This window comes from Bradyrhizobium cajani (genome assembly GCF_009759665.1).
Lineage (GTDB): Bacteria > Pseudomonadota > Alphaproteobacteria > Rhizobiales > Xanthobacteraceae > Bradyrhizobium > Bradyrhizobium cajani.
In genome coordinates, this window is sequence record NZ_WQNE01000020.1 from 54402 (window position 1) to 108681 (window position 54280).

Sequence of the window (54280 nt, forward strand, 5' to 3'; positions counted from 1 at the left end):
CGCGGCGATGATCATCGCGATGGAGAAGGCCGGCATCATCAAGCCGGACACGGTGCTGATCGAGCCGACCTCCGGCAACACCGGCATCGCTCTCGCCTTTGTGGCGGCCTCGCGCGGCTACCGGCTCAAGCTGGTGATGCCGGAATCCATGTCGATCGAGCGGCGCAAGATGCTGGCCTTTCTCGGCGCCGAGCTGGTGCTGACGCCGGCTGCGCAAGGCATGAAGGGCGCGATTGCCGCCGCCGAGGAGCTTCTGAAGACGACGCCGAACTCGGTCATGCCGCAGCAGTTCAAGAACCTCGCCAATCCCGAGGTGCACCGTCGCACCACTGCGGAGGAGATCTGGAACGACACCGCCGGCAACATGGATTTCTTCGTCGCCGGCGTCGGCACCGGCGGCACGATCACTGGCGTCGGCCAGGTGCTCAAGCCGCGCAAGCCGTCGCTGCGCGTGGTCGCCGTTGAGCCCGAGGAGAGCCCGGTGCTCTCGGGCGGCCAGCACACGCCGCACAAGATCCAGGGCATTGGTGCGGGCTTCGTTCCTGATATCCTCGATCGCTCCGTGATCGACGAGATCGTGAAGATCAACTCGACGACGGCGATCGAGACCTCGCGGGCGCTGGCGCGACATGAGGGCATCCCGGGCGGCATCTCGTCGGGCGCCGCGATCGCAGCGGCGCTCCAGATCGGCAAGCGGCCGGAAGCTGCAGGAAAGACCATCCTGGCGGTGGTGCCGTCATTCTCCGAGCGGTATCTTTCCACGGCTCTGTTTGAAGGAATCTAGGACATGGCGGATCAACCGAGGCGGCCGCGCACTCTGGGTGACGCGCGGACCGAAGCCGAGGCGGCGTTCAAGAAGGTGACGGCCAAGGTCGCCCCGGCGGTGCCGAAGCAGAACGTGGCGCCGGGCATCAAGGAGCAGGTCACGCTGCGCATCGACCAGGACGTGCTTGAGTTCTTCCAGGAGGGCGGTCCCGGCTGGCAGGATCGCATCAACGAGGCGCTGCGGAAAGCGGCGGGGAAGTAGACGCCAACTTCACTGTGCGGACGGCCAACGAAAAGCCCGGCGTGAGCCGGGCTTTTGTCTTGGGACTGGTTTGGCGTGTTAAAGCGCGATGAGATTAGGATGAATCGTCATCGCGCTTTAAGTTGTTGTTTGAGCATGATCTTTTCGGAAAACCGCTACGCACTTTTCCCGATCGTGCTTTAGCGGCGGAACATGCCGCCCATCATGCCGCCGACAACGCCACCCACGAAGGCCGCGCCGGCAGCATCGCCGGGGCTGCTGCGTTGTTGGGGAGCCGGCGCCGGCGCGCTGCTCGCAGCGGGAGCGCTCGCGGCGCGGCGGGCGGCCTTCTGGCTGCCATCACTTGCTGTCGCCGGGGCAGTCACGACCTCCGAGAGGAGGGCCTTGTGCTGAAGCTTGTTGAGATAGCCTGACGAGGGATAGCCGCGCGCGGCCTGCCAGCGCTTGAGCACCGAACGGGTCTCCTCGCTGAACACGCCAGTCTGCTTGGTGTCGAAGCCGATGCCGGTGAGGCGGCGCTGCACGTCGCGACGCTGGGTCTTGTCCAGCCCGATCTGGTCCTCGGTGAGCTGGGTGGCCTCGTCGGTGAACGTCGCAGGATCAACGCCCGCGTTGAGGGTGCGGGTCGTGGTCGACGGACCGCTCTTGATCGCGGCAAGCCGTGCCAGCGCCAACGCCTTGAACTGGCCGTTCGGATAGGCGGTGAGGTAGGCGTTGAGTTCTTCCGGCTTGTTGGATTCCTTGACCGAGCGCCAGTATTCGAGCTCGACACCGTCCGAGCTGCCGCCGGTCGCCGCCGGCACGATGCCGGCGGCCGTGGGCGCCGCGTTGGCAACCTGCTTGGTCGGTGCCTGATTCAGGTAGACGGCGCCGATCAGATTGGTGTGGCCCCAGGGAAGCTGGCCTTTGTGGGTCTCTTCATTGACCTGGGCGCGCACCGACGTCATCGCCTGCTGGATCTCGACGCCGGGCTTGGTGATGTTGTCGATCAGGGCACGGGTGAACGGGCTGTTGTTGCCTTCCTGGCCGTCGAGCGCAGTCTGGCCAGGGCCGGTTGCGAACGCAATCAGCGTACCTTCACCCGACTTCATCTCGGCAAGACCGCTCTGCACGTTGACGCTGCGGGTCGCCGAGTTCGACTTGATCTTGGCGGCGAAGGGATTGTCGCGACAGGCATCGAGGAAGACCAGCTTGACCTTGGCGTCGCCCATGGTCTGCTCGAGCGTCAGGTCGATGTTGATGGCGGCGCCGAGTTTGACGTCCATCTCCGTCCTGATGTCGGCATCGACCGGCAACAGGTAGTTGGTGCCGCCGACGGCGATGCCGTGACCGGCATAATAGAACAGCGCGATATCGGATCCCTGCGCCTTGCGGCCGAAGTCGAGCAGCTTCTCCGTCATCTGGTCGCGACTGAGGTTGGATCCTTCGATCACCTCGAAGCCGACATTACGCAGCGTCGCCGCCATCGCCTTGGCGTCGATCGGCGGGTTCGGCAATTGCGCGACGTTCTTGTAGCTGCCGTTGCCGACGACGAAGGCGACACGGCGGTCAGCCTTCGCAGCACCGACCGACAGTGCCATGCACATCAGCGAAGCGAGGAGGGTGAGATAGCGCATCTGAAATCCCCAAGAATCGAATTGCAGGCAGCAACAAATTGGCAACGAACCTACACGAAGTGCCCGACTTCGCGCCACCAAAACGGCAGTCCGTCGTCTACAACCCGCTGCTGTGTGGCCGAATGTGCACGATGGAACGCCCCTTCAACGTGATCCAAATCACGCTCGACCACTTTGTTTTGTCGCGCGAGGCGTCGTGCGGTTCACTGCGCGCGTGCAGGAACTGGCGGAGCCGGCTTCAGATTCAGGAGATTGCCGCACAGGATCAGCGCTGCGCCGAGCACGGTCCAGCCATCGAGCCGCTCCGAATAGAGCAGCCAGCCGGCGGTCGCGGTCAGGGGAACCCGGAGGAAGTCCATGGGAACCACGATCGTCGCGTCCGCATAGCGCATCGCGCTGGCGAGGCAGTAATGGGCGAAGGTGCCACAGACCGAGATCACGGCTACCCAGCCCCAGACATAAGTGGGCGGCCAGGCCCAGACATAAAGTGCCGGCAGGAAGCCTGCGACCGACTGCACGACCAGCATCCAGAACAGGATCGCCAGCGCGCTCTCGGTGCGGGTGAGGGATTTGACCAGCGCCATGGACACACCGAAGCCGATCGCGGCGCCGAGCGCGATCAACTGACCCTGATTGATCTCGCCGGTCGCGGGCCGCACGATGACGATCACGCCGACGAGGCCGAGCACGATCGCGGCGATCTTCCACGATGTCATGCGCTCGGACAGGAAGCTGGCGGCGAGGATCGCAGTCCAGATCGGCATCGTGAACTCGATCGCCACCACCTGGCCGATCGGAATCAGCGTCAGCGCAAGGAACCAGCCGAGCTGCGAGATGTAGTGGATCAGGTTACGCGCGATGTGCTGGGGCATGCGCGTGGTCTTGAGCGTTCCGAAGCCGCCCGTGCGCCGGATCATCGGATAGAGCATGCAGAGGCCGAGCAGCGAACGCACCTCCATCACCTGGAAGACGTTCATCTCGCGCACGGCTTCGCGCCCGGCGACCGCCATCACCAGCGTCAGCGACAGCCAGCCGGCCATCCACAGTGCAGCCATGGTTTTGGACGGGGTCGTGCTCATGTCGGCAGGAGCTGGAGGATGGAATGCTGAAAGGGAACGCTGATATCAGCGACATTGCCGCCGTTTGCAACGGCCAAATCTGCGGATGCAGCGATGCTGAGCGGCGTGCTAAGACTTCAGCGAACAACGAGAAAATCGGGAGATCGTCGCTCATGCAAATCCTGCAGCCGGCCGAATGGAAAAAACCGCGCGGATTCTCCCATGGCGTTGTGGTGGAGGGGCCGGGCCGCTGGGTGGTGCTGGCCGGTCAGACCGGCGGTGACGAAACCGGCAACTACGCGCCCGACATGGCGGCCCAGGTTGCGACCGCGTTGAAGCGGATCATCAAGCTCCTGGGCGAGGCTGGCGCAGGCCCCGAGCACATCGTCCGCCTGACCTGGTACCTGACCAGCCGCAGCGAATATGAGGCCGCTGGGGCCGGGATCGGGGCAGCCTGGAAGGAAACGCTGGGACGCAATTTTCCGCCCTCGACGCTGCTCTACATCGGCGGCCTCGTGGACGATCGTGCCAAGGTCGAGATCGAGGTGACGGCGTTCGTTCCGAGCGCATAAAAAAATCGATCCGGCGGGGTGCCGGATCGATGCTTTACGTGCCGGTTATTGGCCTAGCGCGACAGCGAGATGTTGGCGCCGCGGAACTGGCTGTCGGCGCGCAACGTAACGGTCTGCTTGTTGCCGCTCGTCCTGAGCATGAGGTTGGCGTTGAAGCCGGCGGCGGAGACGGCCACCTCGAAATTGCCGCCACCGCCGCGGCCCTGGAGCGAGCCAGAAATGTTGCGGCTGGCCTCGGACCAGCTGCCGGTGATGGCGCTTCCCTCGGCCCTGACATTGGCCCCGAGGATGAACTTGTAGGCATCGCTGGCGCAGGTCAGCGACATCTCCATGGTCGGGCCGATCGGGGCGTATTTGGCCCGGCAGCGAATGCGCTCGGTCGAGCCGTCGTCAAGCGTGACGACGCCGCCGCCGCTCCAGCTGCCCGCCATTGGGGCAAAGGGGCCGGACTGGGCATTGCTTTCGGTGTTGGCGATACCCGCCGCAAACAAAACGGCGGCCGCCATCAGCAGCCGCCGGTTTCGGGCGCGAGCCTCGATTGGTTTATTGGCGCGATGCTTCCCACCGCCCGCTGCACGGTATGCCTGCAGATGCTCCATTCCACTTCCCCGATCCGGCGTTGCCGTTGAGTTGACCGTTGGCATATGCACCATTGATCGAAACTTTCACAAGACCCTCGCGGCCGATGGTGCCGGAAACGTTAGCGCCGGGCGCAGTGATCTTGCCGTCGGCAACCGTCAGCATGGAGCTTGCAGTCGGCTCGCAGGAGCCGGTCTTGGTGACGATGGTGACCTGCCAGTTGCCGTCATAGGGGCTCTGGGCGAAGGCGGGAGCGGCGAGGGTGCCGGCGAAAACCGAAGCGGCACAGAACACCGCAATGCGACCAAAACGCATGAATTCCGTCCTTGAACTTGTCTGATATGCTGACGCTTATTCGGACCAAATGTGACAGAAATTTGTTGCGGCGCCATATCGAAAATTGTTCCTGTGGGAACAATGGTTTATTTGCGCATCCGAGTCCGTTTTTCGAAGCAGAATCAATGCGGCTTCACGTTAAGGGTAAACGTCAGGAGAGCGACTCAGGAAAAGCGCCTCAGGCAAGACACCTCAAGCGAGACACCTCAAGCAAGACTTGGCGCGGAGGTCGCGAACTGCTCGTCCTGAACCTTGGCCGGCAGCGCCTTGTGGACCTTGACATAGTCGATCACGTCCGCCAGCAGCTTGAGCCCGAGCGGGGCGAGCGCGCGCTCCCACAGCTCCCGCGCGGTCTCGCCCTTCTTGACGAAGCACCAGTCCTGGGCGGCGATGGCGCCGGCGTCCATGCGGTCGGCGAGGTGATAGATCGTGCCGCCGGCGATCGGATCGCCTTCCTTGATGGTCCATTCCACGGCAGCCTTGCCGCGGTGGCGCGGCAGCAGCGAGGGGTGATAGCCGATCCCGCCGAACTTCGCCGCGGCCAGCGCGTCCCTGCCGATCCGGGCGTGGCTGTGGGCCGTGATGATCAGATCGGTGTCGGGAGCGATCTCTGAGGCCACCACCAGCTTGGGGTTGGCCTGCACGACTACGTCGATGCCGGCCTCCTTGGCGGTCGCGGCCAGCCGATCGTCGGCATCAGCCACCACGACCCGGGCGACCGAGACGCTGTGCTCCTTGAGCATGTTCAGGGTGGTCACGCCGAAATGGCGGGAGCCGACGAGGGTGATGCGCATGGGGGTCCCGATCTGTCTCGCAACTGCGTTATCCCCCGATAACACGTCCGGACGCCCTGTCACCCCCCGCGCAGCGTTTACGCCGGTTATCAACAATGCGCCGGGCGCGGGGCGGCTGGTGAACTCCATTTCAACCCGTATCCGTTTTCGAAGCTGGGTTTGGCCGCCGGCGTGGTTGCCGGCGGCTTTTTCAGGCCGCGCATCCCGAAATCATCTGGCGGTAATACGTTCTCAACCGGCTTGTCGTATCGACGAATCCGTCGCGGATTTGTATTGCGTACCGCGACACCGAAACTGTCCCGGCGCGGGTGCGCCGCGCGGGCTTTTTCGCCGGGACCGTTTCCATGCCGAGCGCGATTGAGCAGATCGTCGACATCTATGTCCGACTGAAGAACCGGCGCGGCCTCGACCAGCTGATGATGCACAGGCAGCGGCTCGCGGTCGATCTGAAGAGCAGGTCGGGCTATGATTTCAGCCTGCCGATCAGCCAGATCGACGAGGAGATCGCGATCATCGAGGCGGGCCTCAGCCGGCTGAAGGCGGGCTGACGTGCTCAGTCGCGCCGGCCGCCGTCGATGACAGTGAACAGCGGCCGCGCCGGCGTGGGCTCGACCAGCAGTTCCTCCACCAGCGCGGTTGCCGCATCGACATATTTGCGTGTCGGCTTGTCCAGGGGACGCTTGGCCTCATCGTCGAGCGCGACCTTGGCGGCCTCGACCAGCTTACGCATCCGCGCTGCATGGTCGTCGCCGGCCGTCAGCGTCGCGCGCGCCAGCGAGCGCAGCACGAACAGCTCACCCTCGAGGCGGAGCAGACGGTCGTTGAGCCTGGTGAGGACGGCGTTGAGATCGGCCATTGCGGATGTTCGGTGCGGAAGACCCGTTCTGATCTAGCGGCGATCGGTGAACGGACTCCAAACAGCGTCGGCGCAATTCGGCCGATCTTCCGGTCAGCGCCCTGCGCGATGCGACGATGTGACCGAGGGGGCGTTGCGGCCGCCTACCACGCGACTCCGGCCCAGCGCCTGCCGAACACCCTCGGCTTCGTTTTGACCGCCTCCCAGCCGAAGAAATGGTGCTTGCCCGACCATGTATGCACGAGGCTGCTACAGATGCTGCATTTGAAGCTGCCGGAATGGGCTTCGCTGTGCTCCTCGCGGGTCGCGGTGTAGCTCATGCTGCAACCCGTGCAGGTGAATTGTTCGATCGTCCAGATGCTGTTGGCCATTGTGCGTCAGTGTTCTCCGGGCTGGTCGAGAGGGTAGGCGCGGGGATTTGCATCCGCGTAAACCGGCCTGAGGAAATCCAGTTAATCGGTATTAGGCAAACTCCGGGGAGCGGGCGGGGCCGGGTCGTCTTGACGCCGGATGCGCGGCTGGCAATAACGCTAGGCCGCGCAAGTGCGGGAACCCAGCGTCGATGTCGCAAGGAAAGCCCTGCCCGTGAAAAGTCTCCGTCAGCTCCTGACCGGAGAAGACATCATCCAGCTCGTGATCCGGCTCGGCCTGCTCGGCCTGCTGATCGTCTGGACCTTCCTGATCATCCGTCCGTTCGTGCCGATCCTGGCTTGGAGCGGCGTGCTCGCGGTCGCGTTCTACCCGGCCTTCAGCTGGGTCGCCAAGATCCTCGGCGGGCGGCCCAAGACTGCGGCAGCGATCCTGACCCTGATCACGCTCGGCATCGTCATCGGCCCTGCGACCTGGCTCGGCCTCAGCGCGGTCGACGGCGTGCGGGAGCTGGCGCACCAGCTCGGCACCGGCGACCTCGCGCTTCAGTCGGCGCCGGAGCAGCTCAAGTCGTGGCCCATCGTCGGCCCATGGCTCTATGAGCTTTGGGACCAGGCCTACAGCAACATCCGCGCGGTGCTGCGCGAGGTGGCGCCGTATCTCCAACCGCTGGCGGGACCGCTGCTGTCGCTTGCCGGCGATGCCGGTGTCGGCACCCTCCAGTTTCTCCTGTCGGTCTTCGTGGCCGGCTTCCTGTTTCCGCACGGGCCGCGGCTGGTCGCGGCCGGCCGCAGCTTCCTGTTCCGGATCGTGCCCGAGCAGAGCGAGCATTTCCTCGAGCTTGCCGGCGCGACCATCCGCGCGGTGGCCCAAGGGGTGATCGGCGTTGCGGTCGTGCAGGCGCTGCTCGCCGGCTTCGGCTTCAAGCTCGCGGCCGTGCCGAGCGCGGGCCTTCTCGCCTTCATCGTGCTGCTGCTCTCGATCGTGCAGATCGGCGCCTTCCTCGTGCTGCTGCCGGTGATCATCTGGATCTGGACCGCCAAGGACGTCACCACGGCATTGCTGCTCACCATCTATCTCGTCCTCGTCGGCTTCATCGACACGATGCTGAAGCCGCTCGTCATGGGGCGCGGCCTGACCACGCCCACCATCGTGATCTTCGTCGGCGTGATCGGCGGCACGCTCGCCCACGGCATCGTCGGCCTGTTCATCGGACCGATCATCCTGTCGGTGGCGTGGGAGCTGATGATGGCCTGGATCAGGACGGAAGACCGGCCGGAGGCGAGCCAGGGTTGAGCCCGTCGCATCAGCTGTGATCAAAGCCTCGGCCGAACTTGTCTATTGAGTTAGACAAGTTACGATAGGGGCAAGATTCTGTTTCGAAACTTGCAATTGTAATGGCGAAGTCCTCCAAGCTGGTTGCAGCGAAGCGCGGCAAGGTTTTGTTGGTCAGGCGGCGATCGGACGGCCTGTGGATGTTCCCGGGCGGCCGCAAACGCGCGCGCGAGTCCGACAAGGACTGCCTGCGGCGGGAGATCAAGGAGGAACTGCCCAAGCTGAAGCTCGGGCGGGTCAGCCTCTGGAAGGAAGTGAAGGCCAGGAACAAGCGCTCCGGCCGCAAGATGAGCGACGCGATCTTCATCGCCAGGAACGCCAAGGGCCGGCTCGCGATCGGCGACAAGAACGAGATCGACCGCGCCGCCTGGCAGAAGCCGCGCGGCATTCGCCTGACCGCAACCTCGCGCTACATCCGCGATCGCCTGTTTCCGCGGAAGCGGCGCCGCAACTGAGCGGTCGTTGATCGCTGGCGACAAACCGCCTGGCGGTCTCGCAGGACCAATGGTGCCGCGGCGGACCGGCCTCTAATTGAATGTCGGCGCGACCTGATCCGCCGGCGTCCTGCCGCACCAACCCACGGTAGCAGACGCGCGGCCAAGCGCTGCCGGCCCACCGCGACGGGCGGCAGTTCAGATCGCCAGCGTCGATCGAGTTGACCGCTATTGCTTGGCGGCCATCGTTTCCAGGCAATGGTTGAGATAGGCGGTGCGATCCCTGGGCAGTACCTTTTCGAGCTCCGCCTTCTGCGCGCATTCGCGCTGGCGCAATTGCTCGGCCCTGCGTTTCTCGGCGGCCTCGCGATATTCGGGAGCGACCTTGCTGGGATCGACCAGAGCCTGGGAGCGGGCAGGAGCGGTGGCAAGCAGCGCGATGGCCGCAACGAAAATGAATGATTTCAAATGAGCCTCCGTAAAAGGGGGGCATCCTAGCGTGCGACGTCGAAATGCTCAAACCGGCTGTCGCTATCCCCTTCGCTTTTTTGCCGAAGGCATCCTGCGCGTCCATCGGGGCGCTGCGAAAAATCGCGAAAACAACCCCATGCACAGTAGCCAAGTCCTGCCGGCACAATGTCTTCTCACATCCGGCGTAAAAGCCGTTTGACGCGTCGGGCAAAACAGTGGCATTCTGCCAACTTCGGAAAATCCGCCGAACGCTGACGCGTCAGCCGCGGGGTTCGTGACTCCCCGGGACATGCGGGTCATTGCATCGCGCAGACCCCGTACTCGGCCGGGGTGGCGGGGTCTGCCAGCCGGCCAGGCCGCTAACGTGGAATTAATCCAAAAAGCCCACAATTTTAGGCAGTTGGAGATGGGTGCTGCGTACAGGAGGCGTCGCGAGGACGTTCCGGCGACGGCTGCCTTTTGCTCGCTCATTTGGGGTCCATGCACGTGACCACGACTTTCGAAACGCAAGGGCTGGTCGAACAACTCGACCCCACAGCACTTGCCGCGGCTGTCGCCGCCCACGAACCCGCCGCCGCGGAAGCTCCAGCACCGGTCAAGCGGTCCAGCCGGACATCGGTCCTGGCACTGTCGGTGTGTGCCCTGGCCATCAATGGCGCGGCGGCCGTCTACACATGGCCGTCCGATTTTCCGTCGCTGAATGTCAGCCGTCTGGCCGAGCTGCTTCCGCGCCAACAAGCTTCCGCGCCAAAGCCGGATCCGGTCGTCGCCGCCTTGAAGGATATCCAGTCGGCCCAGCAGCAGCACACCGCTTCGCTGCAGGAGAACAACCAGGCATTGCAGCAAAATGCGGCTCTGCTCCAGCAGGATTCCATGGTGCTGCTGTCTCTGCGACAGAGCATCACGGACGAACGGGTCGATGTGAGGAAGATATCCTCGCAGCTGTCGACGCTGATCGCGAAGGTCGATACGCTGCAAAGCGTGATGATGTCGGACATCACCTCCTCCATCCCGAGAGGGTACGCGCGCAAGCGCCTGGCGATGCGCAAACGGATGGCCCCGCAAGTGAAGCCTGTCGGACCTGTTTCGGTTGGTGGGGCTCCGCTGAGTGTGCCGGCGACGGTTTCAGCTCCGGAAAGCTGAGGGCAGGGCAGGCACAGCACTTGGGCTATGTCCGCGCTAAGCAGGCGCGGGCGGGCACCGATTGAGGCTTAGCCGGCCGCCGCCCGTCGCAGGTGCGAGGGAACGGGGATGGGACGATGCTCCTCTTCGGCAGCCTCAATCCAACATGCAATTGCGTCCTGCACGTTCTGCACCGCTTCGAATTCGTTGGCTCCGTCGGACATGCAGCCGGGAAGGTCGGGCACCGTCGCGACAAATCCGCCGCCATCCTCCTCCGAAAGCGGCTCGATGATGATCTTGTAGTGCGGACGCTCGTCCACGTGGTCTCAATCTCGCAGGAAGGCTAGTTGTTGGACCTGGACCTCCAGCCATATTCCGGATGCGGAATCGTGGCGGTGATGTCGGCCTCCTTGTCCGCCGAGAGGCGCCAGGCTGCGACACCGAAGCACAAGGTCAGGATCAGGGCGATCGCAAGCAGAAGCATGGAGACGAAATGGCTCACGTGCGTCACCGGTGGTTTGAAACTAGGAGAGAGCGAACACGAGTTGCCGATTCGGAAAATACAGTCGCGCTGACCTAAGGCCTGCTTTCCACATCCAGTCATATGGGACCGAAGGCGCTCACGATGCCGATCGTGATCGGGACCAGCGCTACGATTGTCCATAAGGCGGGCGAGCTGGAGGAGAGACCAGCGACAAAGATCAACACACCGAAGCCGACGAGGGCCACCGAGATGGCATAGGCGAGTGCTTTTTCCATCGTTCGATCCACGAGGAACACTGCGCCTGTGTAGGACTCACTGTTGGTCCAAACGTTCCTATGTCCGAGAATTCGCCGACCTTCGTTTTTCTCGGATCGCTCTGGAGCTGGAGCAAGGCGCGATTCAACTCGCCCATATCGCCAACGAGCGTGACCTTGAGGCCATCCGTGCTATCGAGCGGGACGACGGACTACTCCATTTTCCCCATCGCAGCGTCCGAAAGCGAACAGAAGGGATCGCCGAATTATCCTAGGCTACGCGTGCTTGGCCTTCCCCAAGGGTCCAAGCAACCTCCAGCGGCCCCGGCCTCCCACACCCCGTAAGCCCCAGGGCCGGGGCCGTCATTCAGTTACGGTGACAGTGCGCTCACTATCGTGCAGTCATGCACTCATCCGAACGGCCGCAGCCGGCAATAGTGCCGCCCGGTCTTATCCGCTGGCTCTAGCGGCAAATCGGGCCCGCCGGTTCATGCTGGCGGGCCTGCGATCTCCTTCAGCGACTACGGTAAGGCCGAGGCTGTTGCACATTTTGCTGCCGGAATAGAAGGCGCGTGTTTTCCGAACATGTCACGTTCGACCGGCCGGACGCGGATGCCAGGCATTGCTCTCTCGTCTCATAAGAGCAGTCGCCGGAAGGGCCGAGCTGCCCACCATAGATGCACCAGGGGTAATCATACGAGACCGGAGTGACGGGAGAAGCGGGGCCGGCGATGGCGGCGGCGGTCCCCGCCGCGAGTAAGGCGGCTATGGCTAGCATCGTGCGCATGATCAAAATCTCCTTCCGTCTTCGGAAAACCGCTAGACGCCTTTCTTGCGTCGCTGTCCGGAATCTGGAGGTAGCTGTCTCCGGTTCAAGGCCAAGTTTGTGGTGATGACCTAAATGTGCGCGGACCGAGGCCCTCATCCGAATGGCGCCGCCACCTCGGCACAGCAATGAGCGCGATAAGGTTAAGTGCTCTGTCACCACTTAGTGGCAAATTGGGCCCGCCGGGTTCATCCTGGCGGGCCTGCGATCTCTTCAACGACTACGGGGTGTCCGAGGCGGTTGCGCATTTTGCTGCTGGAATAGAAGGCGCCGGTTTTCCTTACATATCACATTCGACCGGCCGGACGCGGACGCCAGGCATTGCTCTCTCGTCTGATAAGAGCAGTCGCCGGAAATGCCGAGCTCCCCACCATAGACGCACCAGGGATAGTCATACGAGACGGGAGAAACGGGACCGGCGATAGCCGCGGTCCCCGCTGCGAGCAGGGCGGATAAGACCAGCACTGTGCGCATGATCAAATCTCCTTCGGTCTTCGGAAAACAGCCATACGCCTTTCTTGCGTCGCTATCCGGAATCTGGCGGTAGCTTTCTCCGGTTCAAGGCTGGGTTTGTGCAGGATGGAATATCTGACGGCGCATCCGACGCGCCGCAGGCGGCAGGAACGATCGGCATGAAGCGCCGGCGCCGAACCCACAGGAAGCGCAACCGGCAGCGGCTGGCGACGCATGCTTGCCGACTGAAAGGGTGAACGACTATGGCGCGGGGCTACGGTCCCGCGCTTGCTCAGTCTCGGATTTCGGTGGGGACAATCAGCGTTGGCTCAGATGGCTTGCCGGCTAATCGAGCGCAGCCGTTTTTTGCGTCATAGCTTCGTCAGCCACGTGATGACAGGTCGTTACGAGAAATACCGCTTTGCTGCATTGCCATTCACTACCGAGGGCAGCACTTGAGACCGGGTCGCGAGCGGCCAATCCTAACAGAGCGGCCGCGCCGATCAGCAAATTTGCGATAACGAGCTTACGTGCTTTGCGAGTCCACGTTGGGCTGATCATAGAGGTAGTTCCCCTTGGGACGTGCGCTGGGATATCAGATGCTGGGCCTCATTTGTTTCAGGCGGACTTCGCGGCGCAGTGAAAATGGTTTCACGGCGGATGGTGCCGGAACTATTGCGACGCATGGCGTGGACCGAGACAGTGATCGGAAGGGCCGCCGGTTCACGCAGGCGGGCCGCCCTTGTCACAAAACTTTGACCGACGTGTGCCAGCGTTCAGTAGCTGGGATTTCAGCGCCCAGACTGGAATGCATTTGCGAAAGCCGCCGAGCGAACATACTCCGCTCGCGCCGCATTCATGTTGTCTCTTATTTTGAGGTTGGTGCATGTTCAGTGCGGAAACGACTGCGCTCCTTCGAGCCGTCCTTGAAGAAGTGTGCGAAAACATCCCTGTCAGCGAAGTCGGCGCCAGAACGCATGTTGCGTCGAAGATCCTCGAGGCCGCAGCACAGGGACAACTCTCGACCGACGCATTGAGAATGGCGGGTCGCAAGGCCCTGAACCCACCCACAATGTGGCGTTGATCTCAGGGCCGCCGGCCTGTTCCAGCACGTCGTACTCAAAACCAACGCTTTCAAGGTCGTCTCCTCGAACCACTTCTCCGCGGCCTCGATGCCGACGCCGGTCCTGCTTCCTCGGGGCGAAGGCGAGCCTGATTTAGTCGGCAAGCTTCCTCTTCCGCGCAGGTTTTAACTGGCCAGAAAGCGGCTGGTTCGAAGCCGCCAGAAGGGAGCAGCTTGACCGCCGTTTGACGGCGGGCAGCGTCTCGGGGTTCTTGTCTGGGGATACCGTCAGTTCACTTATGCCAGACACGCGAACGATGGTGCTACGGTTAGACCAAGTTCATCGGCACGACGGAGACCCATTTAATTAGCGCACAGTCATAAACGGGCGCACCGTAGGAAAGACTTCGTCTCGCAGCTTCTGGATTGCCGCGACAGTTCGCTTGACAGGCGGCAAAACAATCGGGGCCGTGTTTTTCTGGAACCGTAGTTGGTAATCGCGCCGACCATCGCAGAGTTCGACAATGATCTCGCGTGTCGGGTCATCCAAGCTCAGTCCTGCTTGGACTGTTGCGTCGAGGAGAGGCGCCAGAATGTGCTTGTTCCAGCCTGCGCATTTTGTGATGCCCTTGGCCCATAGAAAGCTCTTCATGAAAAGCTCCGCAGACTGAGCGAAGCAAAAGAACATTGGCAGCGGCGCGCGGGTGCCTTTGGTGGGCTGCGCAGGGGGAAGCCCGGTCCAAACTTTCATGACAAGGCCAGTTGGAGCGGAAGGCGGGGCTTCATACAGGGCGAGCGCAGCGTCGAAGTATTCCTCCGCCAGCTCGTAGAAGTTGGCCGGGATTTCCATCGCGCGCGCTGTTGCGGAGTATCCGGGTTTTAGATCGATAGCGCGCGGCATCCTGCGATCTCCTCGATAACTCGGGCCACAGCGAAAATCAGAGCATGGGCATGCCAGCAACGAGCTCGCCGTACCTAGCGGTGCCAACCCCCATCACGTCGATGTCGCTATGGGCCGTGGATTTGGAAAGAAACGGACCCGTCTTGTGTCGAAAAGAGCGTGCCGCTCAACGTGCGCGCAATCTCTTCGTCTGCCGAGACCGTCAGTTTTAGGTCGGCTGGCACGAAGCCAATCCCGTAGGCGAACCGTCCTGCTGCATCCTTTATTTCGAATCTTGGAGTTCCGGAAGCTATCCGCGAGCGATAGAACGCAATCTGATCGTCCGTATAAGCGACACTTCCGGTGAGCAGCGCGTGGGCATTTGTCTTCCGGATGGTGGTGAAAACCTCGAAATAGACCCTCTGACCGTTCCGGATATCTGCTGTCATGTCGGATGATGTGTCCCGGTTGCGTGCGAACACACGAGCATCGGCATCGAATTCTATTGCAACTTGGACGTGACGGAGAGTTCGTCCAGTTTTGATGGCGTTGACCACCGGCAGGTAATATTTCAACTCGAACAGCTCGGTGGGTTCACCGTCAGAGCTTCTTATGACCTTGGCCTCGACAAACGCCTTACTTTCGATTGTGAACGCCGATACCTCTGGGGCGCCTTTGGTGTCGACCATCTTGGCGCTGGGGGCGCCCGCGGACGGGGCTGCGTTCAACTGAAGGAATGCAACTAGACCCACGAAAAACCCGCATCCCGAAATCACCATTAAGTATTCCGGCCACATCGTTCGGAGCCTCTGACGCATCGGTTGAGGTGAGCCAACAGCAAGCTGCCCCCGCTCAAGCCTAATATCGAAAAGAAACACAAAAAAGCCGGCCGCGACCATAAGCCAGCCGAGCCACTTCACCTCAGGTAGCGCCCAAGCCAACCCCGACCCGATGATGCCAAGGCCAGCCGCGACCGAACCCGAAGCTGTCCTGACTTGCATAGCCAGCTCCTCGTGTTCCTCCAATTTCTTCTTTAGCCGATTCCTACGCGGATCAATTGATGTGGAGGAGCTGGATGTTGCATACGCGTTGCACGAGCACCTCGCGTCATGCGTGGACTTTCGGGAGGGCGATGTAAACTATTGATGATGATTTGTTTTTGGTGAGCGCGCTGGGGCTCGAACCCAGGACCCCGTGATTAAAAGTCAAAATCGATCCGTCGAGGTAAGTCATTGATCGAGAGTCCTTTTCTCGTGTGGGCATCGAAATCACCTGTTTTGTAAGGTAAAATTGCTGAAACCCCTTGATGTTTGGTTGAAGCTAGTTGAAATTCATACCAGCTTCAATGTGCCCACACAACGCCCACACGACGGGGGTCCCGTGCAAGAGATCAGCGAGAAGGTCGTCCGCGGCTTGGAGCTCCCGGCCAAGGGCAACAAGGTCCACTTCTTCAGCGGTGCCAAGCTGCAAGGCAAGAAGGCGCCGGCCGGCTTCGGCGTGCGCGTCACCGCCAGCGGCACCAAGGCCTTCGTGCTTTTCCACCGTGTTGCCGGCCGCAAATATCTTGAGACCCTGGGCCGCTGGGACGAGAACGCGCAAGGCGGTTCGCTGACCGTCCGCGACGCCATCGTAAAGGCGGATAAGCTCGTCAAGGACCTCGCCAAGGGAAACCGGGAAGACCCGCGGCCCGAGCGCACCAGGCGGATGGAGGACGGCGACAATCCCGAAGGATTGAAGATTGGCGGCGCCTACGATCCTGACGCCGACGAGGCCGATCGCGAGCAGAAGCACCCCGGTCTGCTCGACATGTTCATCGAACGCTACTGCCGGAAGGAAGCGCAGCTCAAGAGCGCCGATCAGTACGCCAGCACCTTCCGGCGCCTGGTCGCGCCCGACATCGGCGACCTGCCGGTGTTCGGGGAGGGGCGCCTGCGGCGCTCGCACGTTGTCGACATGCTCGATGCGATCGAGGACGAGAACGGGCCGGTCATGGCCGACCGGACGCTGGCTTACTTGCGAAAGGCGTTCAACTGGTTCCAGGCCCGCGACGAGGATTTCACCAATCCCATCGTGAAGGGCATCCGCCAGGTTGGCACGAACTCGCGGGACCGGATTCTCGCTGACGACGAAATTCGCGATCTTTGGGCCGGGCTCGAGATCGTCGAGGATGTGCCTGCCTGCTACCCCCGATTCGTCAAATCCTTGCTGTTGACCACCACCCGCCGCAACGAGGCGGCTCTGATGCACTCCAGCGAGCTCGACGACCGCGACTGGACCATCCCAGCCGACCGCTACAAGACCGCTATCGACCACATCATCCCGCTCAGCGCGGCCGCGCGCGATTTGATTGACGAAAAGCCCGCCGGCGCAAACGGCAATTCGTGGTTCATCTTCACAACCACCGGCGGCGCCAAGGGCTTCTCGGGTTTCAGCAAGGCAAAACGTCAGCTCGACAAGGCGATCGCCAAGGGCCGCGCGGAGGCCGGCCGTGAGCCCATGCCGCATTGGGTGCTGCATGACCTGCGGCGCACCGGCCGCTCGCTCATGTCGCGCGCTGGCGTTCCTGCCGACCATGCTGAGCGCTGCCTTGGGCACGTGATCGGCGGCGTGCGCGGGGTCTACGATCGCTACGCCTACCTCGAGGAAAAGCGCGCAGCGTTCGACAGGCTCGCCAGCCTCGTCTCTCAGATCGTCACAAGCGCGGTGCGGTCGTGAGCGCGGGAGCGGACCGGGCCACGTTCAATGCGGCATTGGACGCCTACAAGCCAGTCAGCGATCGGCACGCCGACTTCGTCATGCGGTGGAAGGAGCATCCATCCAAGGCAGAGCTGTGGCTGGCGCTTTCGAGGGCCGCCGCCAAGCACGGCCTGCCTGTCCCCGAGCCTGCCGACTTCATTGGCGTAACTCTCGGCTGCACGATGGAAGCGGCTCGATTGAATGACCACAGCAAGAGCGTTCGCGATGATTTCGACAAGATCAAGAGAGAGATTGTCCAGGTCGTCGAGGACGCGGACTACCCGCTCAACTTGTGGCGAGATCTCGAACGTTTCGAGACCGCGCTTCGGGAGCTAGACCACAGTGACTACGACATGCACGCGCCTGCGGCCGGAGGCCGAAACGATGTGCATGGTTCCCGAAATCGCAGGGTGTTCGCGCAGCGGTTGGCTCGATATCTCCGCGAGGTTTGCGGGGAAGCGCTGATCGATCAGGTCGCGGAGATGGTCGACATTGTTTTTGCGACCGAGGCGCCGACTGATCCAAGCCTTGTCAGACGTTGGCTCGGGCACCCCCCTGGGCGCGTTGTCTAGGACTGTTCGCGCGCGAATTTCTATTCCGATCGATCCGTGTAAATCGGCGCCAAGCAAGCGATGTTCGTGCAGGTTCAACGCACGGACACCAGCAAATGTCTGACTTTCGCTTCGACGGTTACAATTCCCGCGCTGCAACGGCCGCCCAGGTTGGCGTGCAGGTGCGCGGCCGGCCCTACACCGAACGCACGTTCATCAACTGGGAGCTCGACGGCAAGGGCCCGCCGGTGACGCGTGTTGGAAGGGACGTCTGCTATTTCTGGCCATCCGTCAAGGAGTGGTTGCGGAGCCAAGAGAAGAGCGCCGCATGACCGAACCCGCCCGCTTCAACAGCAGGCGAGCTCGGCAGGCAATACGGAAGGGTGACCTCAACAACCACCCCGATATCGCCCTCGCCATCGGCCTGGCAACGCACTCCGACGATCCTCTCGCCGAGGAGATCGTGGTCGCCCAATTCTGGAAGGGGCGGCAGCGCAATAACCACGTGCGCGTCACGCTCAAGCGCTTCGAGGGGCGCCCGATTGTTGACGTGCGCCAGCACTTCGTCACCACCGACGGCCGCAGCCAGCCGACGACCCGCGGGGTTGCGCTCAGCCTCAATCGTCTTCCGGATTTGCTGAAGGCGGTCGAAAAGGCCTACGCCAAAGCGCTCGAACTTGACTTGATCGAGGTGGCGTCATGAACGCGCCCGTGCAGCAGGAGCAGGTCGAGCGGCTCGTCCTCGGCGACATCGGCGAGTTTGCCGAATGCGCCGGTTATCAGGCCTGGTTCGTTTCCGAGGGCTGGATCGACCTGCACACGGCGGTCGACAACATGCAGCGCCTTGCCGAGCTTTGGGGGCTTGTCGACGAGGTCGGGCAGGACCGCGTCCAGGACGCCATGGCGGCCGCTTTCGCGCCGGCGCCCGAATTGCCGTCCGACTACGCCGCCCAACTGGTGAAACGGTGGGAACTCGACGATCCGCGCGATCGCTGGCGCTGGACTGGTGAACTGCCGCCGCCGGCCGAGCGCGATGCGGAAAAGCGTCCGCGGCCGGTGCCGCAGTCCACCGTCGACGCCTTCCGCTATGTCGTGAGCCTCGGGGATGCTGATCGTATTCGCATGTGGCTCCGCGATCACGCGGACGTCGCGCATGTGCTTGTCAGCGAGGTTGCCTGATGCTGGATCCGGCCAACCGCGCAATGCTACTTCAGGTCGCCGAAGAGGAGGGATTTCTCGACAGTGATCCCCGCGGCGATGTGCCGCCGGTGGATGGCTTCGAGGCCTTCGGCGACCAGTCACCAGGCGATGAAGCCACTTATGCTGTAGCCGCACCTGTCTCATCGGCCGGCAGCCTCAATGAGTGGGATGCCGGCGAGTTCGTCGACATGCCGCCCCCGCGGGAATGGCTGCTCGGCAACCAATTCTGCCGCCGCTTCCTATCGGGCCTGCTGGCGCCGGGCGCCACCGGCAAGACCGCGCTGCGTACGCTGCAATATCTCGCGCTCGCCACCGGCCGGCCGCTCACCGGCCAGCACGTCTTCAAGCGCTGCCGGGTGCTCTTGCTGAGCCTGGAGGACGACGACAGCGAGCTCCAGCGCCGGCTGGCCGCCGCTCGCATTCACCACGGCATTGAGCCAGCGGACCTCAAGGGCTGGCTATTCTGCGCGACCCCGAAGGGCATCAAGCTCGCCGACATGAAGGACGGCGCGCGCGCGGCCGGGCCGCTGGAGGCGATGCTGCGCCAGGTGATCGCGGCCCGGCAGATTGACCTGCTCGGGCTGGATCCCTTCGTGAAACTCCACGGGATGGAGGAGAACGACAACGGCGCCATGGATTTCGTCTGCGGCATTCTGGTCAAGCTGGCGATCGAGTTCAATATCGCGGTCGACGTGCCCCACCACACCAAGAAGGGCCAGCAGCTCGCCGGCGACGCTGATGCCGGCCGTGGCGCCAGCGCTGCCCGGGACGCCGGCCGCTTGATGTACACGCTCACCAGGATGGCCGACGGCGAGGGCGAGGCCTTCGGCGTCCCGGCCGAGGAGAGGCGCCTGTACGTTCGCCTGGACAGCAGCAAGGTCAACATAGCTCCGCCCTCGGCTGAGGCGACCTGGTTCAAGCTGGTCGGGGTCCGGCTCGAGAACGGGACGCCCGATTATCCACAGGGCGACGAGGTGCAAACGGTGGTGCCGTGGAGCCCGCCCAAGACATGGGACGGCATCAGCGCCGCCCAGCTCAACGCTGCCTTGGATGACATCGAGACCGGCATGCCGAGCGGCCAGCGCTATTCCGACGCCTCCAAGGCCGCCGATCGCGCCGCCTGGCAGGTCGTGCAGCGCCATTGCCCCGACCGCACCGAGCCGCAATGCCGCGACATCGTGAAGACGTGGGTCAAGAACGGCGTGCTCATCCGGGAGGACTACGCCGACCCGGTCACCCGCAAGCCCCTCAAGGGCCTTCGCGTCTGCCAGGGAAAGCGGCCGACGTGACGCGCTCCATTGGCTCAAAATCAATAGCGCACCAATGGAGCAGTTCAGTCTGCGCCGTTATTGATTTTTCCCTAGGGCAGGGCATAGCGCAAAACCGCGCGCTATTGCCCCTTGCTGCCATGGCGCAACAATGGAGCGCGCCAAGCCTCGCGCGTATCCACTCCAACCCGCTTTGCGCCGCCGGCGCTCTGCCTTCGGCGACGCTTGGAGGCGCACGCTGGCATCACGCCGAGCGGCACACCCGTGATCACTTCCAAGATCGTGAAACGGCAACCGCAGCGGCTCGAACCACAGCAGACACGGAGAACCGGCGCATCACGAAAGGGCGTGAACACGTGCCATGAGCACGCGAGAGACCGCGCAGGAATTTGCGAGCATGACCGATGCACCGGGCGCCGGCCGGTGGACCAGCGGAGGGTATCGAAGCCGCCTCACATCGTGAATGTTGCCCACAAGCCGCCCACTTGAAATTCGTGACATTCACAAGTGCCTGCAAATCAGCAACATTCCGACGCCGACCACGTGATTGAAAATCATAGGCCGCCCTTCGGAAGGGGTTTTCGCGCGCGATGCCAACCAGGTCTTTCACACTGTTGAAGCAGTCGGCGCCGGCGCGCACGAGCGGCCCCGGGCGCCGGGCGGCGTTGGCTCAAGTCCAGCCGTTCCGACCATCGTGCAAGCGCGAGGGCAGGGGGTGTGCCTCGCAAAATCAGAAGGGGGGCCCCGCCGGCCGGGGGGAAAAATCGCGCGCCGATCGAGCCGCTGGTATCTCGCTCGCACGATTGCCCACCCAAAGAGCCGGCCGCCAGATTTTTTTCTGCATCAGGAATTTCGAGCTCCACCACAGGATGGGCCGCGAACCCATCCCAGGGTCATCCGCGTTTGCCTGGGTTGGCGGGGAGGAAAACCCAGGCGCTTCACAAGGAGTCATCCATGACGGTCTTCACAGTCACGATCGACGATCACGGCGGTCACTTCGGCGAGGTGGAACACCAGGAGCGCGCCACCATCGCCCGCGTCCTCGCTGACGTCAGCGCGGCGGTCCGCTCGGGCAAGCCGCTGGCGGGCGATCAGCCGATCATCCTGAACGGCGAGCGGATCGGGACGTTTTCGTTCGGTCCCAAGGCGCACAGCTTCATCGAGGCCGGTACGAGGCGCGCATGAACCAGCCGCTGATCCAGCCGCGGACGGTCTACCACGTCAGCACCGGCAGCACGGTGATGAACGGTGTCGACGCCGCGGCTGCCGTGTCGAACCACCCCCTCGAATGGTCCTATGAGCCGTGGACGGACGAAGTCCTCGCGAAGGTCCGGGCCAATATCGCGCGCGAAGCGGAGATCAATCACGTGCCGGTCGTCGGCGCGCTACTCGAGGAGCCGAAATGACCACGACGAGCCACAACGAAGTCGCACGCTACCGGGTGACCACGGACCTCAATCCGCCGCGTCGTCCGCGGCATCGGCTCGAGCCGCCCTTCAGCTCGACCACCGACAACAGCATGTGGCAATACGCTGATCGCCCGGTGCGGGCCGGTGAGGTCATCGAGAGCATGCACTGGCCGCACCCGACCATGATCGGTCTCAATGACGCGGCGAGGGCCGTCCTGGAGTTCTACAAGACGCGCCAGAAGAGCCGCTTGCCGGTTTCGCCGTATGTGGGCGGCCGCCTCAGGCTCTCGGATGGCCTCGAAGGCGCAGTGCCGGAGGAACAGCTTATGGCTCGCCGCGCTGAGCCTGCCGTGGCGTTTCCCGTCCGCGTCGTCGCCGGCCGGTGATGCATGAGCGCGGCTGCTCCGTTCTGCCGGCATGCTGTGGACTATGCCGGCCTCGTCCAGGCGGTGCGTGACCGCCTGGAGCAGATGGAAATGTCGCGCTCCGAGCTCGATCACGTCGGTGGCTTGACCTGCGGACATACCGACAAAATCCTGCGTCCGGTGCCTGAGAAAAGGTTCGGCATCACGAGCCTGGGCACGATCTTGCAGACGCTCGGCCTGATCATGATCATCGTCGAAGATCCTGCCGCGCGCGACAAGACGCTCGCACGTCGAGAGCCTTTCAGTGCATCGAATCGCCGGGTTGGCAACAAGTGCCACCTCGGCAGGAAGGTCTGGGACCTGGCTCCCGATGACGGTGGGTCGCCTAGACAATTCCAGATGGTGTCGACCCGTGCCGCAAAACTGATTGAGACGTTTCCCGATCGGTATCGTTTCGTTGTCGACGGCGAACCTGCGCCGACCGAGCGCAGTGATGGCGCGCCGGCGCCTGCTGCGCCTCGCCTGGTGCATGAGCAGCCTGCGGCATCGCCCCGCGAGGGCACGGGCCACGCGCACCTGCGCGTCGTCCAGGAGAAGCGCGGCCACAAATTCGGCTGAGGTCGATTCCGCCCGCGCGTAATTTTCTCGGTGCGTTGCGCCACTTTTCCCAAACGACCCACGGTCCCCGCATTGGCTCGTTCGGAAAAGCGAGCTGCGCGGACGCCGCTTTCATGAACCTCCAAGGCGCCCGGTGATCCTCGAGATCACCCTTTCTCGCGCAGGGCTTTCCGACCGGGTCGCCTTGGAGACCTGCGGCAGTGCCCGACACGAATTGGAAGCCCATCAAGGAAGCCGCCCGAGGCATCGGGCCCATGCTGCTGCGTGTCGGTTCGTCCACCGACGATCCGTTCTTTGTCGGCTACCAGGACCCCGATAGCGGGCGCTGGTTCGACCAGGAGAACCGCGAGGTAACACCTCAGTGGTTCTGTCTCGTGCCGGCATTCGACGGAGCAGCCTCATGAAGCTGTTCCCGCGCCTTGTCCTGGCCGCCTCGCTGATCGCCGGACTTGCCCCGGCGATCGCCCAGGTCCCGCCGCCCGTGCCTGCGCTGCCAGATGCCGAGCGCCGCACGTCCTACAGCATCAGCGGCAGCACCTGCGCCTGTGCGGTCGGGTTCCAACTCTACGGCGACGGCACCGACTACGCGAACTGGATCGAGGTGTTCGTCAACGGCGCGATGGTGACGCAGTCCGGCAACTGGACGATCACCAGCCCGACCGGGTCGCTGGACAGAATCCCGCGCCCGATCACCGATGCGGTCCTGACTTTCTCGACCGCACAGACCGGCACGGTTCAGATCGTCGGCGCCCGCCGGCCGCGCCGCGCCTCGCAGTTCTCGGAAAGCCGGGGCGTCGCCGCGCGCGATCTTAATCAGGTCATCACCGATCTGACCGCGCAGAACCGCGAGACCTGGGACAAGATCAACGACGTCACCGGCCGCTCAGTGCGCACGCCACCCGGAGAGACGCTCGCGCTGCTGCCGGTGCTCGCCTCGCGCGCGAACATGGGCGCATGTTTCGACAGCAGCGGCAACTTGACCTCATGCGTAGCTGCCGCATCCGGCACGTTCGCGGCGGGCGATGGCATCACCTTCACCGGCACCAATCCGACGACAATCAGTGTGAACGCCGACACGATCACCAGCGGGACGCTGGCAACTGCGCGCGGCGGCACGGGTGCGAACAATTCGACCAACAGCGCCGGTGACTTTCTGATATCGGGCAGCATGAACGGCACATTTGTCGCGAGAAGTCTCAATGCGCTTTGCACGCTGGCACCGGCTGCCTGCACAGCGGCGCTCGGCTATACCAGCATCTCCTGGTACGGCGCTAAATGCGATGGTCAGTTCATCTCCGGCCAGAACGGCGTCGGGACCAATCTCACGATCAACTCTGGCAGTCCCAACCTGCTTTCGTCGGCGGGCTTCTTTACCGCGGCTGACACCGGCAAGAGGATATGGGTTCCTAATGCTGGCGTCGCTGGTGCAGGCCTCTCGACGACAATCCAGACGGTTACCGACGCAACGCACGTCGTTCTCGCAGCGAATGCCAGCACGACGGTCACAGCATTCGCGACCACGAACGCCAAGCCTCTGGTTTATGGCACGGATGATACCGCGGCCATCCAGGCAGCCATGACCGCAACGCCCGTTGGCGGCATCCTCGACATCCCAGGACAGCAGACAGGATGCCTGATCAGGCAGCAAGGCTCGAACGTCTATGCGCTGCTGCAAGATCACCCGTTTAGCATTCGGGGGCATGGGCACTTCTCTAACCTGATGACGTTCCCTGATACCCCATCTACAGTCGACAATCTGTACGTACAGACCGGATCCTATGACTGGGCCAATACGGTCTGGGAGAATTTTAGTATTGGTGACAGTGCGTCATTCCTCCCAAACACATTGTTGATGTACACCCGTCACGGAAAGCGCGGGTTGGCCTTGGTTGAGAACACGGCGCCGTATGTGGGTATCGTCGTCCGCAACATGTCGATCGGAGAGAGTGGGAACGACTACTCGCTCTACTTGGGCAATAGTGGCAGCGCCCAGTTCAACTTGATCATGTCGAACAAGATATGGGGGGGTGTCCGGCTAAACAACGTCGCCGACAGCCATCGCATTCTTTACAACACGTTGCAGGGGTCAAGCACCTTCGGCGGGCTGATAGAAATGGTTGCTGGCGCCGGCAAGTTCAGCTTCATCGGCAATAACACCACATGGGCAGGTGGGCTGAAGATCGAGAGCGGTTTTGCGCCGGAAGTCCGTAACAATTACTTTGAGGAGCTGTACGCGACCTCAGAATCCAATAACGCAATGGTTGATTTTAACGGCGGCATCGGCACCATTAGTTTCCCGGCATTCACCGGAAATATCGTCAACGCTGGTGTCAGCACGACGTCGACACCGGTTCGATATGCAAACGTGAATCTCGGGAATTTCGGCGACAACACCCTTTCAGCGACGCCCGCGCGGACCAACGTAACGAGCGTCACCACGCTGAGCTGCATTGCACCGAACTTTTGGCTTACTGGCGGCACGCATTTCAGCACGGCACTGGCCAACAGCTACGCGGGCTGCTGAGGAAGGGCAATGATGCGAAGCTTTCTTTCGGCACTGGTGGCTGCGGCGGCGTTGTGCTCTCCCGCCGCAGCACAGTATCCGAGCTACCCCGCCGGCGCCGAGAACCAGTCGAACCTTGCTCTGGTCGCCCCGACCGTGCCAACGTCCACCAACAACAACCGTGTCGCAACGACCGCCTATGTGCAGAACGTTCTCTTGGGCGGCCTGCCGTTGACCAATGGCAACATCTACGTCGGCAACGTCAGCAACCAGGCCACGGCGGTCGTGCCGTCCGGCGACCTGACCATGAACAATGCCGGCGTGTTCACGTTCGGCACGGTCAATGCCAGCCCCGGCACGTTCGGCTCGACCACGCAATGCGCGGCTGTCACGGTCAACGGCAAGGGCCTGGTCACGACCGCCACCCAGAGCGTCTGCACGCCAGCCATTGCCAGCGTCACCGGCCTCGGCACGGGCATCGCCGCGGCGCTCGCGATCAACACGGGTTCGGCCGGCGCGCCCGTGCTGTTCAACGGTGCCGGCGGCACGCCGTCGTCGATGGTGGGCACGAACATCACCGGCACCGCGGCGTCGCTCACCGCCGGCAATGCGACCAAGCTGGCAACCGCGCGCGCCATCGGCATCGGCGGCTCGACCGGCCTGACCGCCACCGGCGTCAACTTCGACGGCACTGCCGCCATCAATCCCGCGCTGACTGGCACTCTGGCCGTCGCCAACGGAGGCACCGGCGACACCGGCACGGCGTGGACATCCTACAGCCCGACGCTCAGCTGCGTATCAGGGACTCTCACGTCTGCTTCCGCCACGGGCTCTTACAAGCAACTCGGAAAGACGGTCTTCCTTCGCGTCGTCGTTACGATCACCACGCTCGGCACCTGCGTAACCGGTCTGAACATCTCGCTTCCGGTCAATCCCGTTGCCTCCATCGAGATGTCGATCCAGGGCAAGAACGTGGTCGTCGGACAGAACTTCACCGGCCGCATCCGCTCCGATGCCACGCCCAACAACTCCATCACCAGCCTGACCAAGTTTGACGGCACTCTCGGCATGGCCAACGGCGACGTGATCGCGATCACCGGCCTGTACGAAGCCAATTGACGAAGCGACCTCCAAATGAGCAACACTCCAGCGACCACGGCAGACAAGCCGGCCAAGCCGAAGCCGATCTCCAAGAAGATCCGCACCGCCATCGACGCCATGGTGCGCGGTGACGCCAAGACAATCACCGCTGCGGCCGAACAGGCGGGGCTCTCCCGCGAACATCTCTCCCGCGAACTCAGCAAGCCGCATATCGCCAATCTCCTGCAGGAGAAGGTCGCGCGCAATCTGGCCGTGAGCAGCGCGCGCGCCGGCGCCACCAAGGTGGATTTGCTCGACAGTGCGAACGACATGGTGCGCGATCGCGCTTCGAGCTTCATCCTGGGCCTGGCCGGCCATTCGCCGGCGAGAGAGCCGAGCGTCAGTTTCAACATCGAGGTTAGGGCCGGCTATGTCATTGATTTGGGATCCGACGACGAGCCCATGAAGACAGTTTCGCCATGACCAGAGAGAAGCGAAAGCCGATCACGGCGAAAGTCAAAAAGGCCATTGAGGCCCTCGTATCCGGCGACGTCAAAACCGTCGCGGCTGCAGCGAGGAAAGCAGGCCTGAGCCGCGAGCACCTGTCGCGCGAGCTCGGAAAGCCTCACATTGCGGAAGTCCTGAGAAATCGAACGCTCCGCAATCTCTCGATCTCCGCAGCACGTGCAGGCGCCGTTAAAACCGAGCTGCTCGACTGCGATTCAGCTATTGTTCGCGACCGTGCCAGCTCGTTCGTTCTCGGCCTGGCCGGCATCTCACCCGAGAACAAGCCGCTGCTGGCGCAAGAGCGTCCTCGCGTGCCGGGATTCGTCATTGTCGTGAACACCGGCAACACCAGCAAGGTCGTGGCTGATGTAGGCAAATCGGCGATCGAGCACGAGGCGCCACGAGCCGCCGAAAAGTCCGGGCTGATGATCGACGTGACGCCGGCAGTCGTCGATCGGTGAAGTTATGAAGTGTCGCAACGTTGTCATTTTAGCCCTTCGAGCAGTTTCCAAAGGATCACGATAGCAATGATCCCGGCCATGCAGATGATCGTGCGGCGGCCGATCCGGTTGAGCCTCATGGGCCGACCTGCACGCGCACAGGCTCCCGAACATCGACCCGGTTCAGGACTTTGACGCCAACCTCGTTGCGTATGTAGGCGCTTACCCATCCGTCACTTACGGATACCCTTGGCGTGCCGAAAGCGATGTAGAGCACGCCGAACATGGTGAGGACGTTCGCAGCTGCAGACGCGCCAAGCATCCAGGCGAGCGGCGAGATGTTTTTGACCCATGGTTTGAACGGCATCTCACTTGACGTCCTTGATTCGCAGGGCGCCGCTTTTTTCGTCATATGCGCCGGCGGCTTTCCTGATGAAGTCGACTTGTGCCTGAGCGAACTCCGGAGTGGTGGGGAGCTCTTTGATGGCCATGGGTATCGAGGCTTGGCCGGTGAGCAACTTCCTTAGGCCGTGGAGGATCTCGAGTTGCGCCTGCTCGCGCTCGACAGCTCCTTGAGGATGGTAGATGCCACGCCGGAGTTGTTCGCGCGTCAGGGAATAGTTGAGCGATACCGACATGGCATAAAGCAGCTCAACGACCTTGTCCTCGCATCGCTGATTCCAAGCGGCTATCGATGGCTGATCAGCTCCAATTGTTGTCCCATGGGTAAGCTCGCCAAGGAATTCCTGCCAAGCGTCGATGACCTTGCGATCTTTGGCTCCGCCGAAGCCTGCTGGCAAGAATTCAATGTCTATCAGGTTCAGCCCCCTCACAAACTCGGGCGATATTCTAGTTGCGCGATTTGCCATGAGGGCCACGAAGATTGCTTCTCTGCGCCTCTTGCGATCTCCAGCGCGTTCGATGAACTTCTGCGTCTGCACGGCCAGGATCGGGCCTGCGAGGGTTACAAACACTACCCACCATTCGACGGACACTCTCAACCTCCAGCGTGATTCGAAATCACCTGAATGATGACACGCGGGGCGCGCATTAACGGACCGATTCCCGTTTGTCCCACCTATTCACAGCCGGTGGATAGCCTCGCCAAAGCCTTTGACCTGCCGCGACTCAGGAGCCGCTTTCGCGAGCGCAATTCCGCGCTTGTGGAGGCGAATATGGCAGACGTCCGATTATCTCGCTCCGATCTTCACCGCATCGCCGAGTTGAAGTGGCGCAACGTGCCGCCCGGCATTCCGTCCGAACTGGCGATTGAGTTCATGGGAAAATTGATCGGCGGGAGCACGATCCGAAAGCTGACTTCTGGAATGAAGGAATTCGGACCGGCCATTGTCAGCTATGAGCGCTTCAAGAAGCATTGCGAACTGAATCCCAGTTGGGGAGCAGCGGCGTGGCGCATCTCAAGAGAAAACGCGCGTATCGGAAAAGGCTCCCGTCTCCGCAAGCTCACGCATTGCAAGCGTGGCCACTCTCTCGCTGATGCGCGGATGCGTGTCACTAAACAGGGATGGAGGATAAGACAGTGCGTAGTTTGCAGAGATGCTGCGAGAAACAAATGCGAACCGCCGGAGAAGCTGCGGGAGGTGAAGGCCATGCTTGTGGCCCAAAAGCCCATCGCCGAAATCACCGGTCAATGGTTGCGCGGAAAGAAGCGAAAGGTGATCTGCAACTCGGTGTACTTCTACAATGCTCGCAAGGCCGATCCGGAATTCGATCGGTTTGTGAGGGAGCATACGGCGGATAGCGTTTCGAGAGCGCAGACATTGCGGTGGTCTCTACTGCGCACGCGCGCAATAACAGCGGCGCGTCGAGAAGAAGCAAACGACTACGCCGCGATCCGAGCCTTGATCCCCGCGTATGTCTCAGATCCCGACGAGATCGTGAGCCGCATCATCGAGGACATTTTGACGGGAGCGCTGAAGCGATCAGACGCTCCTCAGCGTGTCAAATGGTTCATCCAAGAGCACGCGAAGCAATTTCCGACAAAGTACCGCAAGTTTGGCGACAGCCCGCTGCTCTCGCTAGACGAGGCCCTGTTCGATGATGGCTCGGGGGTCAGGGGCGACAATGTGAGCCGCGGCCTTTGGGATTAAGCCCGCGTGACGCCGCGCCGGCACCCCTGGGGAAATCCTAGAACCCGGCGCGCGCCGAGGCGCCCCCGGAAGGGGATAGACAAAATTCACCAAATCATGGTGGGATGGCAGTTGGGTTTGATCACCCGGACCGAGAATAGAGCCGCATTCCCTGGCAGGAATTTGCCCTGACGCCTGGCAGCGTTGGGCGGCGGCTGACGAGCCTTTGCGGCTCAACGGACGCGCTTGGCGGCGCGGCTCCGAACCCGACCATATTGGCCGGGGGCGAGCGTGCTGTCCAGAGGGGAAACCCTTAAAAGCGTCTCGACCAGTCTTCTCGGCTGGTGATCAACCCCCGGCTGCCGGTCTGATACCGGCGACGGCTTTGATCGGCCGAACCGAGAGAACCACCATGTCCATAGAACGACCGGTGCTTCCGCCGCGAGCGGAGTCCGTGGATTCGTTTTCCCACCGCCCCGCTATCCGACAGCGGCGGCGGGTAAAGGCCCTCAGCGACCTCGCCAGACTCAGGAAACGGGCGTCCGCCGAGATCGAGCGGCTGATCGCCTTCCTCGACGAGACCGATTCATACGTGACCACGGAGCTCGAGATAGACGACGGCGAGACCGGGATAGGCGATCTCGATGGCGCCCTCGAGCAGCTCGGTTCGCAAGACTGGCAGCAGGGAGCCATGGCATGAGCAACGTCATCGCCTTCCCAGGGTGCAATCTCGCGCCGCTGGGCAATCCCTCGTTCGCCTACGTCCGTGCCAGCACACTGCCGCCGGAGAGCGTCTCCAAGCTCGATCTGCCGCCCGCCGGCCGCCGCCGCTCGGTCGCCAGCATGCACACCTACGTCTTCCGCAGCTATGACCTGATCCTGGCGTCGTCCGAGGCCGACCTGGTCCGGGATGTGGGCTGTGACCTCCACAAGGCGGCGACCAAGCTGAACGCAATCCGCGAACAGCTCCGGCGCGATCGGGAGCACGCCGCGGCCCGGGAGGATCTTCTGACCAGGGCAGAAGCCAGGCTGGCCGCTGCGCTCGCCGCCGTGCTGGTCAAGGCTGCGGAGGGCTGAGCCATGGCGAGAGCAAAGCAGAAGCAGCCTAGCCGCCGGGCCATCACCCGCCGCCGGAACGCCGCCAAGCGGCTCCGCAAGCGCAGGGAGACCGCGTTGGGGCGGCTGAGCTCGGACGGCGCCAGCTCGTCGCGGCATATCGCCAGACGCCTCCAGTGGCTCGCAAACGATTGGGGGATCGAAGCACCGCCCAAGGTCGGCCCCACCATGTCGGAGGCGCTGGCGGGCTACTGCAACCGGCACCGCATCAGCTACGACTGGATGCTCACCGGCAGCCTGAGTGGGCTGAAGCAGATGGTCGACGCGCGGCGAACCCGGCTGGCGGCAGTACCGAGCCCTTCAGCCCTCGTGGCGAAGTATGCGCAGCTCACGCCCGAGCACCAGGCGATCGTAACGGCCGAGATCCGCCGCATTTTGGCGGAGCGCGACCAATGAAGCGCCGGCGCCGGACCCACAGGAAGCGCAACCGGCGGCGGCTGGCGACGCATGCTCGCCGACTGAAACGGTGAACGACTATGGCGCGGGGCTTCGGTCCCGCGCTTTGTCAGTCTCGGGTTTTGGCGGGAACAATCAGCGTTGGCTCAGCTGGCTTGCCGGCTAATCGAGCGCAGCCGTTTTTTGCGTCATAGCTTCGTCAGCCACGTGAGTACAGGTCGTTACGAGAAATGCCGCTTTGCTGCATTGCCACTCACTACCGAGGGCAGCACTTGAGACCGGGTCGCGAGCGGCCAATCCTAACAGAGCGGCCGCGCCGACGAGCAAATTTACGATAACGAGCTTGCGTGCTTTGCGAGTCCACGTTGGGCTGATCATAGAGGTAGTTCCCTTTGGGACATGCGCTGGAATATCCTATGCTGGGCCTCGTTTGTTTCAGGCGGACTTCGTGGCCCAAGGAAAATGGTTTCACGGCGTGCCATAACAAGCGGGTAGGTCAGCGCCGGTTCACGCAGGCGGGCCTATCACGTCGTACTCGAATGCGACGCCTTCGGGGTCGTTTTCCTCGAACCACGTTTCCGCGGCGTCGATGGTGGAGAAGACCTTGATGTGATCGATGTCGCCGACCTGTTTGGCGGTATTCACATAGACGAAGACGGTCATTGATTCCTCTTCAGCTTGCGCCGGCCCCAATGCGGTTCTTTTCCCTTCGGGTTTAACTCGGGGACAAAGTGTCGGTTCAACGCCCGTATGATGCCGATCCGGGCAAACATCGTCGGGCCGCCGCTTTCCGCCACCAGGATCAACGCTTCCATCGCGGCCTGCCATTCACGCGCGGCGTGCTCTTTCTTCGGCAGCGTGGCGATGTACTCGCCGGCATCGCGCAGCGTCAGGAGCTTGCGCCCGTCGACCTCAATCGGATCTTCGAAAGGCCGCCCCCAGCCCCGATTGCTCATTTAAGCTTCTCGTCGGGAACGAAATCCTCCGGCATCTCCGGCACGTCGTCAGGATCCTCTGGATCAGTCCGATTGCATACCGGGCATGGCATGCCGGCACCACCGCATGTGCAGGCGCGCGGCCCCTCCCAAGGCCGGCCGGGATGGTTTTCGCAAACCCATCGGCAGTTGTCGCAACGCGCGCAGAACCTCATCGGTGACCCATCGCCGCTATCGGCGGCCGGCCCGACCTGAAATCCGGCCTGACCTCAGCCCCGCGCCGGCCGCAAGCGGTACAGGTAAAGCGGCCCTCGATGTCGGACAGCCGTACCGCATCAGGCCAGCAATCGGCGCTGACGGCGACATGATGGCTGCACCTGTAATCGGCGCAATAGATCAGGACGCCGCGCAAGCCCATCTCGCGCATCTCGCCGAACGTGATTTTGACCGGCCGGCCGTCGGCGTACGTGGGCGTGTGGCGGCGGACAGGACGGGGCATGCCGCCATCGAAGCGCGCCGGCGGCGAGAGTCAAATTATCAATCCCTAGGGCCGCAGAACGCGCGAGAGCTACTGCGCGTCGTGGGTGTGGAAGGTCCAGCCGCTCAATACTCGGCGTCGACGTCGCGTGTGACGTGCCTGAACCACACGACGCCGAGCACGACCAGCGCGAACACCACTGCCAACAGGATCCAGCCCATCTCACGCCCCCGATCCTGGACGCAGCGCCCGCCGCGAGCGCGGCAATCGATTTGCCAACACGGCGCCCACACAGGGGAGATGAGAGGAGGGACGTTTGCAGGCTAAGTCTTTGATTTTGATGGTGAGCGCGCTGGGGCTCGAACCCAGGACCCCGTGATTAAAAGTCACGTGCTCTACCGGCTGAGCTACGCGCTCCCATGGCCGCTGATGGCTTTTCAGAGATCGCCATCGTCTTCGGTCATTTCGAGAAGCATGTCTTGCCGCCACTTGGCGTCGCGGGGAAAACCGGCTGTTTCCGGATCATGCTTTCGGCTCGCGCTGTGTAGGAGGCTGGGGCGCTGAGGTCAATAGTGCGGGTGGCTGCCAAAGTTCATGGCAGGGGCGGGGATTTGCTTGTGGTTTCCGTCGCTTAAGTTGCGATTCTCAACCTGATTGGTCGGCCGTCATCCACGCCGAAGAGCGGGTGGGCACCGGCACGAAGGGAGGACGCTGCCGGCTGAGCTCGGCCTGCATGGTTCGAGACGCCCGCCTTGGCGGGCTCCTCACCATGAGGGTCTAAAATCTCGCCGCAAACCCGACCTCATCCTGAGGGCCCGCCGTCGGCGGGCGTCTCGAAGGATACGCCGCGGGGCATTCGCCCCGTCAGTTCGTCTCCCGCCGGACCTCGCTCGGCACGGCCTGCGCCGTGCCGGGGGCCGGCAGGGCGACCGGGCGCAGGCCAATCAGTTCGGCGGTGCGGATCGCGCTGTCGCGCCAGAACTGGAACGAGTTGATGCGGCTGAGCTCGAGGATGGCGATCGCCACCGCCGCGAGGAACGGCAGGCTTTGCAGCACCAGGACGCCGGCGAAGATGTAGATCTCGGTGATCTGCCGGAAACTGTTGGAGGCGATCAGCACGCCGGCGCCAATCACCAGCAGGGTGCCGATCACGGCTTCCCAGAACGCCTGGAACTCGATCGACATCCGGGACAGGCCGCCCTTGGAGGTGCGCGCGAAGGCGATGTGCTCGGTGATCAGGCCCTGCGCGACGGCGCGCGAGACCGTCCACTGCACGCTCATCGCCGCGATCATGGCGCCCAGCATCTGGCCGGGCCTGATCGCGACGCGGGCGCGGTACATCGACAGGAAGTGCGCCAGCGAGACGATGAAGGCGCCGATGATCGGCAGCGTCAGGATCTTGTCGGGGATGGCGATGTCGGCAAAGGCGACGATCGGCACCCAGACGAGGTTGAGCAGCGCCACGACCACGCCGAGGCTTTCGGCGCCCAGCCAGTTCAGCCAGCCGAGACCATATTCACGCTTCTGGTCGGGCGTCAGCCGGCTCTTCCCGGGCAGGAAGTGCCGCCAGTGCTTCTTTACGATCTGGAGGCCGCCATAGGCCCAGCGGTGGCGCTGCTTCTTGAACGCCTCGTAGGTGTCGGGGAGCAGGCCCTGGCCGTAGCGGTGGTTGGTGTAGTGGGTGGTCCAGCCGAGCTCCTGGATCGCAAGGCCGAGATCAGAGTCCTCGCAGATCGTGTCGGACGACCAGCCGCCGGCCATGTCCATCGCGGCGCGGCGGATCAGGCACATCGTGCCGTGCACGATGATGGCATTGGCCTCGTTGCGCTGGACCATGCCGATGTCGAAGAAGCCGGCATATTCGCCGTTCATGATGTAGTGCATGATCGACAGGTCGCCGTCGCGATGCTCCTGCGGCGCCTGCACGAGGCCGACGCGCGGATCTGCGAAGGCCGGCACCAGGTCCTTCAGCCAGTCGGGATCGACGACATAGTCGGCATCGAGGATGCCGATGATCTCGGCGTCCGCCGCCGTGCGGTCCATGGCGATGCGCAGCGCGCCGGCCTTGAAGCCCTGCACCTTCTCGGCGTTGATGAACTTGAAGCGCTCACCGAGCGCGCGGCAGTGGTCCTGGATCGGCTGCCAGAAGGCGGGATCAGGCGTGTTGTTGATGATGACCACGCATTCGTAGTTCGGATAGTTCAGCCGCGACAGCGCATCGAGCGTCTGCTTGAGCATCTCCACCGGCTCGAAATAGGCGGGGATGTGGATCGAGACCTTCGGGTAGTAATTCTCGGGCACGTTCTCCACCGGCTTGCCCTTGGCGAGCAGCCGCTGCGGCGACCGGCCGAAGGCGACCGCCGCGATCTCGTCGATGCGGGCCATCGCGATGAGAACGAGGGGAACAAGCAGGATCATGCCGAGCGTCAGCGCGAAGGCCGAGCCGAAGATGAAATAATGGCTGTTCCAGAACGCGAACACGGTTGCGGCCCAGGCGCCGACGCCGTTGGCGGTTGCCGACAGCAGGAAGGCCTGTTTCGCGGTCGGCTTCTCCAGCCGCAGGATCGGCAGCGACAAGAGGATGCCGACCAGCAAGGCGATCGTCATCAGCTTCCAATAGTCGGGGTTCACGACCGGGCCGGTCCAGGCGAATTTCGGCTCGCGGCTGGCGTTGAGGATGCCCCAGTAGGGGCCGACGCCACCTTCAAAGTACTTCCAGGGCTGATCGATCGCTTCGACGATGTTGTAGTCCATGCCGAGCGCTTCGGCGCGGACGACGAAGTTACGCAGCGTCAGCGCCTGCTGGAAAGGACCGGGGTCTGCGTTGCGTAAGTTATAGCCCGCGCTCGGCCAGCCGAACTCGGCGATGACGATGCGCTTGCCCGGGAACTGGTTGCGCAAAAGGTTGTAGCGGTCCACGGCCTGATCGACCGCCTGGTCCGAGCGGAAGTTTTCCCAGTAGGGCAGCACGTGGGCGGCGATGAAGTCGACGTTGGAGGCAAGGTCGGGATTGTCGCGCCAGATGTTCCAGATCTCGCCGGTCGTGACGGGCACGCGGACCGAGCCCTTGACCTTCTTGATCATGTTGATGAGGTCTTCGACCTTCTGCTCGCCGCGGTAGATCACCTCGTTGCCGACCACGACGCCGACGACGTTGCTGTTCTTGCGGGCGAGCTCGATCGCGGCCTTGATCTCGCGCTCGTTGCGGTCCGGGTCCTTGTCGATCCAGGCGCCGACGGTGACCTTGAGGCCGAACTCTGCGGCGATTGGTGGCACCAGCTCGTTGCCTTCCGTCGCAGAGTACGAGCGGATGGCACGCGTCATGGTGGAGAGTTTTTTCATGTCGGCGCGAATCTTGTCGGGATCGACATTGTTGTCCACGACATGGCCTGGTTCGAACGGAGTATAAGAGAGGCTCGGCAGCAGCCGATTGAAATCGGGAGCAGGCTGCTTGTCGCGCAAGACCCCCCAGAGGCCGGCGTGGAGCACGGACACGAGCAACAGAACGGCGGCGACAACGCGCATCGCGGCTAAACCAAAAGGGGCTGAGGTGGCAGGGAAGCGGATCCGACCCCGAGATCCGACCGAGTCCGCGGCAAATGGAGCATATCTCTGCCACGCGGTTTCACAACTGTCATGGCCTCATGTCCTTATGAGGGCATGGCCTTTTTGGAATGCGTGGCAGTGCCAACCGCGTCTATGGCCGATCGTTCCTGAACGATAGCTGAAACGGCCGCGGCTATTTCTGGGGAGCAGGCGACGGGCTTGCCGCAGGCGAGGGGCTCGCGGCCGGCTGCGGGGCTTGCGGATTGGCGGCGGCCGGCGCGGCTGGCTGGGAGGCCGCGGCGGCGGCCTGCTGCGGCTGCGCCGCCGGATTGATCCAGCAAGCGTGCACCCGGCTGTCCAGGGTCTCGGCGACCTTGGGATCGATCTGGCCGCCGAAGCGGGTCAGGCAGCGGAACGCCGCCTGGATGTGGCCGCCGGGGCAGCCGAAGCGATCGTAGAGGTCGAGATGGCGGAACGCGGTATCGAGGTCATCCCGCCACATCAGCCGCACCACGCGCCGGCCGAGCCAGACGCATTCGGGGTTGCCGGCCGGGCCGTTGATGACCTGGGCTGCTTCCGCGAATTCGTCGGTGCGGCGCTGGTTCTGGGCCGCGTCCTTCGCGGCGGCGTCGGCGGGCTGGGCAGGGGCGGCCTTGCCCTGGTCGGGAGCGGGGGTGCCGCTCTGGGCGGCGGCGCCGCCGAGGCCGGCCAGAATGAGAACGGAGGAGACGGCCAAGGTGGCGGCGAACTGCCGCAGGCCCGCATTTCGTAACTCGAACACCCGTTGCCGCATGAATTCCCCAATGTATCCGCTGGCCGCCCGCGTCAGGATCCCGCGGACGCGGCGTGTGATGGCGTCCAAATGGGTCTCCAATGCGGCGGAAAAGTCTTTCCGAGTCCATGACCTGTATTTCGAATTTTGTCCAGCAAAGTCACGATGCTAGGCCCCGGTCGAACGGCCGCAGCCAAATTCCCCGGGGACGGGCCGATCGGCCCCGGGCCGCACCCGCACCGCCCCCCTTGGCAGATGGCGTGCGAGCAGGTAATCGACTGACCCTTCGCGGAGGACGGAACCGATTTCTCTTCGTACGCCACTGGCGCTTCTGCTCGTCTCACTGGGTGCGATTGCTGCCGTGTGGTGGTGGCTGGCCACGCCAATCACACTCGCGCGCGCGCCGATCGATCCGGCCGACAAGGTCCAATGCGTCTCCTATGCGCCGTTCCGCGGCGAACAGTCGCCGCTGAACGCGTGGACCCACATCGATGCCGACCAGATCGAGCAGGATCTGCGCCAGCTCAAAGAGATCACCGACTGCGTCCGCACCTATTCGATGGAGAACGGGCTCGACCAGGTGCCGGCGGTTGCCGCCAAGGTCGGCGGGCTGAAGGTGCTCCAGGGCATCTGGCTCTCCAGCAACCGCACCAAGAATTTCGAGCAGATGGCGCTCGCCGTTCGCCTCACCAAGGAATTCCCCGCGATCATCACCGCGGTCATCGTCGGCAACGAGGTGCTGCTGCGCGGCGAGATGACGACGGCGGACCTCGTCTCCCTGATCCGCTCGGTGAAGGCGCAGGTCAGCGTGCCCGTCACCTATGCCGACGTCTGGGAGTACTGGCTGAAGAACCGCGAGGTCTATGACGCCGTCGATTTCGTCACGATCCACATCCTGCCTTACTGGGAGGACTTCCCGGTGCGCGCGAAGTTCGCGGCCAGCCATGTCGTGGCGATCCGCGAGCGCATGGCGGTGGCGTTTCCGGGCAAGGAAATCCTGATCGGCGAAACCGGCTGGCCGAGCGAGGGGCGCATGCGCGACGGCGCGCTGCCCTCACGCACCAATCAGGCGCGCGTCGTCTCGGAAATCCTCGGCCTTGCGAAAGCGCAGAAGTTCCGCGTCAACCTGATCGAGGCCTACGACCAGCCGTGGAAGCGCAGGCTGGAAGGCACCGTCGGCGGCTATTGGGGCCTGTTCGACTCGGTGCAGCGGAACCTGAAATATCCGCCGGGCGAGCCGATCAGCAATTTCCCGTACTGGAAATGGTACATGGGCGCGGGCATGGGCCTCAGCGTGCTGGTGTTCGCGGTCGCCGGCCTGACGCTGCGGCGCAGGCCCTGGACGCCGCGTTTCTCGGCCTGGCTCGGGGTCGGCATCTCGGCGACGACGGCAGGCATCCTGCTCGGGATCGGCGCCGACAAGATGTATTACGAGAGCTACGGCATCGGCGGCTGGCTGCTATGGGGCGCGCTGCTTCTCGCCGGCATCCTGTCGCCGATCTTCTGCGCGCAGGCGATGGTGATCGGCCGCAGCCTTCCGACCTTCCTCGATCTGCTCGGTCCGCGCGAGGGCCGTAAATGGTCGAAGCTCACCGCCGTGCTCGGCCTGACGCTGGCGGTGACCGCCTTGATCGCGGCGCAGACTGCGCTCGGCTTCGTGTTCGACCCGCGCTACCGCGACTTCCCCTACGCCTCGCTGACGATGGCGGTGGTGCCGTTCGCAATCCTGATGCTGAACCGGCCGCAGATCGGCCAGCGTCCGATCGCGGAGGCGGTATTCGCGGGCGTGCTGGCGCTGTCGGCCATCTATGTGCTGTTCAGCGAAGGCCGCGAGAACTGGCAGTCGCTATGGACATGCGCGATCTACCTGCTGTTCGCGCTCACGCTGTGGCGGGCGCGGGCCGAGCAAATCCAAGAATGAGCACGCCGATCGCAAGGCCCGACAGCACGATATTGTAGAGCACGATGCCAAGGCCGGCGGCGATGATGCCGACGGTCAGGAGCACGATCGACGGCCGCATCAGGTTCAGCGTCGCAACCACCAGTGCGACGATGCCGAACACCGAATTCTTGAACAGCACGGTCGAGACCGAGCGCGCCTTGCAGATCATGGTCTGAAGCCCGGCGTCGCAGGCGAGCGCGACCTGCGAGAGCTCGATCGCGAGATAGCGCACGTAAAGCGCGTAGCCGACGGTGGCGAAGCCGACGACGATCAGGAACTGCACCTGGTAGGGCGTGAGGCGAAAAGGCTTCTTTGTCATGGGGGACAATATGCGCGGGATGGCGCGGGCGGGCAACAGGGCAGGCGAGGTTTATGTTGATCGCGAGCTCTTGACGCGATCGTCGAGGCGGCTGCGCGCGCCAGAAGATGCCGGCATTCACCGCGTTCAGGCGGCGGCGATTCCGTTCAGGATGGGCAAATGCCTATCGCCGGAAGAACGACGACAGCGTCGATCCCGTCGACGCCGTTTCCGGCTTCGCCGGTGCTGGCTGCGCCGCGGGTGCGGGTGCGGGTGGCGGCGCGGGCTCCTCGCGCTTCGAGCGTTTCGAGGAGTAGCTGCGGCGGCGCTTGTCCGGCTTTGCATTCGGCGCGGACGCAGGTGCAGTCTCGGCCTGCGGCACCGACTCCTGACTCTTTTCGGAATTCTTCTCTTGAACCCGATCTTGATTTTTTTCTTGCGTTTTTTCTTGCGTTTTTTCCTGCGCCTTGTCCTGGCCGCCGCGCATCGACAGGCGCTGGCCGTCGAACACGGTCGTCTCGCAGGGGCGGTTGTTCTCGGCAAGGCCTGCGCAGAGTTTTGCGGCAGCGGCGGCGTTGATCAGCGGGCCCGCGCCCAAGCGAAGCTGCATGCCGAGACCGGTTGTGCCTTCCTTGATCATGATGATCGGCCGCAGCGCTGCGACTTCCGGATTGGTCTTGATCAGGCCGCGCCAGAGCGCGCGCAGGCCGTCGATCGAGTTGGCGCCGCCGAGGTCGATCGCAAAACGCGTCTGCTGGACCGCGATCGCGGGAGCCTCGCTCTCGGCGGCTTCAGCCGGCTTGGCTGATGCGGCCGCGACTTCGGTCGGGGCGGGCAACGGCTCGGGCTTCTTCTCGCCGGCCTTCTCGGCCGGCTTTTCAGTTGCCTCGGGCTGAATCAGTTTCGACGCAGCCGGATCGGGCGGCGCCATGATCGACTTCGACGGCACGAGCGGAATGATCGGCAGTGCCGACGTCGTGGTCGGCGACTGCTGCACGAGCGAGGCGGCGGCTGCGCTCTGCGGCGGCGGACCTGCCTGCTCCTTTGCAGCCTCCTTCGAAGCGTCCTTCGCGGCCTCGTTGCGCGGCTTGTCGCCGGCGGACGCGGGCGTCGAGGCGACCGGCGCGACGCTGGGAGCCGCTGGCGCAGGCGTTGCGTCCTGCGGCTTCGCTGCCGCGGCCGGTGGTGGCGCGGCACTCTGTTTGGCGATGGTGCCGGTGACGGAATCGAGCCCTTGCTCCAGCACGGTGACGCGCGAATAGAGCCGGTCGCGATCGGAGTTCAACGTCTCGATGGCGGCGGCGAGGCGGCGGGCTTCGTTCTGGCTCTCCTTGGTCAATAGCTGGAGCCGGTCGGCCTGGCGGGCGAGATCGGCGGAGGCGACCTGATCGCGCCGCCAGCCGAGCTGGGCCTGGTTGGCCATCACGGCGATGACGACAGCGCCCACCGCCGCCACGCCCCACGAGCCCAGCCGCCACAACACGCGGCGATCGAACGCGCTCTCCTCGGCCAAAAGTCCGGAGAACAGCCCGCCGGTCTCCTTGGTGCCGAAGGCGTCCGCCAGTGGGTCGGAATCCTTTGCCATGAACGTTAAGTGCCCAGCCCCCGAATCAATCAGGGAACATTAACAGGAAATGCGCGCCGCACTTGAATTCCGGGCGTTTGCGGGGTTAGCAAGGCAGCGGCATCCGGGCGGCCTGCCGTCCGCCGCGCAAGATGATTCGGCCGCAACTGACAGGATTTCGATGACCGCCCGCTCAAGCCTCACGATCGTGCTCGCCGCCGGCGAAGGCACGCGCATGCGATCGAACCTGCCGAAGGTGCTGCATTCCGTCGCAAGCCAGACGCTGCTCGCCCATGTGCTTGCCGCAACACCGAACGGAGCCGGCACCGGGCTCGCCGTCGTGATCGGCCCGGATCATCAGGCTGTGGCGGATGAAGCGAGGCGAATCCGTCCTGACGCGCTCACCTTCGTGCAGGCCGAGCGGCTCGGCACCGCGCATGCGGTGCTGGCGGCGCGCGAGGCGATCGCGCGCGGCGCGGACGATTTGCTGATCGCCTTCGGCGACACGCCGCTGATCTCGGCCGAAACCTTTGCGCGGCTGCGCGCGCCGCTCGCCAGGGGTGCCGCGATTGCCGCGCTTGGCTTTCGCGCCGCCGATCCCACCGGCTATGGCCGTTTCATCGTCGAGGGCGAGCGCCTGGTCGCGATCCGCGAGCAGGCCGATGCCAGCGCCGACGAGCGCAAGATCGATCTCTGCAATGCCGGCGTGATGGCGATCGACGGCCGCCGCGCGCTCGAAATCCTCGGGCAGATCGGCAATGCCAATTCCAAGGGCGAATATTATCTGACGGACGCTGTCGAAATCGTCCGCAAGCAGGGATGGGAGTCTGTCGTGATCGAGACCAGCGAGGACGAGGTGCGCGGCATCAACACCAAGGCGCAGCTCGCCGAGGCGGAAGCCGTGATGCAGGCGCGCTTGCGCAAAGCGGCGATGGAGGCCGGTGTCACGCTGATTGCGCCGGACACGGTTTTTCTCGCCGCCGACACCGTGTTCGGCAAGGACGTCACCATCGAGCCGTTCGTGGTGATCGGGCCGGGCGTGTCGATCGCCGACGGCACCGTGATCCACTCCTTCTCGCATATCGTCGAGACCACGCTCGGCAAGAAGGTCTCCATCGGCCCCTATGCACGCCTGCGGCCGGGCACCTCGCTCGGCGATGGCGCGCGCATCGGCAATTTCGTCGAGACCAAGGCCGCGACGCTGGAGGCCGGCGTCAAGGTCAACCATCTCTCCTACATCGGGGATGCCACCGTCGGGGCCAATTCCAACATCGGCGCCGGCACCATCACCTGCAACTACGACGGCTTCAAGAAGCATAAGACGGTGATCGGGCAGGGCGCCTTCGTCGGCACCAACTCCTCGCTGGTCGCGCCGGTCAAGATCGGCAACGGCGCCTATATCGGTTCGGGCTCGGTGATCACCCGCGACGTGCCCGATGAGGCGATGGCGCTGGAGCGCAACCAGCAGACCATCCGCGAAGGCGGCGCTACGCGCTATCGCGAGCTGAAGACGGGCGGCAAGAATCCCGAAAAGAAGCCGGAGAAGTAAGCGGCGCTATTCGTCGTCGGCGAATTCCGAGAAGATCGCGCGGGTCAGGCGCCAGCCGCGCGGCTTGGCGCGCTTCGCCGGCTCGCCCTCGGGATGCTTGATGAAGAGGGGCTTGTTTTCCTTGCCGCGCAGGGGCGGCGGCCAATGCGCAAGGTGCGTGCCCGAGGTCTCGCTGGCCCGCACGGAGATCGACGACAGACCCTTGCGGCCGGATGAGCCCTTCATGACCTTACCTCCTGGACCGGAAGCCTTGGCCAAACTTGTTGACAAGAGGTTAATGCGCGCGGTTTAAGGCCGGCCAATTCGACGCAGGCGAAGCCATGTCGCGAACCGGCGCTGTCTCAATCGGCAATAATTATTGAGTATCTGGTTCCCTAGGAATTTCGCTAAAAACCGGGCGCGTCGTTTAGGCGATTTTTTCGACGATTTGGGGGATAGTGATCCGCATGTGCGGAATTGTCGGCATTCTCGGGCGTGGGCCGGTTGCGGAGCAATTGGTGGATTCGCTCAAACGTCTGGAATACCGCGGCTACGATTCCGCGGGGGTTGCCACGCTCGAAGGGAAGCATCTCGCGCGCCGCCGCGCCGAGGGCAAGCTGAAGAACCTGGAGAAGCGTCTCGAGGCCGAGCCGCTCAAGGGCACGACCGGCATCGGCCACACCCGCTGGGCCACCCACGGCAAGCCCACAGTCCACAATGCGCATCCGCACGCGACCGAACGCGTCGCGGTGGTCCATAACGGCATCATCGAGAATTTCCGCGAGCTGCGCGAGGAGCTCGAGCACAAGGGCACGGTGTTCCACACCGAGACCGACACCGAGATCGTGCTGCACCTCGTCGACGATCTGCTCCGGCGCGGCAACAAGCCGGTCGAGGCGGTGAAGCTGACGCTGGCGCGGCTGCGCGGTGCCTTCGCGCTCGGCTTCATCTTTGCAGGCGAGGACGACCTGATGATCGGCGCCCGCAACGGGCCACCGCTCGCGATCGGCTATGGCGACGGCGAGATGTATCTTGGCTCCGACGCCATCGCGCTCGGCCCGTTCACCGATACGATCAGCTATCTCGAGGACGGCGACTGGGTCGTGCTGACCCGCAAGAGCGCGACGATTTTCGACAAGGACGGCCACGCGGTCCAGCGCGACAAGATCAGGCACGCCGCTTCGACCTCGCTGGTCGACAAGGCCAATTACCGCCACTTCATGGCCAAGGAAATCCACGAGCAGCCGGAAGTGGTCGGCCACACGCTGGCGCGCTATGTCGACATGGCGACCGAGCGCGTCGCGCTGCCGGTGAAGCTGCCGTTCGACTTCAAGACCATCCAGCGCATCAACATCACCGCCTGCGGCACCGCGAGCTATGCCGGCTTCGTCGCCAAATACTGGTTCGAGCGGTTTGCGCGCGTGCCGGTCGAGGTCGACGTCGCCTCCGAATTCCGCTACCGCGAGGCGCCCTTGCGCAAGGGCGATCTCGCCATCTTCATCTCGCAGTCCGGCGAGACCGCCGACACGCTGGCGGCGCTCCGCTATGCCAAGGCGGAAGGCGTGCACACGGTCGCGGTCGTCAACGTGCCGACCTCGACGATCGCGCGCGAGAGCGAGACCGTGCTGCAAACGCTGGCCGGCCCGGAGATCGGCGTCGCTTCGACAAAAGCCTTCACCTGCCAGCTCATGGTGCTGGCAAACCTCGCCATCGCGGCCGGCAAGGCGAGGGGTGAGCTGTCCGACGAGGACGAGACCAAGCTCGTCCACGGCCTCGTCGAGATTCCGCGCCTGATGGCCGATGCGCTTGCCACCGAGCTGCAGATCGAGAAGCTTGCGCACAGGATCGCCAAGTCCCGCGACGTGCTCTATCTCGGCCGCGGCACCAGCTTTCCGCTCGCGCTCGAAGGCGCGCTGAAGCTGAAGGAGATCTCCTACATCCACGCCGAGGGCTACGCCGCCGGCGAGCTCAAGCACGGCCCGATCGCGCTGATCGACGAGACCATGCCGGTCGTCGTCATCGCGCCCTACGACCGCGTGTTCGAGAAGACCGTCTCCAACATGCAGGAGGTCGCCGCCCGCGGCGGCAACATCATCCTGATGACGGATGCCAAGGGTGCGGCAGAGGCGACGGTCGAATCACTCGTCACCATCGTCATGCCCGACATGGCGGCTGCGTTCACGCCGATGGTCTACGCGGTCCCCGTGCAGCTGCTCGCCTATCACACCGCGGTGGTGATGGGCACCGACGTCGACCAGCCCCGCAACCTCGCGAAATCGGTGACCGTGGAATAGGCAGAAGGGATCAGGTCGTCGGCGCTCCGTGGTCTTCCAAAACCTGCTAGAAGACCCTAGCTTGTGTGCTGCGACCGACCTGGAACCCGAATGACAACCCGCGACGACGCGCCTGCGCCTCTTGATCCTGTCCCGGAACCTCATACCGGCCTGATGGGCCGCTTTCGCAATTACTTCCTCACCGGCCTCGTGGTGACGGGGCCGATTGCGATCACCCTTTATCTGGTCTGGTGGTTCGTCACCTGGGTCGACGGCGTGGTGCGGCCATTCGTGCCGCTGGCCTATCGACCCGAAACCTATCTGCCCTACGGCGTCCCCGGCTGGGGACTGATTGTCGCATTCTTCACGCTGACGTTGGTCGGCTTCCTGGCGGCGAACCTGATCGGCCGGACGCTGGTCGATGTCGGCGAAACTTTTCTCGGCCGGATTCCGGCCGTGCGCGCCATCTACCGCGGCCTGAAGCAGGTATTCGAGACGCTGTTCTCGGGCAAGGGCTCGAGCTTCCGGAAAGTCGGCCTCGTCGAGTTTCCATCGCCGGGCATGTGGTCGATCGTGCTGATCTCGCAATCGCCGAACGAGGACATCGCGCGCAACCTGCCCGGACAGGAGGAGCATGTCTCGGTATTCCTGCCGTGCTCGCCGAACCCGACCACCGGCTTCTTCTTCTACGTGCCCAAGAGCAAGATCATCGAGGTCGATCTCAGCGCCGAGGACGCCGCGACGCTGATCATGTCGGCCGGCGTGGTGCAGCCGGGCTCCGCGCTCGATCCGAAGAAGGCCGCAGCGCTTGCGGGCGTGGCGAACGCTGCGCGCATCGCCAACGCGTCTGCGCTCCAGCCCCAGCCTGCGAAAGTGGAGTAGGGCCATTCCCGCGCGGGATGGCCGCGTTCACGCGGGCGTTCCCGTCCTCTGCTAGTCTTCCGGTTGAACCGGGCGCATCGCCCGGCATTCGACCTGGAGTGCACGATGTCCAAAACCATTGCGATCCTCGCGCCTGGAGCCATGGGCAGCGCGGTGGCCCGCCGTCTCGGCGAGAACGGGGCACGTGTGCTGACGTCGTTGAAGGGGCGGAGCGAGGCGACGCTGAAACGGGCGGCCGATGCCGGCATGGTCGGCGCCGAAGACGATGCGATTGCGCAAGCCGACATCATCCTCTCGATCGTGCCTCCGGGCGAAGCCGTTGCGCTTGCCGAACGGCTGGCGGCGCTGATCGTCAGGCACGCGAAGAAGCCGGTCGTGGTCGATTGCAACGCCGTCAACGTCGATACCGTGCTTCGGATTGGGGAGATCATCGGCTCGGCGCAGGCGCCGTTCGTCGATGCCGGCATCATCGGCTTTCCGCCGCAGCCCGGCGGCAAGAGCCCGGCGTTCTACATGTCCGGCGAGTACGCCGGGGAGGTCGCCGTGCTGAAGGATCTCGGCCTCGACGTGCGCATCGTCGAAGGACCGGTCGGCGCGGCTTCCGCGCTCAAGATGTCGTACGCCGGCATCGTCAAGGGCCTCGCCGGCATCGGCTCGGCCATGGTGGTCGCGGCAACAAAGGCAGGCGCGGCCGATGCGCTGCGCGACGAACTCGCGCTGAGCCAGCCCGCGATCCTGGCGCGGCTCGAGGTCGCGCTGCCAGACATGATTCCGAAGGCCTATCGCTGGGTCGCGGAGATGCGGGAGATTTCAGGCTTCCTCGGGCCCGATCATCCCGCCAGCCAGATCTATGAGGGGTTTGCGCGCTGGTTCGAGCATCTGGCCGAAGATGCGAAGGGCGAGGCAGCGGACACGGGACTGATGAACGCGTTCGCGGCCAGCATCGCGCAGAAGAAATCCTGATCGCCCGGCGATCATTCGCCGCGCACCGAAACCGACTCCAGAAAGCCCTGGATGTCCCGGTCGCGTCTCAAGCGCACGACCGGGACGTCCGCGCCATATTCGATGCGCTCGGCCTCGATGACCGGCACGCGCTCCGTGCCGTAGCGCCACGCCTCACGCATCAATTTCCAGTCGAACTGTTCCGGACATCCTTCCGGCAGATCAGGCCGGGTCTCGTCGCGATCGAAGGCGGAGCGCCAGAGAATGCGCCACTGGCACAGCCAGCGCGGGCGGTCGATGACGACAAGCATATCGGCGCGCGCGAGCGTGAGATCGAAGGCCAGTCCCGAGAAGCTGCCGTCGACGACCCATGCGTCGCCCGCGATCGCATCAGTGACGCGCGTTCGAAAGCCTGCCTTGTCGGATGGCTTCCATCCCGGCCGCCAGTACAGCACGTCGAGATGCACCACCGGCAGGTCGAGCTTTCGCCCGAGCCTCAGGGCAAGGCGCGTCTTGCCGCTTCCCTGGGAGCCAACGACGATGATCCGGCGCATGGCCCGAGCGTTTCACGAAATCGGTCGCGATGAAAGCGACGCTTTTGGTCGAGCTGTGCAGGTCTGTATCGACGTCGTCATTGCGAGCGCAGCGAAGCAATCCAGAGTCCCTCCGCGGAAAGAGTCTGGATTGCTTCGCTGCGCTCGCAATGACGGGGAGGAAGCGCCTCGGCTGTAGCTTAACCCGCCCCGATCAGCGGGATCGCCTCGTCCCGCTCGTAGAGATACAGCAGGCAGCGCAGCGCCTCGCCGCGCTCGCCCTTGAGCTTCGGATCGTCCTTCAGGATGCGCAGCGCCTCGTCGCGGGCTTGGGTGATGAGCTGGCCGTGCACCTCCGAACGCGCGATGCGGTAGCCGGGCAGGCCGCTCTGGCGCACGCCCAGGACGTCGCCTTCGCCGCGCAGCTTCAAATCCTCCTCGGCGATGCGAAAGCCATCGGTGGTCTCGCGGATCACCTTCAGCCGGGCCTTCGACATCTCGCCGAGCGGCTCGGAGTAGAGCAGCAGGCAGGTCGAGGCTTCTGAGCCGCGTCCGATGCGGCCGCGCAGCTGGTGCAGCTGGGCGAGGCCAAAACGCTCGGCATTCTCGATCACCATGATGGTGGCGGCCGGCACGTCGACGCCGACCTCGACCACGGTAGTCGCCACCAAAAGGCCGATCTCGTGGGCGGCGAACCGGCCCATCACGCGGTCCTTCTCGGTGCCCTTCATCTGGCCGTGGACGAGGCCGACGCGCTTGCCGAAGCGCTTTTGCAGGCTCTCGAAACGCTTGGTCGCATTGGTGAGATGCTCGGTGCCTTCGGCCTCGGATTGCTCGACCAGGGGACAGATCCAGTAGACCAGCTTGCCCGAGGCGAGCGCGCGGCCGACGCCGTCCATGACCTCCTCGATCCGGCTCATCGGCACCGCGCGGGTGTCGATCGGCTGGCGTCCGGCGGGCTTTTCGCGCAGCTCGGAGATATCCATGTCGCCGAAATAGGTCAGCACCAGCGTGCGCGGGATCGGCGTCGCGCTCAGCACCAGGACGTCGACGGCCTCGCCCTTTGACGTCAGCGCGAGGCGTTCGCGCACGCCAAACCGGTGCTGCTCATCGACGATGGCGAGCGCGAGATCATGGAAGATCACGTCGTCCTGGATCAGTGCGTGGGTGCCGACGAGGAGGTCGATCTCGCCGGCTTCGAGCTGCGCCAGCAGCTCGCGCCGCTCCTTGCCCTTCTCGCGGCCGGTGAGGATCGCGACCCGCAAGCCGGCGCGCTCGGCGAGCGGGGCGATGGTCTTGATGTGCTGGCGCGCCAGGATTTCGGTCGGCGCCATCAGCGCGGCCTGCTTGCCGACTTCGGCAATCGCGGCGGCAGCCAGCAGCGCCACCACGGTCTTGCCGGAGCCGACGTCGCCCTGGAGCAGCCGCAGCATGCGCACGGGCTGTTTCAGATCCTCGGCGATGGCCGCGGCAGCGCTGCGCTGCGACGGCGTGAGCGCATAGGGCAGGGCGTCGATGATCTTGTTGCGCAAGTGACCGTCGCCGGCATTGCGCACGCCGGCTGGCCTGCGCAATTGCGCGCGGATCAGGGCCAGCGCGAGTTGTCCGGCCAGGAGCTCGTCGAAGGCAAGGCGCGACCAGAACGGCTGGTCGGGCAGGATGTCCGTGAGCTCGACCGGCTGATGCACGCGGTTGAGCGCTTCGGCAATTGGCGGGAAGTGGCAGCGGCGCATCACCTCCGGGCTGATCCATTCCGGCAGGGCCGGCAGCTTTTGCAGCGCCTGCGCGATCGCGCGGCGGAGCGAGCCGAGCGCGAGCCCCTCCGTCAGCGGATAGACCGGATCGATGCCGGAGAGCCTTGAAATCGCCTCCTCGTCGAGCACGCGATCGGGGTGCACGATCTGCGGGATGCCGTCATACATCTGGAGCGTGCCGGAGACGTAGCGCTTTTCGCCCATCGGCAGCAGCTTTTCGACATAGCCGGGCTTGGCGCGGAAGAAGGTCAGCACGACGTCGCCGGTCTCGTCGCTGGCATAGACGAGGTAGGGCGCGCGTGAATTGCGCGGCGGGGGCGGGCGATGGCGATCGACGATGACCTCCAGCGTCACCATGGTTCCCTGGACCGCATCGCGGATCTTCGGCCGCGCCCGGCGGTCGATGACCTGGCTCGGCAGATGCAGCAGCAGATCGACCAGCCGCGGCGTCTCATCGCGGCCGAGCAGGTACTGCAACAGCTTGTCCTGCTTCGGACCGACGCCGGACAGGCTGGTCACGGCAGCAAACAGCGGATTGAGCAGACTGGGGCGCATCAGGCGAATCTAGGATCGTTTCGGCTCGTCATGCCCGGCTTTATGCCGGGCATCCACGTCTTTTTTCGTGTCCGAACGCGGGCATCGAGCCATGCCAAATCGAGGGCTGACACGGCCACCTCCAGTGGCTATATCACCCCCGCCCGGCACGTCCGGGCTTTTGGCGTTTGACTGGATTTGAGACATGACGGGAACGACACGATCGAGCAACGGGCTGGACGACCGCCGCAAGCGGCTTCTGTTCCGTTGCTGGCACCGCGGCACGCGCGAGATGGACCTGATCCTCGGCCGCTTCGCGGATGCCGAGATCGGCAATTTGTCCGACGCCGAGCTCGGCCAGCTCGAGCGCCTGCTCGAGGTCAACGATCCCGATCTCTATGCCGCCATCACCGGCGACAAGGTGCTGCCGGCTGACGTCAGCGGTGCACTGTTCGCCCGCATCAAGGCGTTTCCGATCGCGGACCGCGACGCATGAAGCAGGGCATGAAATCTCCGGCCGAGCTGCTCGGGCCCGGTCGCGCGCTGACGCTTGCCAATGTCGCCGAGGGCGCCGAAGGCCTCGTCGTCTCCGATCTCGCCCGCGCCATCGCGGCGCGGCCGAAGAAACCCGCTGTCAGCCTTGCCGTCGTCTGCCGCGATGGCCCGCGGATGCAGCAGCTCGAACGCGCCCTGCGCTTCTTCGCGCCCGATTTGCCGGTGCTGATCTTCCCGGCCTGGGATTGCCAGCCCTATGACCGCGTCTCGCCGCACGGCGGCGTCCTCGCCCAGCGCCTGACCACACTGGCGCGGCTGGCCTCGCTCACCGGCAGCGACAAGCCGTTGATCGTGCTGACGACCGTCAATGCCGTCGTGCAGCGCGTGCCCGCGCGTGAGCTCGTCGCGGCGCAGGCGCTGTCGGTCGCGCCCGGCAACGTGGTGCCGATGGACACCATCGTCGCCTGGCTCGAGCACAACGGCTACAACCGCTCCTCGACCGTGCGCGAGCCCGGCGAATACGCCGTCCGCGGCGGCATCCTCGATCTTTTTCCGGCCGGTCTCGACCAGCCGGTCCGTTTCGACTTCTTCGGTGACAGCCTGGAGTCGATCCGCTCCTTCGACGCCGAGACCCAGCGCACGCTGCTCGACATGCGCTCGCTCGACCTCGTGCCGATCTCGGAATTCCAGCTCGTCACCGACACCATCCGCCGTTTCCGCATGGGCTATGTCGCCGAGTTCGGCGCACCCGAGCGCGACGACGCGCTGTACGAGGCCGTCAGCGAGGGCCGCCGCCATCCCGGCATGGAGCACTGGCTGCCGCTGTTCCAGGACCGGATGGACACGCTGTTCGACTATCTGCAAGGCGCTAGCGTCGCGATCGAGCCGCAGGCCGAGGACGCCGTGCGCGAGCGCTTCAAGCAGATCCTCGATTACTACGAGGCCCGCCGCGACGCGATGGAGCATCCCGGCGGCGGCGCAATCTATAAGCCATTGCCGCCTGATCGCCTCTATCTGACCGAGGAGGAGTGGGGCAAGCGCCTCGGCGACATCCCGCTGGCGCGGCTGACGCCGTTTTCCGTGCCGACCGACGGTACCTCGGTCGTCGATGCCGGCGCGCGCAAGGGCCGCGATTTTGCGCCGGAGCGCAACGACACCACGGTCAACGTGTTCGAGTCCGTCGTCGCGCATGTGATGGCCTTGCACGCCCAGCGCAAGAAGGTCGTGATCGCGCTGTGGACCGAAGGTTCGCGCGACCGCATGACCTCGATGCTGCGCGACCACAAGCTGGCCCACACCACCAGCGTCAACAGCTGGCGGACCGTGCAGGCGACCCCGCGCAACGAGACCATGCTGGCCGTGCTCGGCCTCGAGAGCGGATTCGAGACCGACGAGATCGCGCTCATCAGCGAGCAGGACATTCTCGGCGACCGCCTGGTGCGGCCGCGCAAGGCGAGCCGCAAGCTCGACAATTTCATCTCGGAGGTGACGAGCCTCACGGCCGGCGACATCGTCGTCCACGTCGATCACGGTATCGGCCGCTTCATCGGCCTCCAGACCCTCGACGTCGCCGGCGCGCCGCATGATTGTCTCGAGCTGCATTATGCGGCCGAGACGAAGCTGTTCCTCCCCGTCGAGAACATCGAGCTCTTGTCGCGCTACGGCTCCGACCAGACCACGGTCGAGCTCGACCGCCTCGGCGGCTCCGGCTGGCAGACGCGCAAGGCCAAGCTGAAGAACCGCATCCGCGAGATCGCGGGCGAGCTGATCAAGATCGCGGCCGCGCGCCATTTGCACGAGGCACCCAAGCTGCCTGTGCAGCAGGGCCTCTACGATGAGTTCTGCGCACGCTTCCCCTATGACGAGACCGAGGACCAGTTAGGGGCCATCGAATCCACCCTGAAGGACCTCGAGCTCGGCCGTCCCATGGATCGGCTGATCTGCGGCGACGTCGGCTTCGGCAAGACCGAGGTTGCGCTCCGCGCGGCTTTTGCCGTTGCGCTCGAAGGCAAGCAGGTTGCGGTCGTGGTGCCGACCACGCTGCTGGCGCGCCAGCACGCAAGAACCTTCGCCGAGCGCTTCAAGGGCTTTCCGGTGAACGTGGCGCAGGCTTCGCGCCTGATCGCGACCAAGGAGCTGAACCAGGTCAAGAAGGGCATTGCCGACGGTTCGGTCGATATCGTCGTCGGCACCCACGCGCTGCTCGGCAAGGCCATCAAATTCCGCGATCTTGGCCTCGTCATCGTCGACGAGGAGCAACATTTCGGCGTCACGCACAAGGAGCGGCTGAAGGCGCTTCGTTCCGAGGTGCATGTGCTGACGCTGTCGGCGACGCCGATCCCGCGCACGCTGCAACTGGCACTGACCGGCGTCCGTGAGCTCTCGATCATCGCCTCGCCCCCGGTCGATCGGCTCGCGGTGCGCACCTTCGTCGCCCCGCACGACCCGCTGATGATCCGCGAGGCGCTGCTGCGCGAGCGCTATCGCGGCGGCCAGGCGTTCTACGTGGTGCCGCGCATCGACGACCTCGCCGAGGTCAAGGATTTCATCGACAAGAACGTGCCGGAGATGAAGGTCGCGGTCGCACACGGGCAGATGCCGCCGGCCGTGATCGAGGACATCATGACGGCGTTCTACGACGGCAAGTTCGACATCCTGCTGTCGACTACGATCGTGGAATCCGGCCTCGACATCCCCAACGCCAACACGCTGATCGTGCATCGCGCCGACATGTTCGGCCTGGCGCAGCTCTATCAGCTCCGCGGCCGCGTCGGCCGCTCCAAGCTGCGGGCCTACGCGCTGTTCACGCTGCCGGCGCAGCAGAAGATCACGGCGCAGGCGGAGCGCCGGCTCACCGTGCTGCAATCGCTGGAGACGCTGGGCGCAGGCTTCCAGCTCGCCTCGCACGACCTCGACATCCGTGGCGCCGGCAATCTGCTCGGCGAGGAGCAGTCCGGGCATATCAAGGAGGTTGGCTTCGAGCTCTACCAGTCGATGCTGGAGGAGGCGATCGTCAATCTCAAGGCCGGCGTCTCCGAGCCCGCCGCCGACCGCTGGTCGCCGTCGATCACCATCGGCATGCCCGTGCTCATTCCGGAGGATTACGTCAGCGACCTCTCGGTGCGGCTGTCGCTGTACCGGCGTCTGGCCGACCTCGACACCGAGGAGGAGATCGAGAATTTCGGCGCCGAGATGCGCGACCGGTTCGGCGTGCTGCCCGACGAGGTCCGCTATCTGTTCAAGGTCGCCGCGATCAAGGCGTTCTGCCGCCGGGCCAATGTCGAGAAGATCGATGCCGGCCCGAAGGGCGCCGTCATCGTCTTCCGCGACAATTCCTTCGCCTATCCCGATCGCCTGGTGACGTTCATCCGCAGCTACGGCCAAGCCGCCAAGGTGCGGCCCGACATGAAGGTGGTGTTCCTCCAGGATTGGGAAACGCCGGAAGAGCGGCTTGTCGGCACCACCGAGATCATGCGCCAGCTGGCGCAGCTCGCGGAGAGCAAGAAGGCGGCGTAGGGGCTATCGTGGATCTGAAAACAGCGGCATATGGCCACTTGCGCAATGATCGAACGACAGCCATGTTCGGTTGATCGAATTTCGGCTGAACGACCCGGCTTCGCCGTTGATGGCGCGCCTGACTGACGATCCCGATTCGTGCGAACCGCGACTGGTTTACCGGTCGCGGTTTTTTCATACCACTAGCGGGGCAGCCCGCCCATTGAAACAACTGAGGTCGCGAGCGTGTCTATCAATATCGGTTCAGGCCCGGAAAACGACGCCGAGCACGACGACGTCATGTATCCGCAGGTCCTGCCGTTCGTGTTTGTCCACGCAGGATGCGTCGCGGCGATCTGGTCGGGCATATCGTGGCAGGCAGCTGCCATTTGCGCGGTTCTGTATTGGTTGCGCATGTTTGGAATCACGGCCGGATATCATCGGTACTTCTCGCATCGGGCCTACGCGACCAGCCGGGTGTTTCAATTCATCCTGGCTTTCCTTGCCCAGAGCAGCGCTCAGAAAAGCGTGCTCTGGTGGGCTGCCAAACATCGCCATCATCATCTTCACTCGGATACGGCGCAGGATGTGCATTCGCCGCGGCACAAGGGTTTCCTCTACAGTCATGTCGGCTGGATCTTCTACCGGCAGCACGATGCAACCGACCTCGTGAAGGTCGCCGATCTGGCGTCGTATCCCGAGTTGATGTGGCTGCACAAATTCGAGCTTCTGCCGGCATTCGTGCTCGCTTGTCTCTGCTTCCTCATCGCCGGATGGTCGGGACTCGTGGTCGGATTCCTCTGGAGCACCGTGCTCGTGTATCACGCCACGTTCTGCATCAACTCCCTCGCACATGTTCACGGCCGCAGGCGGTATGTGACCGGAGACGACTCCCGCAACAACTGGCTGCTCGCCTTCTTCACGATGGGTGAGGGATGGCACAACAATCACCACGCCTATCAGGCCAGCGCTCGGCAGGGCTTCTACTGGTACGAGATCGATCTGACCTATTATGTCCTGGTGGCCTTGTCCTGGCTCGGGATTGTCCGGGATTTGAAAACGCCGCCCAGGCTGGTCCTGCGCAACGAGCACCGGTTAGGATCGCGCGTGGTCAAGCAAGCGGCCGAGCAGCTCGCGGCCCGATTCAATCCCGAACACATCGCGCATGCGATCAGGACGTCGATCCACGAGACCGAATTGTCGGTGCGGGACGCGATCACCCTGTTGCAGCACCGTGCCGATCTGCGTCTGGCCAGCATGCCGACGCGCGAGCAGTTGCTGGCTGAAGCGCAGCGCATGTTCGCGAAGACGATGTCCCTCGACGACATCGTCGACCGTGCCTACGAGCTCCTGAACGACTCCGTCGGCTTCCTCCTGGCCGCGCCTGCTCCCGCTCTGGCGACCAGCGCGCAACCGGGGACGAATGGTGGCAGCCAGCGCTGACGGAGACTAAGACGCCGCGCGTGACGCGTCCGCCGACAGCCGCGCCAGCAGCGACCGC

Annotated in this window: 63 protein-coding genes and 1 tRNA gene (2 of these 64 only partly in view); 35 read left to right on the plus strand and 29 right to left on the minus strand. The window is 63.9% G+C overall.

All coding sequences use genetic code 11. The annotated features are described in order from the left end of the window. Together cysK and GPL20_RS22885 are read left to right on the plus strand one after the other, a co-directional pair. Positions 1-784, plus strand: the 3' portion of a protein-coding gene (gene cysK / locus GPL20_RS22880) for a cysteine synthase A (protein ID WP_157331993.1). It extends 194 nt beyond the left edge of the window; 784 of the gene's 978 nt are visible here — the last part of the coding sequence; its start codon lies beyond the left edge, outside the window; its stop codon occupies positions 782-784. Between the two features lie 3 nt (positions 785-787). Next, the gene (locus GPL20_RS22885; protein WP_157331822.1) at positions 788-1027 is read left to right on the plus strand and encodes a BrnA antitoxin family protein; all 240 of its coding nucleotides are present in this window, start codon (positions 788-790) and stop codon (positions 1025-1027) included. A 179-nt stretch (positions 1028-1206) separates the two neighbouring features. Here GPL20_RS22885 and GPL20_RS22890 read toward each other — a convergent pair whose 3' ends face one another. Together GPL20_RS22890 and GPL20_RS22895 are read right to left on the minus strand one after the other, a co-directional pair. Beyond that, a complete protein-coding gene (locus tag GPL20_RS22890) occupies positions 1207-2643 on the minus strand; it encodes a caspase family protein (RefSeq protein WP_157331824.1) in 1437 nt (478 codons plus the stop codon). Between the two features lie 203 nt (positions 2644-2846). Continuing rightward, positions 2847-3722: a DMT family transporter gene (locus GPL20_RS22895; protein WP_157331826.1), complete on the minus strand. Its 876-nt coding sequence runs from the start codon at positions 3720-3722 to the stop codon at positions 2847-2849. Positions 3723-3874: 152 nt separating this feature from the next. Here GPL20_RS22895 and GPL20_RS22900 point away from each other — a divergent pair, with 152 nt between their 5' ends. Beyond that, complete coding sequence (locus tag GPL20_RS22900) at positions 3875-4273, plus strand: RidA family protein (RefSeq protein ID WP_157331995.1); 399 nt, start codon at positions 3875-3877, stop codon at positions 4271-4273. Between the two features lie 53 nt (positions 4274-4326). Here the strand turns inward: GPL20_RS22900 and GPL20_RS22905 are convergent, their stop codons facing one another. From GPL20_RS22905 to GPL20_RS22915, 3 genes are all read right to left on the minus strand, one after another. After that, a complete protein-coding gene (locus tag GPL20_RS22905; RefSeq protein WP_167533160.1) occupies positions 4327-4872 on the minus strand; it encodes a hypothetical protein in 546 nt (181 codons plus the stop codon). Then, on the minus strand, positions 4817-5167 hold the full coding sequence (locus tag GPL20_RS22910; RefSeq protein ID WP_157331830.1) for a hypothetical protein: 351 nt from the start codon (positions 5165-5167) through the stop codon (positions 4817-4819). The genes GPL20_RS22905 and GPL20_RS22910 overlap by 56 nt, the downstream gene beginning before the upstream one ends. A gap of 227 nt (positions 5168-5394) precedes the next feature. Beyond that, a complete protein-coding gene (locus GPL20_RS22915) occupies positions 5395-5982 on the minus strand; it encodes a formyltransferase family protein (protein WP_157331832.1) in 588 nt (195 codons plus the stop codon). A gap of 344 nt (positions 5983-6326) precedes the next feature. Between GPL20_RS22915 and GPL20_RS22920 the strand changes: the two genes are divergently transcribed. Further along, positions 6327-6530 (plus strand): hypothetical protein, encoded by a 204-nt coding sequence (locus tag GPL20_RS22920; RefSeq protein ID WP_157331834.1) that lies wholly within the window; start codon positions 6327-6329, stop codon positions 6528-6530. Positions 6531-6535: 5 nt separating this feature from the next. On the opposite strand, the gene GPL20_RS22925 is transcribed toward GPL20_RS22920, so the two are convergent. Together GPL20_RS22925 and GPL20_RS22930 are read right to left on the minus strand one after the other, a co-directional pair. Further along, positions 6536-6838, minus strand: coding sequence for a hypothetical protein (locus GPL20_RS22925; protein ID WP_027575377.1), 303 nt, complete (start codon positions 6836-6838; stop codon positions 6536-6538). Positions 6839-6981: 143 nt separating this feature from the next. After that, positions 6982-7209 carry a hypothetical protein gene (locus GPL20_RS22930; RefSeq protein WP_157331836.1) on the minus strand — a complete coding sequence of 76 codons (228 nt, stop codon included), beginning with the start codon at positions 7207-7209 and terminating at the stop codon, positions 6982-6984. 208 nt (positions 7210-7417) lie between these two features. On the opposite strand from GPL20_RS22930, the gene GPL20_RS22935 reads away from it, so the two are divergent. Both GPL20_RS22935 and GPL20_RS22940 read left to right on the plus strand, forming a co-directional pair. Continuing rightward, a complete protein-coding gene (locus tag GPL20_RS22935) occupies positions 7418-8503 on the plus strand; it encodes an AI-2E family transporter (RefSeq protein ID WP_157331997.1) in 1086 nt (361 codons plus the stop codon). A 101-nt stretch (positions 8504-8604) separates the two neighbouring features. Then, the gene (locus GPL20_RS22940) at positions 8605-8997 is read left to right on the plus strand and encodes an NUDIX hydrolase (RefSeq protein ID WP_157331838.1); all 393 of its coding nucleotides are present in this window, start codon (positions 8605-8607) and stop codon (positions 8995-8997) included. Between the two features lie 207 nt (positions 8998-9204). On the opposite strand, the gene GPL20_RS22945 is transcribed toward GPL20_RS22940, so the two are convergent. Next, a complete protein-coding gene (locus GPL20_RS22945) occupies positions 9205-9444 on the minus strand; it encodes a hypothetical protein (RefSeq protein ID WP_157331840.1) in 240 nt (79 codons plus the stop codon). Between the two features lie 483 nt (positions 9445-9927). Here GPL20_RS22945 and GPL20_RS22950 point away from each other — a divergent pair, with 483 nt between their 5' ends. Beyond that, positions 9928-10590, plus strand: a complete 663-nt coding sequence (locus tag GPL20_RS22950; RefSeq protein ID WP_167533161.1) for a hypothetical protein — start codon at positions 9928-9930, stop codon at positions 10588-10590. A gap of 68 nt (positions 10591-10658) precedes the next feature. Here GPL20_RS22950 and GPL20_RS22955 read toward each other — a convergent pair whose 3' ends face one another. From GPL20_RS22955 to GPL20_RS22970, 5 genes are all read right to left on the minus strand, one after another. Beyond that, positions 10659-10889 carry a type II toxin-antitoxin system HicB family antitoxin gene (locus GPL20_RS22955; RefSeq protein ID WP_254125583.1) on the minus strand — a complete coding sequence of 77 codons (231 nt, stop codon included), beginning with the start codon at positions 10887-10889 and terminating at the stop codon, positions 10659-10661. A 23-nt stretch (positions 10890-10912) separates the two neighbouring features. Then, positions 10913-11071, minus strand: coding sequence for a hypothetical protein (locus tag GPL20_RS39625; RefSeq protein ID WP_246250844.1), 159 nt, complete (start codon positions 11069-11071; stop codon positions 10913-10915). A gap of 98 nt (positions 11072-11169) precedes the next feature. Beyond that, complete coding sequence (locus GPL20_RS38925) at positions 11170-11328, minus strand: hypothetical protein (RefSeq protein ID WP_167533162.1); 159 nt, start codon at positions 11326-11328, stop codon at positions 11170-11172. Positions 11329-11821: 493 nt separating this feature from the next. After that, a complete protein-coding gene (locus GPL20_RS40175; RefSeq protein WP_309143226.1) occupies positions 11822-12232 on the minus strand; it encodes a DUF3551 domain-containing protein in 411 nt (136 codons plus the stop codon). Positions 12233-12346: 114 nt separating this feature from the next. After that, positions 12347-12607, minus strand: coding sequence for a DUF3551 domain-containing protein (locus GPL20_RS22970; protein ID WP_157331844.1), 261 nt, complete (start codon positions 12605-12607; stop codon positions 12347-12349). 865 nt (positions 12608-13472) lie between these two features. Between GPL20_RS22970 and GPL20_RS39630 the strand changes: the two genes are divergently transcribed. Further along, complete coding sequence (locus tag GPL20_RS39630; protein WP_157331846.1) at positions 13473-13670, plus strand: hypothetical protein; 198 nt, start codon at positions 13473-13475, stop codon at positions 13668-13670. Positions 13671-14016: 346 nt separating this feature from the next. On the opposite strand, the gene GPL20_RS22980 is transcribed toward GPL20_RS39630, so the two are convergent. Both GPL20_RS22980 and GPL20_RS22985 read right to left on the minus strand, forming a co-directional pair. Next, positions 14017-14550 carry a hypothetical protein gene (locus GPL20_RS22980; RefSeq protein ID WP_157331848.1) on the minus strand — a complete coding sequence of 178 codons (534 nt, stop codon included), beginning with the start codon at positions 14548-14550 and terminating at the stop codon, positions 14017-14019. Positions 14551-14657: 107 nt separating this feature from the next. Further along, positions 14658-15530, minus strand: coding sequence for a hypothetical protein (locus GPL20_RS22985; RefSeq protein WP_157331850.1), 873 nt, complete (start codon positions 15528-15530; stop codon positions 14658-14660). Between the two features lie 379 nt (positions 15531-15909). Here GPL20_RS22985 and GPL20_RS22990 point away from each other — a divergent pair, with 379 nt between their 5' ends. The 15 genes from GPL20_RS22990 to GPL20_RS23060 all read left to right on the plus strand — a co-directional run bounded on the left by GPL20_RS22990 (position 15910) and on the right by GPL20_RS23060 (position 27227). Then, positions 15910-17244 carry a tyrosine-type recombinase/integrase gene (locus GPL20_RS22990; protein WP_157331852.1) on the plus strand — a complete coding sequence of 445 codons (1335 nt, stop codon included), beginning with the start codon at positions 15910-15912 and terminating at the stop codon, positions 17242-17244. Beyond that, positions 17241-17837: a hypothetical protein gene (locus GPL20_RS22995; RefSeq protein WP_157331854.1), complete on the plus strand. Its 597-nt coding sequence runs from the start codon at positions 17241-17243 to the stop codon at positions 17835-17837. The genes GPL20_RS22990 and GPL20_RS22995 overlap by 4 nt, the downstream gene beginning before the upstream one ends. Positions 17838-17932: 95 nt before the next feature. Continuing rightward, positions 17933-18148 carry a hypothetical protein gene (locus tag GPL20_RS23000; protein ID WP_157331856.1) on the plus strand — a complete coding sequence of 72 codons (216 nt, stop codon included), beginning with the start codon at positions 17933-17935 and terminating at the stop codon, positions 18146-18148. Then, complete coding sequence (locus tag GPL20_RS23005; RefSeq protein WP_157331858.1) at positions 18145-18519, plus strand: transcriptional coactivator p15/PC4 family protein; 375 nt, start codon at positions 18145-18147, stop codon at positions 18517-18519. The genes GPL20_RS23000 and GPL20_RS23005 overlap by 4 nt, the downstream gene beginning before the upstream one ends. Continuing rightward, a complete protein-coding gene (locus GPL20_RS23010; protein WP_246250836.1) occupies positions 18516-18995 on the plus strand; it encodes a hypothetical protein in 480 nt (159 codons plus the stop codon). Before GPL20_RS23005 ends, GPL20_RS23010 begins: the two co-directional genes overlap by 4 nt. After that, on the plus strand, positions 18995-20305 hold the full coding sequence (locus tag GPL20_RS23015; RefSeq protein WP_157331860.1) for an AAA family ATPase: 1311 nt from the start codon (positions 18995-18997) through the stop codon (positions 20303-20305). Before GPL20_RS23010 ends, GPL20_RS23015 begins: the two co-directional genes overlap by 1 nt. Positions 20306-21238: 933 nt before the next feature. After that, positions 21239-21469 carry a hypothetical protein gene (locus tag GPL20_RS23020; RefSeq protein WP_157331862.1) on the plus strand — a complete coding sequence of 77 codons (231 nt, stop codon included), beginning with the start codon at positions 21239-21241 and terminating at the stop codon, positions 21467-21469. Next, positions 21466-21690 carry a hypothetical protein gene (locus tag GPL20_RS23025; protein WP_157331864.1) on the plus strand — a complete coding sequence of 75 codons (225 nt, stop codon included), beginning with the start codon at positions 21466-21468 and terminating at the stop codon, positions 21688-21690. The genes GPL20_RS23020 and GPL20_RS23025 overlap by 4 nt, the downstream gene beginning before the upstream one ends. After that, positions 21687-22079 carry a hypothetical protein gene (locus GPL20_RS23030; protein WP_157331866.1) on the plus strand — a complete coding sequence of 131 codons (393 nt, stop codon included), beginning with the start codon at positions 21687-21689 and terminating at the stop codon, positions 22077-22079. Before GPL20_RS23025 ends, GPL20_RS23030 begins: the two co-directional genes overlap by 4 nt. Positions 22080-22115: 36 nt before the next feature. Next, positions 22116-22676 (plus strand): hypothetical protein, encoded by a 561-nt coding sequence (locus GPL20_RS23035; protein WP_157331868.1) that lies wholly within the window; start codon positions 22116-22118, stop codon positions 22674-22676. A 200-nt stretch (positions 22677-22876) separates the two neighbouring features. Continuing rightward, positions 22877-23080 (plus strand): hypothetical protein, encoded by a 204-nt coding sequence (locus GPL20_RS23040; RefSeq protein ID WP_157331870.1) that lies wholly within the window; start codon positions 22877-22879, stop codon positions 23078-23080. Next, on the plus strand, positions 23077-25200 hold the full coding sequence (locus GPL20_RS23045; RefSeq protein WP_157331872.1) for a hypothetical protein: 2124 nt from the start codon (positions 23077-23079) through the stop codon (positions 25198-25200). The genes GPL20_RS23040 and GPL20_RS23045 overlap by 4 nt, the downstream gene beginning before the upstream one ends. Before the next feature lie 9 nt (positions 25201-25209). Continuing rightward, on the plus strand, positions 25210-26298 hold the full coding sequence (locus GPL20_RS23050; protein WP_157331874.1) for a hypothetical protein: 1089 nt from the start codon (positions 25210-25212) through the stop codon (positions 26296-26298). A gap of 15 nt (positions 26299-26313) precedes the next feature. After that, entirely contained in the window at positions 26314-26742 is a 429-nt protein-coding gene (locus GPL20_RS23055) for a hypothetical protein (protein ID WP_157331876.1), read from the plus strand. Then, positions 26739-27227, plus strand: coding sequence for a hypothetical protein (locus GPL20_RS23060; RefSeq protein WP_157331878.1), 489 nt, complete (start codon positions 26739-26741; stop codon positions 27225-27227). Before GPL20_RS23055 ends, GPL20_RS23060 begins: the two co-directional genes overlap by 4 nt. A gap of 115 nt (positions 27228-27342) precedes the next feature. Here GPL20_RS23060 and GPL20_RS23065 read toward each other — a convergent pair whose 3' ends face one another. Both GPL20_RS23065 and GPL20_RS23070 read right to left on the minus strand, forming a co-directional pair. After that, positions 27343-27573 carry a hypothetical protein gene (locus tag GPL20_RS23065; protein ID WP_157331880.1) on the minus strand — a complete coding sequence of 77 codons (231 nt, stop codon included), beginning with the start codon at positions 27571-27573 and terminating at the stop codon, positions 27343-27345. A gap of 1 nt (position 27574) precedes the next feature. Further along, positions 27575-28201: a DUF6680 family protein gene (locus GPL20_RS23070; RefSeq protein ID WP_157331882.1), complete on the minus strand. Its 627-nt coding sequence runs from the start codon at positions 28199-28201 to the stop codon at positions 27575-27577. Positions 28202-28381: 180 nt separating this feature from the next. Here GPL20_RS23070 and GPL20_RS23075 point away from each other — a divergent pair, with 180 nt between their 5' ends. The 4 genes from GPL20_RS23075 to GPL20_RS23090 all read left to right on the plus strand — a co-directional run bounded on the left by GPL20_RS23075 (position 28382) and on the right by GPL20_RS23090 (position 30808). Continuing rightward, positions 28382-29317: a hypothetical protein gene (locus GPL20_RS23075; protein ID WP_157331884.1), complete on the plus strand. Its 936-nt coding sequence runs from the start codon at positions 28382-28384 to the stop codon at positions 29315-29317. Positions 29318-29750: 433 nt separating this feature from the next. Beyond that, on the plus strand, positions 29751-29996 hold the full coding sequence (locus tag GPL20_RS23080; RefSeq protein WP_167533163.1) for a hypothetical protein: 246 nt from the start codon (positions 29751-29753) through the stop codon (positions 29994-29996). Further along, positions 29993-30373 carry a hypothetical protein gene (locus GPL20_RS23085; RefSeq protein ID WP_157331886.1) on the plus strand — a complete coding sequence of 127 codons (381 nt, stop codon included), beginning with the start codon at positions 29993-29995 and terminating at the stop codon, positions 30371-30373. The genes GPL20_RS23080 and GPL20_RS23085 overlap by 4 nt, the downstream gene beginning before the upstream one ends. Before the next feature lie 3 nt (positions 30374-30376). Next, a complete protein-coding gene (locus GPL20_RS23090) occupies positions 30377-30808 on the plus strand; it encodes a hypothetical protein (RefSeq protein ID WP_157331888.1) in 432 nt (143 codons plus the stop codon). 507 nt (positions 30809-31315) lie between these two features. Here GPL20_RS23090 and GPL20_RS38930 read toward each other — a convergent pair. The 6 genes from GPL20_RS38930 to GPL20_RS23115 all read right to left on the minus strand — a co-directional run bounded on the left by GPL20_RS38930 (position 31316) and on the right by GPL20_RS23115 (position 36560). Further along, entirely contained in the window at positions 31316-31471 is a 156-nt protein-coding gene (locus GPL20_RS38930; protein ID WP_167533164.1) for a hypothetical protein, read from the minus strand. Then, entirely contained in the window at positions 31468-31764 is a 297-nt protein-coding gene (locus GPL20_RS23095) for a hypothetical protein (protein ID WP_157331890.1), read from the minus strand. Before GPL20_RS23095 ends, GPL20_RS38930 begins: the two co-directional genes overlap by 4 nt. A gap of 190 nt (positions 31765-31954) precedes the next feature. Continuing rightward, positions 31955-32242, minus strand: a complete 288-nt coding sequence (locus GPL20_RS23100; RefSeq protein WP_157331892.1) for a hypothetical protein — start codon at positions 32240-32242, stop codon at positions 31955-31957. Positions 32243-32562: 320 nt separating this feature from the next. Further along, a tRNA-Lys gene (locus tag GPL20_RS23105) sits at positions 32563-32638 on the minus strand. 447 nt (positions 32639-33085) lie between these two features. After that, positions 33086-35746: a glycosyltransferase gene (locus GPL20_RS23110; RefSeq protein WP_157331894.1), complete on the minus strand. Its 2661-nt coding sequence runs from the start codon at positions 35744-35746 to the stop codon at positions 33086-33088. 214 nt (positions 35747-35960) lie between these two features. Then, positions 35961-36560, minus strand: a complete 600-nt coding sequence (locus GPL20_RS23115; RefSeq protein ID WP_157332003.1) for a beta-1-3, beta-1-6-glucan biosynthesis protein — start codon at positions 36558-36560, stop codon at positions 35961-35963. A 340-nt stretch (positions 36561-36900) separates the two neighbouring features. Between GPL20_RS23115 and GPL20_RS23120 the strand changes: the two genes are divergently transcribed. Further along, positions 36901-38460 (plus strand): glycoside hydrolase family 17 protein, encoded by a 1560-nt coding sequence (locus GPL20_RS23120; RefSeq protein ID WP_254125587.1) that lies wholly within the window; start codon positions 36901-36903, stop codon positions 38458-38460. Here the strand turns inward: GPL20_RS23120 and GPL20_RS23125 are convergent. Continuing rightward, positions 38420-38800: a hypothetical protein gene (locus GPL20_RS23125; protein WP_157331896.1), complete on the minus strand. Its 381-nt coding sequence runs from the start codon at positions 38798-38800 to the stop codon at positions 38420-38422. The genes GPL20_RS23120 and GPL20_RS23125 overlap by 41 nt on opposite strands. Positions 38801-38963: 163 nt before the next feature. Then, positions 38964-40364, minus strand: coding sequence for a hypothetical protein (locus GPL20_RS23130; protein ID WP_157331898.1), 1401 nt, complete (start codon positions 40362-40364; stop codon positions 38964-38966). A gap of 160 nt (positions 40365-40524) precedes the next feature. Here GPL20_RS23130 and glmU point away from each other — a divergent pair, with 160 nt between their 5' ends. Then, positions 40525-41892, plus strand: a complete 1368-nt coding sequence (glmU, locus tag GPL20_RS23135; RefSeq protein WP_157331900.1) for a bifunctional UDP-N-acetylglucosamine diphosphorylase/glucosamine-1-phosphate N-acetyltransferase GlmU — start codon at positions 40525-40527, stop codon at positions 41890-41892. 6 nt (positions 41893-41898) lie between these two features. On the opposite strand, the gene GPL20_RS23140 is transcribed toward glmU, so the two are convergent. Continuing rightward, a complete protein-coding gene (locus GPL20_RS23140) occupies positions 41899-42117 on the minus strand; it encodes a hypothetical protein (protein WP_157331902.1) in 219 nt (72 codons plus the stop codon). Between the two features lie 221 nt (positions 42118-42338). On the opposite strand from GPL20_RS23140, the gene glmS reads away from it, so the two are divergent. The 3 genes from glmS to GPL20_RS23155 all read left to right on the plus strand — a co-directional run bounded on the left by glmS (position 42339) and on the right by GPL20_RS23155 (position 45989). Beyond that, entirely contained in the window at positions 42339-44165 is a 1827-nt protein-coding gene (gene glmS / locus GPL20_RS23145) for a glutamine--fructose-6-phosphate transaminase (isomerizing) (RefSeq protein WP_157331904.1), read from the plus strand. A 90-nt stretch (positions 44166-44255) separates the two neighbouring features. Continuing rightward, positions 44256-45026, plus strand: coding sequence for a DUF502 domain-containing protein (locus tag GPL20_RS23150; protein ID WP_157331906.1), 771 nt, complete (start codon positions 44256-44258; stop codon positions 45024-45026). 105 nt (positions 45027-45131) lie between these two features. Further along, entirely contained in the window at positions 45132-45989 is an 858-nt protein-coding gene (locus GPL20_RS23155; RefSeq protein ID WP_157331908.1) for an NAD(P)-dependent oxidoreductase, read from the plus strand. 11 nt (positions 45990-46000) lie between these two features. On the opposite strand, the gene GPL20_RS23160 is transcribed toward GPL20_RS23155, so the two are convergent. Continuing rightward, positions 46001-46522, minus strand: coding sequence for a P-loop NTPase family protein (locus tag GPL20_RS23160; RefSeq protein WP_157331910.1), 522 nt, complete (start codon positions 46520-46522; stop codon positions 46001-46003). 179 nt (positions 46523-46701) lie between these two features. Beyond that, complete coding sequence (gene recG, locus GPL20_RS23165; RefSeq protein WP_157331912.1) at positions 46702-48810, minus strand: ATP-dependent DNA helicase RecG; 2109 nt, start codon at positions 48808-48810, stop codon at positions 46702-46704. 184 nt (positions 48811-48994) lie between these two features. Here recG and GPL20_RS23170 point away from each other — a divergent pair, with 184 nt between their 5' ends. From GPL20_RS23170 to GPL20_RS23180, 3 genes are all read left to right on the plus strand, one after another. Further along, positions 48995-49285: an FAD assembly factor SdhE gene (locus tag GPL20_RS23170; RefSeq protein ID WP_157331914.1), complete on the plus strand. Its 291-nt coding sequence runs from the start codon at positions 48995-48997 to the stop codon at positions 49283-49285. Beyond that, positions 49282-52800: a transcription-repair coupling factor gene (gene mfd, locus GPL20_RS23175; protein WP_157331916.1), complete on the plus strand. Its 3519-nt coding sequence runs from the start codon at positions 49282-49284 to the stop codon at positions 52798-52800. Before GPL20_RS23170 ends, mfd begins: the two co-directional genes overlap by 4 nt. 279 nt (positions 52801-53079) lie before the next feature. Next, positions 53080-54222, plus strand: a complete 1143-nt coding sequence (locus tag GPL20_RS23180; RefSeq protein ID WP_157332007.1) for an acyl-CoA desaturase — start codon at positions 53080-53082, stop codon at positions 54220-54222. 6 nt (positions 54223-54228) lie between these two features. Here GPL20_RS23180 and GPL20_RS23185 read toward each other — a convergent pair whose 3' ends face one another. Beyond that, positions 54229-54280 carry the end of a GGDEF domain-containing protein gene (locus GPL20_RS23185; protein ID WP_157331918.1) on the minus strand. 1172 nt of this gene lie beyond the right edge of the window, so the window shows 52 of its 1224 coding nt (coding positions 1173-1224); its start codon lies off the right edge, out of view — the gene reads right to left on this strand; the stop codon is at positions 54229-54231.

Bases quoted from the DNA above. Each gene is read 5' to 3' on its own strand.
- GPL20_RS23085 (WP_157331886.1), top strand. From the start codon at position 29,993: ATGAGCAACGTCATCGCCTTCCCAGGGTGCAATCTCGCGCCGCTGGGC.
- GPL20_RS23095 (WP_157331890.1), bottom strand. From the start codon at position 31,764: ATGAGCAATCGGGGCTGGGGGCGGCCTTTCGAAGATCCGATTGAGGTC.
- glmU (WP_157331900.1), top strand. From the start codon at position 40,525: ATGACCGCCCGCTCAAGCCTCACGATCGTGCTCGCCGCCGGCGAAGGC.
- GPL20_RS23060 (WP_157331878.1), top strand. From the start codon at position 26,739: ATGACCAGAGAGAAGCGAAAGCCGATCACGGCGAAAGTCAAAAAGGCC.
- GPL20_RS22980 (WP_157331848.1), bottom strand. From the start codon at position 14,550: ATGCCGCGCGCTATCGATCTAAAACCCGGATACTCCGCAACAGCGCGC.
- GPL20_RS23075 (WP_157331884.1), top strand. From the start codon at position 28,382: ATGGCAGACGTCCGATTATCTCGCTCCGATCTTCACCGCATCGCCGAG.
- GPL20_RS22930 (WP_157331836.1), bottom strand. From the start codon at position 7,209: ATGGCCAACAGCATCTGGACGATCGAACAATTCACCTGCACGGGTTGC.
- GPL20_RS23000 (WP_157331856.1), top strand. From the start codon at position 17,933: ATGTCTGACTTTCGCTTCGACGGTTACAATTCCCGCGCTGCAACGGCC.
- GPL20_RS23010 (WP_246250836.1), top strand. From the start codon at position 18,516: ATGAACGCGCCCGTGCAGCAGGAGCAGGTCGAGCGGCTCGTCCTCGGC.
- GPL20_RS23170 (WP_157331914.1), top strand. From the start codon at position 48,995: ATGACGGGAACGACACGATCGAGCAACGGGCTGGACGACCGCCGCAAG.
- GPL20_RS23045 (WP_157331872.1), top strand. From the start codon at position 23,077: ATGAAGCTGTTCCCGCGCCTTGTCCTGGCCGCCTCGCTGATCGCCGGA.
- GPL20_RS23110 (WP_157331894.1), bottom strand. From the start codon at position 35,746: ATGCGCGTTGTCGCCGCCGTTCTGTTGCTCGTGTCCGTGCTCCACGCC.
- GPL20_RS22890 (WP_157331824.1), bottom strand. From the start codon at position 2,643: ATGCGCTATCTCACCCTCCTCGCTTCGCTGATGTGCATGGCACTGTCG.
- GPL20_RS22905 (WP_167533160.1), bottom strand. From the start codon at position 4,872: ATGGAGCATCTGCAGGCATACCGTGCAGCGGGCGGTGGGAAGCATCGC.
- GPL20_RS23025 (WP_157331864.1), top strand. From the start codon at position 21,466: ATGAACCAGCCGCTGATCCAGCCGCGGACGGTCTACCACGTCAGCACC.
- recG (WP_157331912.1), bottom strand. From the start codon at position 48,810: ATGCGCCCCAGTCTGCTCAATCCGCTGTTTGCTGCCGTGACCAGCCTG.
- mfd (WP_157331916.1), top strand. From the start codon at position 49,282: ATGAAGCAGGGCATGAAATCTCCGGCCGAGCTGCTCGGGCCCGGTCGC.
- GPL20_RS23020 (WP_157331862.1), top strand. From the start codon at position 21,239: ATGACGGTCTTCACAGTCACGATCGACGATCACGGCGGTCACTTCGGC.
- GPL20_RS22985 (WP_157331850.1), bottom strand. From the start codon at position 15,530: ATGCAAGTCAGGACAGCTTCGGGTTCGGTCGCGGCTGGCCTTGGCATC.
- GPL20_RS22900 (WP_157331995.1), top strand. From the start codon at position 3,875: ATGCAAATCCTGCAGCCGGCCGAATGGAAAAAACCGCGCGGATTCTCC.
- GPL20_RS23180 (WP_157332007.1), top strand. From the start codon at position 53,080: ATGTATCCGCAGGTCCTGCCGTTCGTGTTTGTCCACGCAGGATGCGTC.
- GPL20_RS23050 (WP_157331874.1), top strand. From the start codon at position 25,210: ATGATGCGAAGCTTTCTTTCGGCACTGGTGGCTGCGGCGGCGTTGTGC.
- GPL20_RS23015 (WP_157331860.1), top strand. From the start codon at position 18,995: ATGCTGGATCCGGCCAACCGCGCAATGCTACTTCAGGTCGCCGAAGAG.
- GPL20_RS23115 (WP_157332003.1), bottom strand. From the start codon at position 36,560: ATGCGGCAACGGGTGTTCGAGTTACGAAATGCGGGCCTGCGGCAGTTC.
- GPL20_RS22895 (WP_157331826.1), bottom strand. From the start codon at position 3,722: ATGAGCACGACCCCGTCCAAAACCATGGCTGCACTGTGGATGGCCGGC.
- GPL20_RS23090 (WP_157331888.1), top strand. From the start codon at position 30,377: ATGGCGAGAGCAAAGCAGAAGCAGCCTAGCCGCCGGGCCATCACCCGC.
- GPL20_RS22885 (WP_157331822.1), top strand. From the start codon at position 788: ATGGCGGATCAACCGAGGCGGCCGCGCACTCTGGGTGACGCGCGGACC.
- GPL20_RS23130 (WP_157331898.1), bottom strand. From the start codon at position 40,364: ATGGCAAAGGATTCCGACCCACTGGCGGACGCCTTCGGCACCAAGGAG.
- GPL20_RS22940 (WP_157331838.1), top strand. From the start codon at position 8,605: ATGGCGAAGTCCTCCAAGCTGGTTGCAGCGAAGCGCGGCAAGGTTTTG.
- GPL20_RS23140 (WP_157331902.1), bottom strand. From the start codon at position 42,117: ATGAAGGGCTCATCCGGCCGCAAGGGTCTGTCGTCGATCTCCGTGCGG.
- GPL20_RS40175 (WP_309143226.1), bottom strand. From the start codon at position 12,232: ATGAGGGCCTCGGTCCGCGCACATTTAGGTCATCACCACAAACTTGGC.
- GPL20_RS22910 (WP_157331830.1), bottom strand. From the start codon at position 5,167: ATGCGTTTTGGTCGCATTGCGGTGTTCTGTGCCGCTTCGGTTTTCGCC.
- GPL20_RS22920 (WP_157331834.1), top strand. From the start codon at position 6,327: ATGCCGAGCGCGATTGAGCAGATCGTCGACATCTATGTCCGACTGAAG.
- GPL20_RS38930 (WP_167533164.1), bottom strand. From the start codon at position 31,471: ATGACCGTCTTCGTCTATGTGAATACCGCCAAACAGGTCGGCGACATC.
- GPL20_RS23125 (WP_157331896.1), bottom strand. From the start codon at position 38,800: ATGACAAAGAAGCCTTTTCGCCTCACGCCCTACCAGGTGCAGTTCCTG.
- GPL20_RS23155 (WP_157331908.1), top strand. From the start codon at position 45,132: ATGTCCAAAACCATTGCGATCCTCGCGCCTGGAGCCATGGGCAGCGCG.
- GPL20_RS22925 (WP_027575377.1), bottom strand. From the start codon at position 6,838: ATGGCCGATCTCAACGCCGTCCTCACCAGGCTCAACGACCGTCTGCTC.
- GPL20_RS23150 (WP_157331906.1), top strand. From the start codon at position 44,256: ATGACAACCCGCGACGACGCGCCTGCGCCTCTTGATCCTGTCCCGGAA.
- GPL20_RS38925 (WP_167533162.1), bottom strand. From the start codon at position 11,328: ATGGAAAAAGCACTCGCCTATGCCATCTCGGTGGCCCTCGTCGGCTTC.
- GPL20_RS23055 (WP_157331876.1), top strand. From the start codon at position 26,314: ATGAGCAACACTCCAGCGACCACGGCAGACAAGCCGGCCAAGCCGAAG.
- GPL20_RS23100 (WP_157331892.1), bottom strand. From the start codon at position 32,242: ATGCCCCGTCCTGTCCGCCGCCACACGCCCACGTACGCCGACGGCCGG.
- glmS (WP_157331904.1), top strand. From the start codon at position 42,339: ATGTGCGGAATTGTCGGCATTCTCGGGCGTGGGCCGGTTGCGGAGCAA.
- GPL20_RS23030 (WP_157331866.1), top strand. From the start codon at position 21,687: ATGACCACGACGAGCCACAACGAAGTCGCACGCTACCGGGTGACCACG.
- GPL20_RS23005 (WP_157331858.1), top strand. From the start codon at position 18,145: ATGACCGAACCCGCCCGCTTCAACAGCAGGCGAGCTCGGCAGGCAATA.
- GPL20_RS39630 (WP_157331846.1), top strand. From the start codon at position 13,473: ATGTTCAGTGCGGAAACGACTGCGCTCCTTCGAGCCGTCCTTGAAGAA.
- GPL20_RS23160 (WP_157331910.1), bottom strand. From the start codon at position 46,522: ATGCGCCGGATCATCGTCGTTGGCTCCCAGGGAAGCGGCAAGACGCGC.
- GPL20_RS23065 (WP_157331880.1), bottom strand. From the start codon at position 27,573: ATGCCGTTCAAACCATGGGTCAAAAACATCTCGCCGCTCGCCTGGATG.
- GPL20_RS22915 (WP_157331832.1), bottom strand. From the start codon at position 5,982: ATGCGCATCACCCTCGTCGGCTCCCGCCATTTCGGCGTGACCACCCTG.
- GPL20_RS22970 (WP_157331844.1), bottom strand. From the start codon at position 12,607: ATGCGCACAGTGCTGGTCTTATCCGCCCTGCTCGCAGCGGGGACCGCG.
- GPL20_RS22950 (WP_167533161.1), top strand. From the start codon at position 9,928: ATGCACGTGACCACGACTTTCGAAACGCAAGGGCTGGTCGAACAACTC.